This window comes from Methylobacterium brachythecii, from assembly GCF_014196345.1.
GTDB classification, from domain to species: Bacteria; Pseudomonadota; Alphaproteobacteria; order Rhizobiales; family Beijerinckiaceae; genus Methylobacterium; species Methylobacterium brachythecii.
Window position 1 is genome coordinate 111,081 of record NZ_JACIDN010000011.1, and the last position, 55,562, is coordinate 166,642.

Here is a 55,562-nt window from a genome sequence, read left to right on the forward strand (position 1 = left end):
GGTTGCCTTCAAGGGTATAGCGCAGGCCCGTCATGCTTCCTCGCAAACGATCTTGGGGGACCCGGACACCGTTTGCGGCCGGCCCGTGCACCGGGCGAACAGGGCGATGGCTCGGTCGCAGACCTCGCAGTGTCCTTCGCAGCAATCGCGCATCAGGAAGGCCACCAGGTCGGACAGGGCCGCGAACACCGCGCTGTAGATGATCGACCGCCCCTCCCGGCGGCCGACCACGAGGCCGGCGTTCTCAAGGTGGCTGAGGTGGAACGAGATGCGCGGCGCGGACGCCCCGGCGATGGCCTCGGTGATGGCACCGGCCGCCATGCCGTCCGCACCTGCCGTCACCAGTAGGCGGACGATGCGCAGACGGGTTTCCTGGGCGATGGCACCGAAACCGTCGAGGGCTTGCTTCTCGTCCACGTCATTTAAACCGTTATGGAAACGTTTAAGCGTCGATAGACGGACTTGGTATCGGTCGCAAGTCCGCATGGACGACCGGATGCGCCGCCATAACCGACGTCGGCCGGAAGCCCGTCAGCGCACGCCGAGCACCGGTAGCCATAGCGCCAGCGCCGCCAGGGTCACGAGGAGGACCGGCGGGGTGATGACCAGGCCGACCCGCATGTACTGGCCCCAGGTGATGCGCTGGCCCTTGGTGGCGAGGACGTGCAGCCAGAGCAGGGTCGCCAGACTCCCGATGGGCGTGAACTTCGGGCCGAGGTCGCATCCGATGACGTTGGCGTAGACCATCAGCTCGCGCATCAGCGGCGACAGGTCGGGGGCATGCTGGATGGACAGCGCGCCCACGAGCACGCTCGGCATGTTGTTCATCACCGACGACAGGATCGCGGCGGCGACCCCCGTGCCGATGGTGGCCACGAACGGTCCGTGACCTGAGAGCCAGGTCAGCCCCTGAGCCAGGTAGTCGGTGAGGCCGGCGTTCTTCAGGCCGTAGACGACGAGGTACATGCCGAGGCTGAACAGGACGATCTGCCAGGGCGCGCCGGCGAGGACCTTGCGGATCGGGATCACCCGGCTCCGGTTGGCCAGCATCAGGAGAATGAGGGCGCCGGCGCAGGTCACGACCGAGACCGGCACGCCGAACGGGGCCGTCACGAAGTAGGCGACCAGCAAGAGACCGAGGAGCGGGAAGGCCGCCGTGAAGACGAGAGGATCCTTGATCGCGTGGCGTGGCGCTTCAAGCTCGGCCACCGGGTACGTGGCCGGTAGGTCGCGCCGATAGAACAGCCACAGCACCACCAGGGTCGCGGCCAGCGAGACGAGGTTCACCGGCACCATCACGGAGGCGTAGCGGCTGAACGAGATGTCGAAGAAGTTCGCCGAGACGATATTGACGAGGTTCGAGATCACCAGTGGCAGGCTGGTCGAATCCGCGACGAACCCGCAGGCGACGATGAAGGCCAGGGCCGCCGCCGGCTTGAAATCCAGCCGGAGCAGGATGGCCAGCACGATGGGGGTGAGCAGCAGGGCCGCGCCGTCGTTGGCGAACACCGCGGCGATGGCGGCGCCGAGGAGGATCACCAGCGGGAACAGCAGGCGCCCCCGACCCCCGCCCCAGCGGGCGATGTGGAGGGCGGCCCAGTGGAAGAAGCCCGCCTCGTCGAGCAGCAGCGAGATGATGATGAGCGCCACGAAGGTGAAGGTCGCGTCCCAGACGATGTGCCAGACCATCGGGATGTCCCCGGGATGGATGACCCCGGTGGCCAGGGCCACGGCGGCCCCGATCAGGGCGCTCCATCCGATCCCGAAACCCTTCGGCTGCCAGATGACGAAGACGAGGGTGACCACGAAGATGGCGAGGGCGAGCATAGGGACCGTTTCTTGTTCTTGGGGGAGCGTCGGGGATCAGGCGGTGGCGACCCGGCGCCCGTGCTCGTCGACGACGCGCTCGCCGTCCTCCTTGACGAACTCGCCCTGCTGGGACGGCAGGAGGTCGAGCACCACCTCGGACGGACGGCACAGGGCGACACCCTTCGGGCTCACCACTAGGGGGCGGTTGAGCAGGATCGGATGGGCCTCAATTGCATCGAGGAGCCGGTCATCCGACAGGGCCGTGTCGGCGAGGCCGAGCCCGGCATAGGGCGTCCCCTTCTCGCGGAGGAGGTCGCGCACGGTGATGCCGGCGCGTTCGGCAAGCTGGCGCACCATCGCCTGGTTCGGCGGCGTCTTGAGGTACTCGACCACGTGCGGCTCGATGCCGGCGTTGCGGATCATCGCCAAGGTGTTGCGGGAGGTTCCGCAATCCGGGTTGTGGTAGATCACGACGTCGAACGGCTCAGGCATGGGCGGTCTCTCCGGTGTTGCAGTCACTGGCTTCGAGCGCGGCGACCGCAGGGGCGCAGACCTCGGGCCGTCCCTGGCAGCAGTCGCGCATGAGGAACTGGACGAGGTCGGACAGGCCGGCATAGGCGGCGCTGTAGATGACCGACTTGCCCTCCCGCCGGGACGCGATCAGCCCGGCGTGCGAGAGCTCCTTCAGGTGGAAGGACAGGTTGTTGCCGGCGATGCCCACCGTCTCGGCGAGCACGCCGGCTGCGAGACCGTCCGGGCCGACCGTGACGAGGGCGCGCACGACCCGAAGGCGGTGTTCCTGCCCGAGCGCGGCGAAGGCGGCGAGGGCTTGCCGTTCGTCCATCGAATGACCTACATATCAACGTATGTTGAAACGTAGAGGAATGATCCGCCTTGGACAAGCCTTGCCAGCCGTTCACCGACGGTATGCCGAACCTGAGCGACGTGCACTTCGAGGTGCCGACCGCCGAGCGGGTCTCGGCGACGGCACCGCTCGCCCACGCGCCGCGGTTCCTGGTCCTCTACGGGTCGCTCCGGGAGCGCTCGTTCAGCCGCTTCCTGGCCTATGAGGCGGCCCGGTTGCTGGAGGCGATGGGGGGCGAGGTCAGGATCTACGACGCCCACGGCCTGCCGCTGCCGGACGACGCGACGGCCGACCATCCCAAGGTCCAGGAACTCCGAAACCTCTCGATCTGGTCCGAGGGGCACGTCTGGGTCAGCCCGGAGCGCCACGGGGCCATGACCGGGGTGATGAAGAGCCAGATCGACTGGCTGCCCCTGTCCGAGGGTTCGGTGCGGCCCACGCAGGGACGGACCCTGGCCGTCATGCAGGTCTCCGGCGGCTCGCAGTCGTTCAACGCCGTCAACGGCCTTCGCGTCCTCGGCCGCTGGATGCGGATGATCACCATCCCGAACCAGTCCTCGGTGCCGATGGCCTACAAGGAGTTCGACGAGGCCGGCCGGATGAAGGCCGGGCCCCTCTACGACCGCGTAGTCGACGTCTGCGAGGAGCTGACGAAGTTCACGCTCCTGACCCGCGGGCGGGCGGACTACCTCGTGGACCGCTACTCGGAGCGCAAGGAGCGGGAACCGGACCGCCTCAAGTCGGTCGCCGCCGACATCGGGTTCGTCAGGAGATCCTCGTGACCGGCCCGGGGACCGGCGGCGGATCGTGACGCACGATCCTGAGCCAGATCGTCATGGTAGACGGACCGTCCATCCCGGAAGCGGGCAACGGAACGCGCGTCCCGCCATGCGCTGCCCTCAACGTCGCGGATCCCCCTGCCCGAGGGCCGTCCTGCAAGGGCTCGGGCGCGTCACTACTGGGGCACGGCGACCGCTGGATTGTCGGCGCGGACCGAAGACCGGACCTGTGCAGGGTCCACCCTCTTCCGTTCGGCCCATTCGATCAGGTTCTTGGGACGGTATTCCGGATCGGCACGCCAGCGGTCGAAGACCGATGTGTCGATGGTCTCGTTGACGTTGGTGTGGCTACCGTCCGGGCGCTGTTCCGGCTCCTGTCCGATGATGCGGTACAGCGGCGACGAGACCAGCTTGTAGAGCCCACGTCCGAAAAGAGCGTAGGAATCGACGGTCGGGGCCTTGAGCGCGTCGCCGTCGAACTCGACCTCGGATCGGAACTGGAGGCCGTGCGACTGCGCCTTCTCCATGATCCAGCGCAGGGGTGCCTGCGCGAGGAGGTCGGTCTCGTAGCCGCCGCCGACGTTGGCGTGGGCGCCGACGAACCAGCGTTGCTCGACGCTGGCCAACGTTCGCGGCGTCGCGAAGACGGCCTTCTCGTTATTCGACCGGTGCACGTCCCACAGCGTCGGCGCGAAGTCCTCGCGGTGCTCGTCGATCGCCAGGGCATGGTAGCCGTTCAGGATGTGGATGCGCAGCCCCGTCTGCAGATAGTCGAACGACGAGCGGCTGACCCCCGGTATCTTGCCGGTCGCGAGGCCCAGGGAACCCACCGTGTCCCAGACGCCGATCATCTTCACGTTGGCCGGCTGGGAATACTTGAGAAGCCATCTCTCCTGATCCGTGAGCTTGCCGGTGTCCCCCGCCTGCTCGGCCTCCTTCAACCTCCAAATGCTTTCCTCGTCGCCCTTCCGATAGCGCCTGAAGAGTTCCGAGGTGCCGATCGGCGATCCCGCCTTCAGGATGCCGTCGATCGCGACGAGCCCCGCGAGGCTCCGGGCCGTGAACGCGCCGCGGCTGAAGCCGAAAATGAAGATCTCATCCCCTTCGTTGTAATTCTCGATCAGCCATTCGTAGGCGAGGCGGATGTTGTCATCGAGCCCATGGCCGAAGACGCCGCCGAGGAAACCATTGACGCCGAGGCCGTAGTACACGAGCTGTGGTCGGCCGTCCTTGCCCTTGGACGCCGTGAGCGCCCGCATGCGCCAGACGTTCGTGTTGCTGTCGACGCTGTTCCAGGTGCCGTCGAGGTACACGACGAGACGCTTCTGCTGGAGGTCCGCGCCGGCGAAGTTCGGTTGGGTGCCGCCCTTCTCCGAGGGGCGGGTGACGATCACCGCGACGGCGACCAGGGCGAGGAGCGCGGCCGCGGCGCCCGCCCAGAGCAGGATCCGCTCGATCCACCTGAAAGCTTTTCTCATGGTGCCCCGACGGATCAAACTTAAGGAACAAAACGGGTTCAGAAACCCTAACTTCCCTATTCGGCCGAGGTTGCCACCGGTCGACGACTTTGCGTGAATAGCGTTCTAGCCGAGGCATCGAGCGGTCGACGGTTGTCGGGACTTGGTCACGCGGTCACCACGCAATCGCCTGGCCGGGTAAAGGCGGGCACCGACGTCGGGGGTCGGTTGGTGGGACTTCGCGCCCGTGGGCCTTGAGCGGATCTGCGAACGCCTGGCCTAGGACGCGGCCGCCGGGGCCGGGCGAGCCGGTGGCGCATCCTGAGCGTTGCCAGACCGCGCCCTTCGTGGTTCCCGCACTTTCGCCACGTCCACCGGTGGGCGGGCAACCAGTGTCCGACAGGTCGAAAACAAGCACGACCGCCCCCATTTGAGATCAGGTCCAGTCCATGTCGGGCGGTCCTCCATGGGATCTGGCGGATACGGACCGTCGAGAGACAAAGGGAATGCAGCTCAGGATCCTCGTCGCGGCCGCGATCTACCTCGGGTCCTACCTGCCGCTCGCCGTGATCCTGCTCGCCCAGGACGTCGACGCCGGGGCCGTGAGGCGGGGGATCTGCCCCATGGCGTCGATGGTCGCCCTGGAGTGCGCGAGTCCCCTCAGGAACCCCGTCTGGTCGCTGTCGGCGGTGGCGATCTGTGCGATCGGCATGGCGGTCACCTTCCTCGCCCTTCGCCTCGTGCGGAAGCCGCATCGCGTGAGGGTGACGGAGAGCAAGCACATCCCCGCCGACCTCATCAATTACGTGATCCCCTACGTCGTCTCCTTCATCAGCCTCGAATACGACCAGCCCCTCAAGCTGATCGGGTTTGCCGTTTTCCTGATCTGGATCTTCTGGATCACCTACAGATCCGGACAGATCGTCCTCAATCCCGTCCTCGCCGCGTTCGGTTGGAAGTTGTTCGAGGTCAAGTACATATACGACGCCGGCAGGGGAACGTTCGTAGGTCGGATGCTGTCTAGGGTCGATGTCGAGCCCGACCGCGAGTACCACCATGGGGCCCTGCAGGACGTGATGGTCGTGCGGGAGGACGGGAAGAGCGACACGGCATGACGACGCTTGCGGACCTCAAGGCCTTCGACCTCGCCGCGGCGGAGGTCACCGTATGGGTGTTCAAGACGTCGCCGGGGGAAGGCGGCCGGCCGAGGTTCTCGGGTCGTTGGGTCGGCATCACGGACGAGCTCGCTGCGAGGCTCAAGGATGCGGTCGGGTCATGCGTGGGTCCGATCACCGAGACCATCGCTTACGACATCCTGGCGCAAAACAACGAGGCCAGCGCCCTCACCATCCAGGCGGACGAGACGCACGCGCACCTGATCTTCGAGGCAGTCGCCAACCCGACGCCGGCCAGGAAGGTTCGCGGCGCGCACGACCTGGCGAACGGCAAGTTCTGCGTGGCGAGGTTCGTCCTCGACGGAAGGACGTTGCTGGCCGTGCGCAAGACCGACGCCTCCTGGTCCACGAGGAGGACGTCCGGCCTGATCCGGATGATCTACGCGGACGAGGAACTGGACGTCGACGAGGAGCCCACCTTCGCCATCCGGCCCGAGTTCGATTTCTTCGTCCTGGACGACGAGGTCTTCGTCCGCAGCAAGGCCCACTTCGAGACGGTGCTGTCCTACAAGGCCGGTCATGAGACGGCGTTCACGACGTTGAAGGCGGAGCCCGCCTTCGCCGGCATCTTCACCGACCTCGGTCCCTTGAACGACTACGTCGGCACGAACAGGATCCATCTCCGCCGTGCGGTCGCGATCCAGCAGAAGGGCCTCTACAAGGATGCGGCCTTCATGGCACGGCTCCTCGCCGAACATGCGGAGATGAACCTGGCCATCACCTTCGACGACGCAGGGCGGATCGTGCCCACCGTGGAAAGCGGTCGGGATATCTTTCAGGCGCTCCTGAACCACCGTCTGGAATCGCGCCTGACGCTAGAGATGTTCGACGTTCCGAGCACCGAGCGAGTTGGTTGAGGGTTTCGCTCCGACCGACGGCATGGCTAGGCTATGAAACGGCGAGGAGGAAATCCAAGCTCGACACTGCGTTCGGCGCGACCTTTACGTCTAGCTACGCATGCGCGCCCGGAACTCAAGCTTGCGGCGTTGTTCACCGCTTTCCGAGTTCAGAAGAAAGGCCTCGTACGCCTCCACCCTCCTCACGGCCTCGGCTTGGAGCAATCCGGCGAGACCCGTCTCGCTGCGGTCGTAGAGAAGCTCGGCGAAGCGGTCTTGGATCAGCCAGGACTCGATGCCTTCGTCGTTGATCGCCGAAAGCGGCAGGACAGTTTCCTCCCTCAGGTCCGCGAAGTGACGCCAAGCGAACAAGGCGTCCCGATCACCGCCGTCCAGGAGTAGCCTACAAGTCTCCGGTGTGACGGGCAGGAAGCGGCGGCAGTACCTCGCTTCCCCGATGCCCATTGCACTGTCCTCACCGAACGCCTCGGTGACGTAGGCACGGAAATCGGGGCATGCGTTCCGCAGCGGCGACGTTATCTCGACGTAATGGATGCCATCGGAGGCCGCGCTCGCGTTGCCGCGCTCCGGGATGCCTGCGCATTCCAGATGCCTCGGTAGCTGAGGATGTTCGGAAGCCCAATCCTCCGCGAAGGATGTCCCCGCGTAGACGACATGGTCGATGGTGAAGGTCATGCGCAGCCCCTTGCCACGCTCCAAGTTCACGCCGAGACCGACTTTTTCACAGATGACGGCGTTCTCGCGTCCAACCTCGTGCATCCGCGGCGACGGGAAAAAGAGGAAGCTTCCCTCCTCCTTCGCCCGAGCCTCTTCCATCCTCTCCGCCTCGTCCCGGCGGTGGACGACGCAATCGCCCTCCGCGACCGCCCGGGTCCTGATCGGCACCCAGGGCATGACACCATAGGCGTAGGCGCCGACGTCGCGCCCGACATGGGACATCTCGCCGGTCGAGCGGTCGAAATCGAGGTCGAGACGGTCGGCGCCGGCGAGGCAGCGCGCGAGCTCGAAGCGACGGCTCGCCTTGCCGAGCCAGGTCGCGATGCTCGAACCGTCTTCTGCGATCTCCGCATGCGGCTCCCGCTCGACCTTCTCGCGGAACTGGTCGAGGTAGCCCCCGACGGCCTCGGCCAGTTCCGCCATCATCGAGTCCTCGTCGACCTCGCGCCCGGCCGCGCGAGCTGCCAGGGCAACCGCCCTGACGTTGCCAACGTGCGCGCAGATGCCCTTGGCCAAGGGACGGGCGAGCGCGACGGTGCCCGTGGCCATCTCCGCCTCGGTCAGGAAGAAGCGATAGGTCTGCTCACGGGTCGTGGCGCTGCCGTCGCGCTGTAGGACGGTGGTGGGCTTCAGTCCGTGCTGGCGGACCAGCTCGGTCACCACGCGGGTGGCAGCCAACGCCTCCTCCCGGGACAGCTTCAGGCGCCCCTTCCAACGGCTCCCCTTCGCCGTCCGACGGACGGCCTCGGCGAGAAGGTGGCGAGGGTGCAGCTTCTCCAACGCGTCGTGGATGATGGCTTCCACCGCAGTGCTGGTCCGCTCGATCATGGCCGTGCTCCGATCCGTTGAGATGGCCCAAGGCTAGGTCTAGCGAGCCCCTGCCGGGTATCTGATTATGCAGGATCGATCATCTTGCGTTTCGTAGAACCTGACGGCGTGATTTTGTATAACGTAGGGCATTGCCTCGTGCGGCAGTCATGAAGGATGGGTGGGTACCAATCCTGTCGGTGTTCGGAACCCGCGATCGAACTGACCACGCCGTCCGTGTCGGAGTAAGCTAGCTTTTCGTCGAAGGGAGAACCGAACAGGAACCTAGGCTTGGCCACGCGCATTGAATATGCTCGCGCTTCCATGACCTGTGCGCGCAAGATCAGTCTCGATGACCGCGGGCATCACCGCCTCACCCACCGTTAGCGCCGCTGAAACGCCGAGCGGCGAGGCGTCGACCGGTTATCATTACCGCGATGCGATCCGGCTGCTTTTCATCCTGGCGCTCGGGAGCGAGCCTTCGGGGGACGAGCCGGACGCCCCCAGGGTGTTCCGGGGCGAGAAGCGGGCCATGGCCATCGACTTCCTGGTTCGGTACCCGGACTTCCTCGCCGACGAACTCCTGACCCGTTACGAGGCCGAGGACGACGCCGGCATCCTCGACGTGGTCGAGGGGATCTTCGCCGCGGACGAGCCCGACGTCAGGCTCGTGCGCATGGTGCGTTGGCACCGGGGCGCCTTCCAGAACATCGAGACGCCGCTCGCCATCCTCAGGTCGCGGCATCTGGTACGTCCGCTCCGGCAGGCCGGCGGCCAACGGCGGCACGACTTCGTCGTCGAGCCCGCCGCCTTCGCCTTCATGCGGAGCGTCGTCGAGCAGCAGCCATCGCTTGCTTGGTATAGGGAGCGGGCCGAACTCGTCATGACGCTTGCGAAGCTTCGCAGCGGTTCGAGCCTCAAGGACGACCAGTACCTCCATCCCGAATACAAGGACGCGCCCCTCGGGACGGAGATCCCCTCCATCAAGGAAAGGGTCTTGGCTCGCCTTCGGCGATTGAGGGAGGCGGCATGAGCACGGCGACCACGAGCGTCGAGGACTGGATCGCCTCGATCGCGATCAAGGCCAAGGCGTCTCCCGACGAGGTCAGGACGGTGCTGGACCGTCACGGCATCGTGGCCCAGGCGACCCTGCCACGCCGGCGCCGCCTCTGCCTCGCCGCCATCAGGCTCCGGGGAACCAAGCGTTTGCCCGAGGGCGAGAGGGCCATCGACTTCACCTGGGACGACCTCACCCCGGGACTATGGGCGGTTCTCTCCGACGACAACTTCCGTGGCAAGTCGAGCCTGCTCAACATCGTGCAGGCGGCGCTGAGGGGGGAGTTCCCGCTGCACATCAAGCCGGACGTCTGGTCCTGGCTTTCCGACGTCGAGGTTGAGTTCGACATCGACAGGACCCGCTACCGGGTCATTGCCCGTAAGCCCGTCGGTGAGAAAGACCCGAACCTCGTGCGAGCGACCCTCTCCCGCTTGGACGAGGGGACATGGTTCGACATCCACTCCGGGCCGGCGGACGAGACCTTCGCCAACGCGGTCGCCGACAACATGATGGAGGAGTTCGGGTTCGCGAAGTTCCACGCCTTCAACAAGGACACCGGCTCCCACACCCATGGCTGGCAGGCCATCGCCAGCTCGCTCTTCGTTAGCGGGCCGGGCAAGGCCGTGTTCGGCGAGGTGACCCGGGACGGCATCCCGCTACGGTTGCTGCAGATGTTCATGGGCCTGCCGTGGGTCTCCACCTATTCCGCCGCTGCGACGGCCGAGAAGAAGGTGGGCGCCGAGCGGGAGAGATCCGCCGCGCCCTCGCCGGCCAGGGAACGGCTCGCCGGCCGACTTGCTGCGGTCGAGGCGGAGCTGCGCGCGGCCCGCGAGGCCGTCTTGGATCGGGTCGACCGCGTCGCCCTTCGAAGGGACCTGGTGGCGCGGGACAGGATGCTGGTGAACTTCCAGACCAAGGTCGAGGAGGAGCGCGACCATATCGCCGAGCTTGAGCGGCAGGTCGCCTCGGCCCAGCGGTCGTTCGGTACGGTCAGGCGGACCCTGCAGCAGATCACCGACGAGCGTGCCGCTGGCCTGGTCTTTCGTGAACTGCGGCCGGTCTGCTGCCCATCCTGCGACGAGGGCATCGAGCGGGACCGCTACGTCGACGCCGAGGCGGCCGGGACGTGCGGGCTGTGCGGCTCCGTCCATGTCGAGCCCGAGGACGACACGCAGATGCTCGACGACCTACGGGCCGAGATGCGCGATGCCGAGGCCGTCCTAGCCCGGCTCGTCGCCGAGCTCGAAGCCGCAAGGGAACGCCGACGGGCGTCCGAAGGGCAGAGGGACACGACCAAACGCGAGATCGAGGCGATCAAGGACGAGCTCTCCTCGGCGGAGGATGCCGACGCGGAGGTAAGGGTCCGGGCGTTGGAGGCGCAGGCCGCCCAGCTCGGCGAGATCATCGCGGAGCAAAGCCCCGCGGCGGTCGCGCCGGTCGCCGACGATGCGGAGATCCTGAAGCACGTCGCGAAGGTCACCAAGGACCTCTACGACGACACGCAGCGGGACCTGCTGAAGGAGATCTCGGTCCATCTCACGCGGCTCTCCAGGGACTTCGGCATCAAGAACGTCGAGAGCATGGACTGGACGGCCAACGGCGTCCTCAACATTAGGCAGGGGGGTACCGATCTCACGTTCCAGAGCCTCGTCGCAGGTGAGAAGCTCCGGCTCAGGATCGCCGCGGCCCTTGCCGTCATCGAGGTCGCGCGCCTAAGGCACTACGGGCGCCATCCCGGACTGCTCGTCCTCGACAGCCCGGCGGCGCAGGAGATGACGGCGGACGACTTCGCCGCCCTCATGGCGAGCGTGCGGCTGGCCGTCAGCCAGGCGGACGACGTCCAGGTCGTCGTCGGCGCGGTCGCGCGTCCGGAGCTTCTGGAGGTTGTCGATGGCCAAAGGACGCTTCACGCTGAGGGAGACCGATTCCTTTTCTGACGGGGCCCGGCGTGGCGGCGGATGACCTGCAGCGGCTCCTGGTGGACAGGTATGGCGAGCACGCCGATGCAGGTGACCTGACCACCTCCAGCTTGATCGATCTAGTCCGCGACGGAGCCGACGGCGTCGACGGTGCGGATCTCTTCGTCGCCCTGATCGGGGATACGCGGTCCGGGGTCACCGTACCCGTGGCGGTGGAACTCGTCGCCAAGGGCTTCGACATCGTCGCCATGATCGAGATAGCGGCCTGGCTCGGCCGTGGCGGGAACGTCCCCGCCCCATTCGTGGGGACATTGGGGCGGGCCTTCCTGGCCAAGGCGGCGGATCGCGACGCGGATTACGGCACCCGCGCACATGCGCTCAAGGCGTCGATGATCCTCGCCCAATCCGACCGTTCGCTGCTGCGGCGTCTTCAGTCCGACCTGCTCGACATCGACCTCGCCGACGACGGCGACTTCCTTCGGCACGCGGCACGCATCGCCGGTGCCGTCCTGGCCCACGAGCCGGACGACGATCTTCGCGCGCTCCTCGGCAAGCTCGTGGAGGTCGTCGACGCGGAGGACGAGGCCTCCATGGAGCTCGGCTTGGACGCCATGCGCCATGGCCTCGACGCGGACGCCGCCGAGACAGCGCTGCAAGCTTTCGAGGGTGCGCGGGGCTGGTTCCGCAGGGCGGAGGACGCTGGGGATGCCAGACCCGACGCGACGCTGTATCGGCGCTGCCTCGACGCGCTCGTGGCGTTCCAGTCGGGCCAATCGTCCCCCGACCTCTGGACGCGCATCGACGAGATCAGGTCCGCCGCGTTCGCCTACACCGCCTACCTGACGACCTCCGACCGGCCGGAGGACACGACCTCGTGGCTCGGCGCCAAGACGCAGGAGCGCGTGCACTGGTCGATGCTCGCACTCAGGCTCGGCGCCCTCGACACGAGCCTGCTCAAGCGTGCGTGGCTCGACGCGGCCGCCGTGATCCAGGACGAGCTTCTCGCGGTCTACACGGCGAGCCGCAGTTTCCTGCGGCGAGGCGCGGACGGCGGGTTGGAGGCGATCCTAAGGCCTCGCGTCGTCGAGGTGCTGAGAGGGGAGTTGCACTCCCTCGCCCTCCTCGACCAATGGATCGAGGAGAACGCGGCATCCGGCCTGCTCCCCGCCGCGGCGCATCTACGCGACCGGGTGGCGGATGCGAGGGAGGCCGTCGTCACCCACCGCCCTATCGAGGCGGCGGACGGTAGCTCACCGACCGCCGCCATCGTCGAGCTCCTGCCGGAGGCGTCCCGAAGCTCCGCGTTAGCCCGTGTCGCGGCCGGCATGGCAATCCTCGTCGAGACCACCACGCCCCTCGTGGTCTCCGAATTATTCGAGACGGTCACCGCCGGCCTCGCGCGAAACCCGGACTACCTCGCCGATCCCATGGGCCGGATGCTCTTCGACGCCGTGCTGTGGTCGTCCATCCAGTTCGTCGTCATGCGCGGCAACGTCGGGGTCAGCACGCTCGCCCGCGGTCGCTACCTCTTCGAGCGCGACCCGGAGAAGCTTCCCCTGGAGAAGGACCTCCAGGCCGACTACGTCGAGTTCCTCATGGGCTCGCCGCTGGCCGAGCTCTGCCAAGCGGAGAAGCGCGACGTCGGCGGGGGGCGCGTCGACGTCCTCTTCACGTTCCTGCGGACCAAGACGGTCGCCGAGCTCAAGCGCACCGACCTCAAGCTGACGAACGACGAGGTGGTGGGGCGCTTCGGCCTCCAGAAGGTTTCCTACGACGTCACGAACGTTCGCTTCGGGATCCTGATGATCCTGGACCTTCGCGATGTCGGAGGTGGCCAGCCTTACCTGTCAGAGCGGATCTCGGTCCATCACGTCACGCCGGACTGGGGCACGAGCGAGCATGCCGTCGTGCTGATGCGGGTCCAGGGGCGGCGCGAGACACCCTCGCAGCTGTGACCGCGCTAGGCCTTGCCAGCCTTGCGCGCGATGGTGCCGTCGGGACAAGCCTCGAAGAATTTCGTCTACCTAACGCGCATCATCATCTTCTTCCTCAGCGTCCCCGCGTTGCAGAACGCGCATTGGTGCACGATAGCGGCCGCGGGATCCAATAGGCCAGCGCGATCGACTCGGCCTCCGTCAGTTGGATCTCCACAGGCGGTCTCTTATGGCTGGGCATGCGTCGCAGCATCGGATCCCTCAAAAACATAGCAGGAACAAACTGTGGGAGGGATCATGTCTCAACCGCAAGGATCGCTTGCCGGCGAAAGTGTGGTGCAGGACTGTAGAAGCGGTAAGGCGCCAAGTCCAACGCCGCTTTACCGCTTCCACTGTCAGGCGAACTTTTATCAGATCGCCAAAACAAGTTGATCCAAAGCGACTACTGCCTCTCGCTCCGCTTGTTCGCGGGCCTCATTCAACAACTCTTGCTCGTCTTCGCGCTCACGCTCCAGCTCAGCATCGAGCTTCGACGCCTCACGGCGATCCGCGTCGAACTCGCACTGCCGTTGATCGAACGCTTCGAAGACAGCCCTTCGGATGCTTTGCTCGTATCCGATGCCACGTGCGTCGTAGGTAATCGCAACCCACCTTTGGAAGCCGCCGATATGGACGTTGTTGTACCGCGTGCCCATCGAAAACGAGACGTCGACACGATCGACTCTCACGACGAGACATATCGTTCGGTCCAAGGCTCGCACCTCGTATGCCACCAGATCTGAGGACGGCAGAGCCATGAAATCCATGTAGCCCGCGCCCAGATCTCGCTCCCTCCAGCCGGCCGGTTCGGGAACTCCTGGGATGGGCCATTCCAAGTCCGCTTCGCCGAATTTTGCAGCGAGCCAGATTGGGTGCGTACGCGGATCAGTATCGCAAGATGTGGCGATGCAGACCACGCGCGTCGGCAAAGCCGGATCATGTTCAGCCTGGCGAACGAGGAAAGTCATATCCCAAGTCTGCGTTCGGGCCATCGGAGCCTCCCTCACCGCCAGCCGTTCCCTCGGACGGTTATGGGACCTTCGACAACTATCCGCTCGTCCGGATGCACGGTTAGGTTAATCGAGATCGATCCCAACCGGAAATCACCTCGACGCCACTTCGCACACGGAGGCGTTCGTGGAAGGCTCCAGGAGCCTCGTCGACCGCATGAACGCTCTCGCCTCGGGCCGTTGAAGTCATTCCAGGGTCCGACGTGGGCCCACCAGGTACGCACGTCTGTCCTTGGGGTTGCGTTGATCGCCGCCGGATCCGCGTTGCACATCCCATCAGTCCACCACAACGATGCCCCCCTGAGAGACCCGGTCTGACCCATCGGACCTCAACACCGATGAGGAACTCGGAAGGCAGGATCCCTGTCATCGGCCCTGGTCCCCGATGACGTTTGAACGCTGTTCAGGTCCCCATCGGTCCCGAGCATCGATGACGCCCCTGGCCCATCCCGTCCCCCATGTTGGCCCATGGCTCACTATGGGCCATAGATCCATCTCCATGGCATCGGTGTGGTCGACCTATGACTGGAGAGATGGGAGCTAAGTCATTAATAACGCGCCATGCGTCCCATCTCGCCCCATGGACCGCCATGGGGGCTACAAGGTATCGGCGTGGAGGACCGATGACGCCTCTTGAGGTTAACCGGGCAGTAATTGGTGTGGAGTACCGTTGCTATGGCCGATGGCCCCGATGGGGATGGGGCATGAGCCCATGGGGATGGTGTGCCCTTGCCAGGTAAGCCTGAGAGACGCAGCACCCCGAATGCCCCGTGCTCTGCCGGTCCCTAGCGGGCCTCCTCGTGAGCGCGGTAAGGGCATCCCGGACGCGGGGCGATGACATCATCCGGCGTTACGAAGCCGGTGAACGGGCTAAGCGGGATCGCGAGGCCGAGCTCGCCGCGTGGCTCGACCATCACGTCGAGGGACGGCCCGGGGCCCTGGAGCGCATCTGGAAGCGGATCCCCTCGACACCGTCGGAGCTCGGCCGGGGGGTGAAGTCCCCCCTGGTCCGGACCCAGATCCGGGGGGAGCGCTTCGGGGGCTGGGGGTTCGAACGCCTCTGCGCCGCCCTCGATGCCTGCGGCTACGAGGCCGTCGTGACGGTCCGCCCGAAGGCCGTCGCCTAGAGCTCGAATGCCATCTGCCGGCTCGTCGTAGCCGCGACCGCCGCCGGCGAAATCCAGAGGACCTCCGTCCGCCGCTGCCTCGCGTGATCGGACACCTCGCGCGTGACCCTGCGCCACCCTACGAGGGCGTCGTCGTAGAGCGGGCTCGCGTACCCCGAGACGACGGCCATCCCCTTGAGCGAGAGCAGGCAGTCCAGGAGCTCGCGGTGCGCGTCGTCGGACATCTCGTGCGCGTAGCCTTTCCGGATCTCGGAACGCGTGGAATGGACGTACGGCGGGTCGACGTAGAACAGGGCCCCGCGCCGGTCGTGGCGCCGGATCGTCTCGACGGCGGCGGCGCGCTCGACGACGACGCCCTGGAGGCGGGCCGTCATCGCCGCCAGCGCGTCGGGGAACGTCGCCCAGTCCATCGCGGCGACGCGGCGCGCCGAACCGGTGTACCGGCGGAACCCAGTGCCGGCGGTCTCGGCACGGACGTCGGGGGAGACCTGCATCGCGTGCCGGACGATCATGCGGCGGGCCCGCTCGACGGGATCCGCGTCCGCCGGGACGCGCCGCATGGCCAGCCGGAACTCGGCGTCGCTGAACGGCGTGAACGTCGCCATGACGTAGAGCCGCCCGGCGAGGGCGGGATCCCGCACCACTGAGTAGAGATTGAGGAGCTCGTCATCGAGGTCGCCGAGGACTTCGACCGGAGCGCGCGCCTTGCGCATGAGCACCGAGGCCGAGCCACCGAACGGCTCGCAGTAGACGTCGTGCGGCGGCAGGTGCCCGATGACCCAGGGGGCCATGCGCCACTTGCTCCCCATCCACCGGACCATGGGCCGGCGGGGGACGCCGGCCGGGCGGAGCGGGATGACCTCGGCGCTCACAGGCCGGCTCCCTCGAAAAGGCGCGCGGCGAGCGGTGGCGGCAGCTGCCGCCGATGGGTCCGTAGGATCCGCAACGCGTTCGACGCCTGCGCCTCGTCGAGGTCCTCGCCCCGGGCGGCCAGGACGTGCCCCACGTAGCTCGTCGACTTGGACCATCCGCTGTCGTTCCGGCGGCTCGCCCGGTCGCTGTCCCGCTCCGTCATGAGCGCCACGCCCTCGGCGGCCGCCGCGCGGATGGCAGGGATCCGTGCCAGCCCGAGCTCGCTGGCGACGGGGACGGCCGAGGCCGCCTCCGCCCGGGCGACGTTCGCATCAGCCCGGTCGAGCAACGCGCGCAGGCGCCGGTGGGCGGCATGGCCGAGCGTCTTCCTGGCGATCAGGGCCTCGGCCTCCTCGACGTCCGCCGCCTTGGCCCAGGACCAGCGCCGCTCGTCCATGCTCCTCCGGGCGTCCGGCACCAGGGCCTCGTGCCGCCGGCGCTGTTCCTCCAGGGCCGCCGTGAACTGGGCGTCCCGGGCGGCGCGGCGCGCCATGATCTCCGCGTCACGCGCTTTGCTCTCCACGATGCGCTCGCGGACGAGGCCGGGGATCGCGTCGAGGGCGGCGGGATCCCAGCCCTGAGACGACAGCCAGAAACAGGGACGCGTGCCGGTGAACGCGTCGCCGACGTAGGGCTCCGCGTAGGAGTACCCCCGGGTTCTCATCTCGTCACGGCAGCGCCGGTAAGCGTCGGCGAACGCGCCAGTCTCGCCCTCGGCGATGAAGAGGCGCCGGTCCCCGCGGACGGCGCGGGAGTACGCCCAGGTCAACCCGAAGGCCTCCGGTGCGCGGTCGGTCACACGATCAGTGCAGCCAGTCTCGGGCATCGACGAATTCCCCCGTAAGCGTATTGCCGTACATACGTAGCACCTCGTCCCGCAATTTCCAAGACCAAGCGAAGTACGGACGTGTCGCTATTTCACCACACATTTCACCAACTCAGTGTTGTGAAATTAGTTGGTCAAATCGTATGCCACCGTTGGTGAAATTGGTGAGAGTCTTTTCGGACGTATGCTTGTTCAATAGTGTCTCAGGCGCTTGCGTCCGGCGCGGATCAGGCGACAATATTTCCCCGATATGCGAATTCGGGAGCCGCCCGCCTATGCAGCTAGACCTATTCAGGGACTGGTCCCCCAGGCCCATCGCGACGCCCGCGCCGCCTCGTCGGCCGCCCCCCGGGCGCCTCGCGGAGCTCTCGCTCGCGGCGGCTGTCCACGTCTCGCCGGACCCCCGGCGCGTCTACGCGCTGTCCGTGAGCCATGGGTATGAGGCGTGCTGCGAGCGGTGGCATTGGCTCCCGCGCAGCGGCGTCAGTCGCCTCGTCTCGCAGGGTCGCGCGCTCGTCGTCGGTGCCCGCAGCGAGCGGTGCCGTCGCCGCTTGAGCCCCGACCAGGAGGCCGCCGTCGTGGCGAGCGTCTACGCGCTCGGGGGCGTCCTCTACGCCGCGCGCGTGCACGGGCTCGACGAGAGCCTAGTGCGGACGCTCCTCCGGGCCGGTGAACTCTACGACCTGGAGACCCATGCCGTCACCGACGTCACGGTCTCGGCCGACGGAGCCGGCTTGCGCGCCGGTGACGACTATCGCCTCGGCCCCGCTGGCTTGATCGAGTTCCTGCGCGACGTCCCCGGCGAGGCGAAGGTGAGCTTCCGGGAGGACAGGTCGGTCCGCGTGGAGCGGATGACCATCGGGTTCGACACCCAGCTCCGCATTCCCGTCACGTCATGGTGTGAGCGCGAGCTCTCGCTGGTCCCCGGGGGAGCGAGCCGAGGCTTCCCAGGCGGCAGCGGTGGCGGCGTCTCGCAGATAGGAGGCGGGCCAAGCATCCATTCAGGTCCTGGCGGCAGCGGAGGCGTCCCTGGTAGCGGCGGTGGCGGGGGTCGCGTCGTCTCGCAATCCCCCAGGTACGTGATGGTCCCGACACGGACGCTCAAGGATGACCTGTGGAGCAACCTGCTACGGGCGGAGCGCTACCGGCCGGACGTGGGGGAAGGCTAAGCCGCCATCGCGACGGGTTCGCCGAACAGCGCGAGCCGTTCGGTCTCGTATGCCGCGAGGACGGCGGAGACCCAGGCTTCCATGCCCTCCGCCTTGAGGGCGAGGCGCTGCCCCTTAGCGTAGTGCAATCGGGTCACGTGCTCGACGCGCTCGCGCTCGTCCTCGGACCGCGCGGCCCGGTGCGCCAGGATCGCGGATCCCGCGCCGCCGAGGCGCCGCTCGTCGAGGAACGTGGCGATAGCGCGCCGGACGTCGTGCGGGACGAACGGGGCGATCCCGTATCGCTCCATAAGGTCCTCGCGAGGCCGACCGGCCGTGGAGTTCTTCTTCCGCCGGGCCCCGGGCTTCTCCTTGCTCGGGTCCTTGGCCCGTCCTTCCAGGCGGTAGAGCAACTGGTTGAGAGCGGACTGCCCGACGGGTCCGTCCCCCCGGATGCTGGGGAAGAGGCACGGGCTCACCGGCTTGCCCGCGACCTCGCAGGCGCGCCGGTGCCGCTCGATTATGGCCCAGGCCTCAGGTGGGACTGGCAGGCTATGCGGGCGGCCGCCGCTCTTGCCGCCCTTCATCTCACCGCCCTCCCAGTTGAGGGCGACCCAGCCCGCCCTATCCGGCCAGGGGAACGCGCGGGCGCGCCGCGTCCCGGTCAGTTGCCCGGTCCGCTGCCCCGTGAGCACGAGGGCCCAAAGCGCTCCGAGCGTCCCGTCGCTCGTCGCGTGCTCCGTCGCGCCCAGCGTGCGATGGTGCTCTGCGACGAGGATCGTCCTGACGAGGTCAGTGATCGTGGGGACGTGGTCCCTCGCGCGGGGCGCGTACTCGATGGACCAGCGCGACCACCATTCGTACTGGCAGTCGGCGAGGCCCGAGACACCCGAATGGTAACGCCAGGCCCAACTCAAGGCCTCCTTGCCTTGCTGGACGCATCTCCTCGCAGCGGAGACCGTGTTGAGTTTGACGGCCCTGTTCCGGCAGGCCTCCAAGTCCGAGATCGTGAGCGACGACACCGGTCGGTCGGAGATGGCATCGAAGGCCGCGTGCCTGAGGTAGGCCGAGTATTTCGCGGTATAGCTCGGCTTGAACTTCTTGGCCTTGGCCGCGAGGAACTCCTCGATCAGGTCGCTCCAAAGCCAGGGCCCACGCTCCCGACGCTCCGCGTCCGAGAGCGGCGCCGGCGTCGTCTCGGCGTCAATCACGCTGGACATCCACGCGATGTCGTCCGGCGTGCCCGCCTCGATCTCGCGCTGGTACGTCACCAGGCCAGCGCGCGCGTTCTCCCCACGCTGGACCTGGAGACGTGCCTGATCGGCGCGGTGGCGGGCCTCGGCCAGGTCGACGCCGTCAACGGGCCCGATGCGCAGCGTCGTCGACCGGAGCTTAAGGTACCACGTCGCGCTCGTCCGCTGGACGCGGAGGACGAGGCCCTGGCAACGGTCGTCCGCCCAGTCGAGGCCGCGGCCCGCCACCTTACCCGAGGCGACGAGAGCCTGCGCCTTGCGGACGTGCTCCGCCGTCAGCCTCACCCTCTCGCGGACGTACGCTTGCTTCATCTCACGGCCTCCCCGGCGTGATACCACGCTGATACCACGGAGCAGGGAACCGGGCGGGGCGCCGGATGTCGAGCGCCCAGGGTCGCTAAAAGCGCAGCTGCACTAAGGATTTGGGGGCTACGGTTACCGCGGGATGAGGGATTTACGGCGGGCCAAAACGTTGACAAATCAGCCTTCCAAGCTGAATACCCGGGTTCGATTCCCGGTACCCGCTCCATTCTTATATCCCTGAAACGGTGCGAGATGCCCGCCGAGGGCGTCCCGTCAGAGCGGCGTGAGCCGGGTGGTGCACGCCGTCGGCATCATTACCGTGTGGGCGCGACGGTCCGGCATCGAGCATCAAAACTGCCAGCCCTGCGCGCGGGCCCACTCGTCCGTCGATTTCTCGGTGTCGCGGCCGCCCTCGCGCAGCCATTCGCAGAAGCTGCCGATCAGGTGCAGCGCTTCGGAATCCGTTCGATAGAAGGCGCCGTATTCGCGACGGCGCAGGCCGAGGGGCCCGAAGGGCACGCAGAGACGGCGCTCGATGAGGTCGTCGATCACGAGGAATAGCGGCAGCAGGGCAATGCCCATCCGTTCCTGGACGGCGTGCAGGGCGAAATACATCTGCTCGAAGCGCAGGATGCTCTGGGTCGGCGACAGGCCCGGCGTGCCGGCATGCTCGAACCAGCTGCCCCAGTCGTAGGGCTCGGTCAGGTAGGTGATCAGCGTGTGGCTGCGCAGGTCGTCGGGCGTCGTCAACGCCGAGCGCTCCAGCAGATCGACGTGACAGACCGGGGCGATGAACTCGGTCATGAAGGGCGTGCGCTGCCAGCCGCTCGGCGGGCTCGTGACGCCGCGTATGCCGACGTCGAATCCGAACTCGGTGCTGCTGATCGGTGCCACCGAGGTCGTCACGCGGAGTTCCACCTCCGGGCGCTTCTTTTGGAAGGTCGAGAGACGGCCGATCAGCCAACGCATGGTGAAGGTCGGCGGCGCGCTGATCCGCAGGGCGGTGGGCGTCGCGGTCTCGATCATGTGCATCGAGACCAGCGCAAGCCGGTCGAGCAGCGCTGTCACCTCGGTCAGGTAGAGCTGGCCGGCATCCGTCAGCGTGAGCTGCGACGGGGTGCGCCGAAACAGCTTCGTCCCGAAATACTCTTCGAGCCGCGCGACCTGACGGCTGACCGCGCCGTGCGTGACGCAGAGCTCTTCGGCTGCCTTGGTGAAGCTGACGTGCCGGGCCGCCGCCTCGAAGGCGCGGACAGCATTGAGCGGTGGCAGCTTCCTCATCGAGCTCTTGGGGCGCGTGCCGCTTTTCGCGGATCGCTCCGGCTTAGCGAAAACAGGGAGGGGAGAACAGGCAGTCCTCGCCCCCTCAAAACACCGAGGCCGTCATTCCGGGGCCGCGAAGCGGAACCCGGAATCCATGACTCGCCTCGACGCTCTACCAGACCGTCGCGTTACGGGTGGATTGCCCGCCTACGGCGTGCCCCTTCGGGTCCGGGTTCTCGCTGTCGCGAGCTCCGGAATGACGGTGTGAGCTATCGGCCGACGCTCGCCAGATGCGCTATCAGCACCGCGTCGAACCGCCCCGGCTGGTCGACCTGCGGAAGATGGCCGCCATTGGCGATCTCGGCGTAGGTCGCGCCGGGGATCAATGGCGCCAGAGCGCGCATCGGTGCGAGCAGGGCCTCGTCGTTCGTGCCGATCACGAGCGCCGTCGGCACCCGAATCTGCCCGACCTCGTCGAGGTAATCGAGCCCCTGGATCGCCCGGGCGCAGCCGACGAAGCCCTCGGTGGAGGTTCCGGCGACGCAGGCGGTCAGCAAATCCACCATGGAAGGCGCGTTCGCTACGAAGGCATCTCCGAACCAGCGGGCGATGGTCGGGCCCGCCAGCGCCTCGGTGCTCGTGTCGCGGGCGAGCGCGATGCGGTCGTCCCAGGCGGCGGCGAAGGGAGCCGGTGCGTCCGCGCGCGCGGCGCAGACGCAGAGGCTGAGCAGACGGTCGGCGTGATCGATCCCGAGCCCGAGCCCAGTCATGCCGCCGAGCGAGACTCCCACGAAATGCGCCCGATCGATGGAGAGCCCATCGAGCACCGCGATCACGTCGGCCCCGAGATCGGCCAGGGTATAGGGCGCCGCTGCGGCCTCGGAGCTGCCATGCCCGCTGGTATCGGCGACGACGACGCGAAAGCCCTGCGCGGCGAGCTGCGTCGCCTGTCGTGCCCAGATCGCGCCGTCCGTCAGGATCGAATGCGCGAACAGCACGGGCGGTCCGTCGGCGGGTCCGCCGATCCGAACGCTCAGCGCTCCGGTTTGGCCGGGGATCGTGCGCCGTACGAAGCCTGGCCACTCGCCCCGATCGATCGGCAGGATCTCAGCCATTTTTCATTGACTCGATGACCTCTTTGGCGACGCGGAAGCTGTCGATCGCCGCCGGCATGCCGCAATAGATCGCGACCTGCAGGAAGACCTCCTGGATTTCCGCCTCGGTCAGCCCGTTCGTCAGGGCGCCACGGACATGGGCCTTCAACTCATGCGGCCGGTTGAGGGCCGCGATCATGCCGAGGTTGAGCAGGCTGCGGCTGCGCCGGTCGAGGCCGGGGCGGTTCCAGATCTCATCCCAGCAATACTCGGTGGTGAGCACCTGCAGCGGCCATGTGAAGTCCGTGGCCGCGTCGAGCGCGGTGTCGACATAGGCGTCGCCCAGAACGGCCCGGCGCGTGGCCAGCCCCTTCTCGAACTTCTCGCTCTGGGTTCTGTCGGTGGTCATTGTCGTTGGGCTCCGTTTTCTCGTTCAGCTCGCCACGGCGAGGCTGGCATCGGCGCTTGCGAGCGGCGTGGTCCAGGCATCGTAGCCATAGACCCAATCGGGATCGGTCGGGTCGCGCAGCCAGGTATTGGTGCGCGAGCTGGCCTGGACGCGCGAAGTGCGGGGCTTGCGCGTCGCCTCGAAGCAGCGGAACGCCTCCGCGACGCCATCCCGGTCAACGCCCTTCAGGCAGCGCGACAGCACCGCGGCATCCTCGATCGCCATGGCCGCGCCCTGCGCCATGTAGGGCGTCATCGGGTGGCAGGCATCGCCAAGGAGCGTGACGTTTCCGTCCGACCAGCGCGGCAGCGGCTGGCGGTCGACCAGCGCCCATTTGTGAACCGACGGGCAGGATTGCAGCACGTGGCGCACCTGCGGGTGGAATTCGGCGAAGGCCGCGCGCAGCTCGTTGACGTCGCCCATCGTCGACCAGGATTCGACCTGGAAGCCCGGCTCGACCTGGCTCGTCACGAAGTAGACCTCGCTGCGGTCCGGCTTCACGTAGTAGATCACGATGTGCCGGTCCGGCCCCCACCATTTGGTGCAGTCGTCAATCTCGTAGCCGCCGAGCAGCGAGGCCGGGAAGACGGTGCGGTAGGCGATGCGGCCGGTGAAAGTCGGCTTCTCCTTGTCGAACAGGGCCTCCTTCACGAAGGAATGAACGCCGTCCGAGGCGACGACCGCGTCATGGGTGGCCGTGATGCCGTTGGCGAAGCTCAGGCGCACGCTGCGGTCCGCCTGCTGCTCGAGGCCGGTGAGCTTGTGATCCAGATTGACGTCGCTGTCCGGCACGGCGCTCGCCAGTGCCGCGTGCAGGTCGCCGCGATGGGCGAGGAGGTAGGGAGCGCCCCAGCGCTCCTCGGCGGACTCGCCGAAGACCATGTCGAACCGAATCTCGCCGGTGTCGTATTCCTTGTTGTTCCAGGAGCGTGGGTAGAAGGCGGCGGCGCGCAGCGCCGGCTCGAGGCCGAATTCGCGCATCACCTTCATGGCGTTGCAGCCGATCTGGATGCCGGCGCCGAGGCGCGCGAAGCGCGGAGCCTGCTCGTAGACGGTCGTCGCGATTCCCGCCCGGCGCAGGGCCGCTGCGGTCGCGAGACCGCCCATACCGGCACCGATGATGGCTACGGAAAGGCTCTTCATGCCCGAATCCTCCTCTGGTCCCCCCGTGTTTTCGGTGGTCCGGCCTCGGGCCTGACGCTGCAGTCGGGTGGAACTGATGCCCGAGGATCACCGCCTCGGGCTGGCCGTGCAAACCATTTTAGCTGACCCGGCGTGAGGTTCCGTCACAGGCCGATGGGCCTAGCGCGCGGAAAAATCGATCTATGCTGCGCCGCAATAAGAGAGGCCGCAGCGACCTGCGTGAGCAAACCTCACGGACCACGAACTATCGTGGTTTGCAAACGCCTTCGAGCGGGACTTAGGCTCTCATGGGCAGTTCTCACGCCAGGATCGAGTCTGCCCGACACGGCCGCGACGTCACGCGATCAACGCGTGCGGGAGGCCGAGAGGAAACGCACCATGGACGCTGCGGTAGCCACCCAGGCTCTCGACGAGATTCCGCTCCGGCGTGAGGCTTGGTATCGGCGGCTCTGGCTGCAGGTCCTGATCGCCATCGCGCTCGGCGGTCTGCTCGGTGCGCTGTTTCCGCAGGTCGGCGAATCCCTGAAGCCGCTGGGCGACGCGCTGATCAAGGCGATCCGCATGACCATCGCGCCGATCGTGTTCTGCACGGTGGTGCACGGCATCGCCAGCATGAGCGACATGCGCCGTGCCGGCCGGATCGGCTGGAAGGCGATCGTCTATTTCGAGATCGGCACGACGCTCGCCCTGATCCTCGGCCTCGTGGTCATCAATGTGGTGCGGCCGGGCGCCGGCATGCATGTCGACGTCGCGACCCTCGACGCCAAGGCCGTGCAGGGCTTCATCAGCCGATCGCAGCACGAGACCGTGACGGGCTTCCTGCTCGACATCATCCCGAACACCGTCGTCGGCGCCTTCGCCAACGGTGAGATGCTGCAGGTCCTGTTCTTCGCGATCCTCTTCGCGATCGCCGCGCAGCGGGTCGGCGAGCCCGGCCGGCGCATGGTCCAGCTCGTGGACGACACCGCCAAGATCTTCTTCCAGCTACTCGGCACGATCATGCGCTTCGCGCCGCTCGGCGCCTTCGGGGCGATGGCCTTCACCATCGGCAAGTACGGGCTCGGCGCCGTGGTCTCGCTGTCGCAGTTCATGCTGTGCTTCTACGCGACCTGCCTGCTCTTCATCTTCGGCGTGCTCGGCGTGGTCTGCCGCCTGATGGGTTTCAGCGTGTGGAAGCTGATCCGCTACCTCAAGGAAGAGTTGCTTCTCGTGTTCGGTTTCTCGGCCTCGGAGCCCGTGCTGCCGCGCTTCATGGTCAAGATGCAAAAGGCCGGTTGCGGCGAGCCCATCGTTGGCCTGGTCATCCCGACCGGCTACAGCTTTAACCTCGACGGCACCTGCATCTACTTGACCATGGCGGCCCTCTTCCTGGCGCAGGCCACGGATACCGACCTTTCCCTCGCGCAGCAGGTGGGCATCGTCGGCATCTTGCTGCTGACCTCCAAGGGCGCGGCCGCGGTCACCGGCAGCGGCTTCATCGTGCTGGCCGCGACCCTCGGAACCGTCGGACATATCCCGGTCGCCAGCATCGCACTGATTTTCGGCATCGACCGCTTCATGTCCGAGGCGCGGGCGCTCACCAACTTCATCGGCACCGCCGTCGCGACGGTGGTTGTTTCGAAGTGGGAGGGCGAGCTCGACGAGCGCGCTTTCGAGCGGGCCCTCGGATAGCCGACTGCTCGCTACGGCATACGGTTGGCGCGCCACGATCATCCACATCAGAGGCGTTGTGCCGCGCATCGGCCGCTTGTTCTCGCCAGTTGATGATGTGCCTTGGTACGGGCGGCAATCGGCTGAAGGGTGTTTGATGCGTGACGAAGAGGGTTTGTCTCCGGAGAACCGCGCGGCGGTGCTGGAGCGGCAACGCACCCTCAAGATGGCCAAGTCCGCGCATGCCTATGTCCGCGGCAACACGCTGCAATTCTACGAATGGTTGGACGGGCTGCGGCGTGGAACCCTGCCGGAGGGCCCGCCGGTTTGGATCTGCGGCGATTGCCATCTCGGCAACCTCGGTCCTCTCGCCGATGCCGACGGTCGGGTCGATGTCCAGATCCGCGATCTCGACCAGACGGTCGTCGGCAACCCGACCCACGATCTCGTTCGCCTCGGTCTTTCGCTGGCCAGCGCGGCCCGCGGCTCGGACCTTCCCGGCGTCGTCACGGCCCGGATGCTGGAGGAGATGGTCCGCGGGTATGGCCAGGGGCTCGGTGGCCCTGAGGTGGACGAGGCCCCGCCCGAGCCCGACGTCGTGCGCTCGGTGCGCCGCCGTGCCTTGGGTCGTCACTGGAAGCACCTCCTCCGCGAGCGCTTGAAGGACGTGGATCCGTCGATCCCGCTCGGCCGCAAGTTCTGGGCGCTCGACGCGGAGGAGCGCGCCGCCCTCGACGACCTGTTCGGCCGGCGCGAGGTTCGCCGCCTCGTGCTGGCACTCAACGGCCGCAGCGAGAAGGCGAAGGTCCGCTTGATCGATGCGGCCTACTGGATGAAGGGCTGCAGCTCGCTCGGCTTTCTGCGCTACGCCGCGCTCGTCCGTATCGCAGAGCCCGAGGGCAAGCGCCGCCTCGCCCTGGTCGACCTCAAAGAGGCGGTGGCCGCCGCCGCCCCTGCAGCCCCCGGTGCCGAGATGCCGCCGGATGCGGCCGAGCGCGTGGTGGCCGGGGCGCGGGCTCTCTCGCCGAACCTCGGCGAGCGCATGATGGCGGTGCGTCTCCTCGGCAAGCCCGTGGTGATGCGTGAGCTGGCGCCGCAGGATCTGAAGCTCGACGTCGATCAGTTCGGCAGCGAGGAGGCGGTGCGGGCGGCGCATTACCTGGCCTACGTGGTCGGCAAGGCGCATGGCCGGCAGATGGACGAGACGACCCGCTCGGGCTGGCGCAGCGAGGTCATGCGGACCGACGGGGAGGGAGCGCCGTCCTGGCTCTGGTCGAGCGTGGTCGAACTCGCTGGGCGGCACGAGGTCGGCTACCTCGACCATTGCCGCAGATATGCGAGCGCCGACGCTGCCTGACTTGCCCGTGTAACCCTCGGCCGCAGCGATCCGAATGTCTCGTTCGAACCGACTTGGCGACATCGACGGTGTCGCCGAGGATGCCCGGGTCGCCGGAAGTTGCCGACTCGCGTGGAGCGTGCCGATGAATCGGTCGGACTTGCATGAGACACGCTGTGCGAGGACCCGATCCTTCGCTCGGGCGATGGCGTGTGCTGCGTTGCTGGCGGCAAGGATGTCGACCGCGGCTCACGCGACGGAGGCGAACATGGCCGAGACGACGAAGCTCGAAAGCGCTTATTCCTTCGCCGAGACTTTGCAGAGGCTGCGAAGCGCGCTCGAAGGCAAAGGTTTCACGATCTTCGCGGCCATCGACCAGCGCGAGGCCGCCCGATCGGTCGGCCTCGGCATGCCGCCGACGACGCTTCTCGTCTACGGCAACCCGAAGGGCGGCACGCCCCTGATGCTCGCGGCGCCCGATTTCGGGCTCGAGCTGCCGCTCAAGCTGCTCGTGCGTGAGGGCCCCGACGGAAAGACGCTCGTCGTCTACACGCCGGCCGCCGCGCTCGAGGGCAAGCACGGGCTGCCTGCCGGCCTGGCCGGGAAATTGGGGGCGGCCGAGCCCCTGATCGATGCCACGGTCACGGGGGGCAAGGCTTCCGCTCCGCGGTGACCTTCACGAGCGGCACCCTCACCGGGTCTTCTGCCCGGTGCCGAGACATGGATTTGTTGCGGGTTAGTCTTAACGAGTCATGTTTTGGCGGGTTGATTGCTATCGAGAGGTCGAAGGTAGAGGATTGTCGAGAATACAGGCGCAGTTTCTCGTTCAGACCTCGATCCGGAGCCATCGGCCGTGACACTCGCCAGTGCGACAACCGATCGGGTCGCGATCCCGATGAACGATGCGAGCCCCGACATCGTGTTTCCGCCCGGCGAGGCCGGGGCGAGCCTCGCCCGGGTTCATGAGAGGCTGCGGGCGCTGCTCCCCGCTGGGGATGTCGCGATCTACGAGGCCGGGGGCGGCGCGGCCTCGTTCCTCACGCCGGACCTGCTGGCGCGCGCGCACATCACGGTAGTCGATATCGATCCGGCGCAGATCGCCAATAACCGCTATGCCGGGACCAAGATCTGCGGCGACATCCAGACGCATCGCCTGCCGCCTGCGAGCATCGACCTCGTCACCTGCTACAACGTCATCGAGCATCTGCCCGACGTTCCCGGCGCGCTCGACCGGTTCGCGGAGGCCGTGCGGCCCGGCGGCCTTCTCCTGATCGGGGCGCCGCATCCGTTCTCGCTCTCGGGTCTCGTCACCAAGTACTCACCGCACTGGTTCCACGTCTGGTTCTATCGGACCATCATGGGGGAGAAGTGGGCCGGGACGCCGGGCGTCGGACCGTTCCGGGTGCACTACCATCCGCTCGTTCTGCCGCAGCGGCTCGCGGCCTACATGGCCGGGCACGCCTTCGAGCCGGTGTACGAGCGCGTCTACGAAAGCCCGCGCTTCCCCGAGATGCGGACCCGGCGTCCGGCTTTCGGAAGGATCGTCGACGGCATCACCGACCTCATGAACCTCGCTCTTGCGCGCCGCGCGAACGTGCGCGATGGCGATTATCACCTGCTGCTGCGCAAGCGCGTCGCTCAAGGATAACCACAGGCACCTGTTCGTGTGCCTTCGCGCACCATCGGACCATCCATGTCATCCACAGGCTGCCTTGACTCCACCCCATCAACGGAGCCGATATAAGAACAAATCAGGAACATTGATGCCCGCGGTTCGCCCTGCCACTTTGTCTGCCTTGCGTCGTGCCGTCTCCGCCCTCGAACCCAGCGAGGCGGCGGCGGATGCGGCCGATCGCTTTCCGCTGGGTTTAGCTGCCCTCGATGGCTGGCTCGGCGGCGGGCTGGCGCGGGGCGCCCTGCACGAGATCTATGCCGAGCGCGTGGCGGATGCCGCGGCTGCGGCGGGGTTCGGGCTCGGCGTGGCGGCGCGGGCGGCCGGGGGGCGCCCGCTGGTCTGGGCGCGGCAGGATCTCGTCGGTGTGGAGACCGGCCAGCTCCATGGTGCGGGTCTCGCCGCCTTCGGCCTCGATCCGGCGGCCCTGATCCTCGTGCGGGTGCGCGATCCCACCGCCGCCTTGCGGGCGACCGCCGAGGCGGCGCGCTGTGCTGCTGTCGGCGCCGCCCTCGTCGAGATCTGGGGCGAGCCGAAGGTTCTGGACCTCAAGGCGAGCCGGCGGCTGGCGCTGGCGGCCTCCGCCTCGGGCGTGACCCTGGTGATGATCCGCCTCCAGGCCGAGCCCGCCCCGAGCGCGGCGGCGAGCCGCTGGAGCGTCGCCGCGGCGGCCTCCGTGCCGCTGGAGGCGAATGCGCCGGGGCGCCCGGCCTTCGCGATCACGTTGCTGCGCCATCGCGCCGGGCTTGGTCGGCGCAGCTGGAGGCTGGAGTGGGACCGTGACAGCGCCGCCTTCGCTCCATCGTCGCTACATCGCCCTGTGGTTTCCGTTCCTGCCCATCGACCGGTGGCAGCGGAGGACGGGGCGCTCTGGCGGCGCGCCGGTTGAACCCCTCGTGCTCACGCAATCCGTCAAGGGCGCCCTGCGGCTCTCGGCCGCGAGTCGCGAGGCGCTGGCGCTCGGCCTGGGTCAGGGCATGACGCTGGCCGATGCGCGCGCCCGCATTCCGCGGCTCGCGGCTTTGGAGCACGAGCCCGCCGAGGACGCGGCCCTGCTCGGCCGCATGTCGGAGGCCTGCGAGCGCTGGACGCCCCTGGTCGCCCTCGCCCCGCCCGACGGGCTGATCCTCGACGTGACCGGCTGCACGCATCTCTTTGGCGGCGAGGCCGCCTTGCGCGAGCGCGTCGTCGCTGCGTTTAGACGCGGGGGCATCTCGACCCGTGGTGCGCTGGCCGGCACGCCCGAGGCCGCCCGCGCTCTCGCCCGCTTCGGCGAGGCCCAGGTCGTCCCGCCGGGCCGCGAAGAGGAGGCGGTCCGCCCCCTTCCCGTGGCTGCGCTGAGGCTGCCGGAGGCGGACCGCGCCGCGCTCTCGCTGGCAGGCCTCAAGCGCATCGCCGATCTCGCCGACCTGCCGAGCCAGCCCCTCGCGGCCCGCTTCGGCGAGGGACTGCCCCGCGCATTGCGGCGTCTGCTCGGCCGGGAGGATGCGCGAATCACCCCGTTGCGCCCTCTTCCGGCCTGCTGCGAGGAGGAGCGTTTCACCGAGCCCGTCACTCAGCAGCACGTGATCGAGAGCATTCTGCGGCACCTGATCGAGCGTGCAGCCGGCACCCTCGAAAAGGCCGGGCGCGGTGGCCGCTCCTTCGAGGCGAGTTTTTATCGTGCCGATGGAGATGTAAGGCGGATTGCCGTCGAGACCGGCCGGCCCTCGCGGGATGCTTCCGCGATCCTGCGTCTCTTCCACGAGCGGCTCGATACCCTCGCCGATCCCCTCGATCCTGGATATGGCTTCGACCTGATCCGCCTTGCGGTTCCGGTCGCCGAGCCGCTGGCGCCGGTGCAGGTCTGCCTCGACGGCGAGATCCTATGCGATGCCGAGATCTCCGATCTCGTCGACCGGCTGGTTGCGCGCTTCGGGCCGTCGCGGGTGCTGCGCTTCTTGCCCGTCGATACGCATCACCCGGTGCGTGCCGCACGACTCTTGCCAGCCTCGGCTCCCGTTGCCCCGCCCGTCGCATGGCCGCTGGCCGAACCGGGCGATCCACCCCTTCGGCCTCTGCAGCTCTTCGAACCGGCCCAGCCCATCGAGACGCTGGCCGAGGTGCCCGACGGGCCGCCGATCCGCTTTCGCTGGCGGCACGTGCTGCACAGGGTCGTATGGGCGGAGGGGCCGGAGCGCATCTCTGCCGAGTGGTGGCGCCGGCGCGAGGCACCGACGCGCGACTACTTTCGCGTCGAGGACGAGGAGGGCCGCCGCTTCTGGCTGTTTCGCGCCGGCCTCTACGGCAGCGAGACCGACGCCCCGCGCTGGTACCTGCACGGCCTGTTCGCGTGAGACGGTGCCGGTGTTTCTCGTCGATGGCGGCCCATCCCCTCTCCCGGCACGCGGGGAAAGGGGATGGGCCGCGACTGACATGATCGCGCAGGACAACGCCGAGCCGCCACCTCGGCCGCCGGCCTATGCGGAACTCGTGGCGGTGACGAATTTTTCGTTTCTGCGCGGCGCCTCGACGCCGCAGGACATGGTGCTGACCGCCCTCCTCCTCGGGCAGAGCGGCATCGGCATCGCTGACCGCAACACCGTGGCCGGCGTGGTCCGTGCCCACCGCGCCCTGAAGGAACTGCGCGCCGAGGGCCTGCCGATGCCCGAAAAACTGCGCGACGGCTCCGGGCCGGGCGAGTTCGTCTTCGTCGAGCATCCGCTGGCGCCGGCGATCCCCTTCACGCAGGAGGAGCTCAGGGAGCGCGCCGCCGCCTTCAGGCTCGTGGTGGGAGCCCGCCTCGTCTTCGCCGACGGCACGCCCGACATCGTCGCCTATCCCGTCGACCGGGCGGGATGGGGCCACCTCTGCCGGCTACTTACGCTGGGCAACCGCCGCGCCCGGAAAGGCGAATGCATCCTGCATCTCGACGATCTCCTGGCCGATCCGGCCGGCCTCCTCCTGATCGTGATGCCGCCGCGCCGGCTCGACGGGCTCGCCGAGATCGTCGCACGGATCGCGCAGGGAGCGCCCGGTGCCGTCTGGCTCGGCGTGGCGATGCATCGGCGCGGCGACGACCTGCGCCGTCTCGCCCGTCTCCAGCGGATCGCCGGGCAAGCGCGGATGTCGATCCTGGCGGTCAACGACGCGCTCTACGACACGCCCGCCGCGCGTGATCTGCAGGACGTGCTCACCTGCATCCGCGAAGGCGTGACCATCGAGACGGCGGGCCGCCGACTCGAAGCCAATGCCGAGCGCCACCTCAAGGCCCCGGCCGAGATGGCCCGCCTGTTCCAGGCCGCGCCGGAAGCCGTCACGGAGACCGCGACCCTCCTCGACTGGATCGGGTTCTCCCTCTCGGAGCTGGAATACAACTATCCCGACGAGCCGGTGCCTCCAGGCTGGAGCGCGCAGGCGTGGCTCGTGGAGCAGACCTGGCGGCGCGCCGCGATTCGTTACCCCAACGGCATCTCGGACAAAGTCGCAGGGCTGCTGCGCGACGAACTCGCTCTCATCGAGACGCTCGACTACGCCCGATACTTCCTGACGATCCTCGACATCGTGCGGGTCGCCGAGGACAAGGGTATCCTCTGCCAGGGGCGCGGGTCTGCGGCGAATTCCGCGGTCTGCTACGCGCTGGGCATCACGGCCGTCGACCCTGACGAGCACGAACTCCTGTTTGCGCGTTTTCTCTCAGAAGAGCGCCGCGAGCCGCCCGACATCGACGTCGATTTCGAGCATGAGCGGCGCGAGGAGATCATCCAGCACATCTACGCCCGCTACGGGCGGCACCGGGCCGGCATCGCCGCCACCGTGATCAGCTACCGTCCGCGCAGTGCCATGCGCGAGGTCGGCAAGGTGCTCGGCCTCACCGAGGACGTCACCACCCGCCTCGCCTCGACCCAGTGGGGAAGCTGGGGCAGCGACATCAGCGACGTGCATATCCGCCAGACGGGGCTCGATCCGGCCAACCCCTCGATCGCCCGCGCCATCGCCCTCGCCCGTCGGCTGCTCGGTTTTCCGCGGCATCTCTCGCAGCATGTCGGCGGCTTCGTCCTGACTCGCGACCGGCTCGACGAGATCGTGCCGATCGGCAACGCGGCCATGCCCGACCGCACCTTCATCGAGTGGGACAAGGACGACATCGACGAACTCAAGCTGATGAAGGTCGACGTGCTGGCGCTCGGCATGCTGACCTGCATCCGCAAGGCCTTCGATCTTTTACGGGATCACGCGGGCAAAGACCTCGGTCTTGCCGACATCCGGCATGACGATGCCGTCTACGAGATGCTGCAGCGAGGAGACTCCCTCGGTGTCTTCCAGGTCGAGAGCCGCGCGCAGATGAACATGCTGCCGCGCTTGAAGCCCGACAAATTCTACGATCTCGTCATTCAGGTCGCGATCGTCAGACCAGGGCCGATCCAGGGCGACATGGTGCATCCCTATCTGCGCCGTCGAGCCGGCATTGATCCGGTGGAATATCCCTCGCCCTCATCGGAGCACGGGAAGCACGACGAACTCCATCAAGTGCTTCACCGGACCAAGGGCGTGCCGCTCTTCCAGGAACAGGCGATGCGCCTCGCCATGGTCGCGGCTGAGTTCACGGACGTGGAGGCCAACCAGCTCCGCCGGGCCATGGCGACCTTCCGCAACGTCGGGACGATCGGCACGTTCGAGAAAATTATGGTCGAGCGCATGGTGGCGCGGGGTTACGAGCGGGACTTCGCGCAGCGCTGCTTTGAGCAGATCAAGGGGTTCGGCTCCTACGGCTTCCCTGAGAGCCACGCCGCCTCCTTCGCCAAGCTCGTCTACGTCTCGTCCTGGATCAAATGGCACCATCCGGCGGTGTTCGCCTGCGCGCTGTTAAATTCCCAGCCAATGGGTTTCTACGCGCCGGCCCAGATCGTCCGCGATGCCCACGAGCACGGCGTCGAGATCCGCGCGATCGATGTGAATCACAGCCTTCACGACAACACGCTAGAGCGCGATGAGCGGGGCGAACTCGCCCTGAGGATCGGCTTCCGGCAGGTCGGCGGTTTCGCCGATGCGGATTCCGAGCGCCTCGTCGCGGCCCGGGGCAGTCGTTTCACCGACATCGAGACCCTGGCGGCGAAGACCCGCCTGCCCGCCCGAGCCCTGCGCCTGCTCGCCGATGCCGATGCCTGCCGCTCCCTCGGCCTCGGTCGGCGCGCCGCCCTCTGGGCCGTGCGCCGCCTGCCCGGCGACGATCCGCTCCCGCTCTTCGCGGCGGCGGATGCGCGCGAGCTCGGCCCGGAGCCGGAGGTCGTGCTTCCGGAGATGAGCTTCGGGGCGCAGGTTGCGGCCGACTACCAGACCACCCGGCTCTCCCTGAAGGGCCACCCGATGCAGATCCTGCGGCCCTTCTTTGCGGCCCAAGGCATCTCTTCCTGTGCCGAGACCTCGGCCAAGGCGGACGCCGCCTTCTGCCGGACGGCGGGGGTGGTGCTGGTGCGTCAGCGCCCCGGTGCGGGCAATGCCATCTTCATCACCCTCGAGGACGAGACCGGCGTCACCAACGTCGTGATGTGGGCGACCACATTCGAACGCTACCGCCGTGAGGTGATGGGCGCGCGGCTGCTGCTCATCGAGGGCCGCGTCCAGAAGAGCCCCGAGGGCGTGGTCCACCTGATGACCGAGCGCGCCTTCGACCGCAGTGCGGAGCTAGGGCGGTTGTCACGGGATCGCGACGTGCCGATCGAACTCACCCGGGCCGACGAATTCACCCATCCGCAGCAGCCGCGCGGGCCGCATGGGCATCCGCGCAACGTGCGCATCCTGCCGAAGTCGCGGGATTTTCACTGAGGTGCCGAGGCCCCAAAAAGAAAAAGCCCCGGAAACCGGGGCCCTTCTTTCCAGGAAATGCGCTGTTCGCTCAGACGGCGATGCGATCCTCGCCTTCCATCGGCTCGCGGAGCACGTAGCCACGGCCCCAGACGGTCTCGATGTAGTTCTTGCCCTGTGAGGCGTTGGCGAGCTTCTTGCGCAGCTTGCAGATGAACACGTCGATGATCTTGAGCTCGGGCTCGTCCATGCCGCCGTAGAGATGGTTGAGGAACATCTCCTTGGTGAGGGTTGTGCCCTTCCGGAGCGAGAGCAGCTCCAGCATCTGGTACTCCTTGCCGGTGAGGTGCACGCGGCTGCCGGAGACTTCGACCGTCTTCTGGTCGAGATTGACGATGAGGTCGCCCGTGGTGATGACCGACTGGGCGTGGCCCTTGGAGCGGCGCACGATCGCATGAATGCGGGCGACCAGCTCATCCTTGTGGAAGGGCTTGGTGAGGTAGTCGTCGGCGCCGAAGCCGAGGCCCTTCACCTTGTCCTCAATGCCGGCCATGCCGGAGAGGATCAGGATCGGCGTCTTGACCTTGGCGACCCGGAGGCTGCGAAGCACCTCGTAGCCCGACATGTCGGGCAGGTTCAGGTCGAGGAGGATGATGTCGTAATCATAGAGCTTGCCGAGATCGACGCCCTCTTCACCGAGGTCGGTGGTATAGGTGTTGAAGTTTTCGGACTTGAGCATCAACTCGATGCTCTGCGCGGTGGCGCCATCGTCCTCGATCAGAAGTACGCGCATCGTCGGTCCCCAGCCCGGCCAGCCGTCTCAAGCGGAAGGGCACACCCCCGCCGTTCGCTCGCCGACGGCCTCGGCGGGCGCTGCTTCGTTTATCTTTCGAAACGCTAACTTTTAACCGTTAACAAAACCCGAATCCCGGTTGCAAGAGTGCTCTTTTAGAAGGTTGGAGCAATTTTCCCTGAGTCGTTGTCGATCCGTTCTCGTTCGACGCCGATTCGGGGCTGCTCAACCCGCAAAGCCTGTTGCTAACCCATTCTACGATAACGAACTCATCGCTGTGTGGCCTTTTAGGCACATCAGTGACGCCCCCGTTAACGAAGCGATCTCCGCAATGTTAAGGAGGGAGGTAAATGAACCGTTGAGGTTGAGCGCATGAGCGAGGATCGCCGTGGAACGGCTGCTTCGCGATCCGGAACGAGCCTCGCGGCGGCGATCGACGCGCTTGCCGGCGTCGAAACGCTCGAGGTCTACGGCCGCGTCACGGCGATTCGCGGGTTGCTCGTCGAGGTCGCGGGTCCGATCGCAGCCATGCGGCTCGGCGGTCGCATCGACATCGCCGTCGGGACGGCTGCCGCTGGCCTGGTGCCTTGCGAGGTGATCGGCTTCCAGGGCGATCGGGCGCTCGCCATGCCCTTCGGGTCTCTCGACGGCGTGCGCCGGGGCTGTCCTGCCTATGTCCGCCAGGATGCTGCCGGCGCGGTTCGCCCGACGCAGGCGTGGCTCGGGCGCACGGTCGACGCGCTCGGCAGGCCCATCGACGGGCTCGGTGAGTTGCCTCAGGGGCCGGCGATCTATCCGCTGCGCGCCGATCCGCCCCCGGCCCATGCCCGCCGCCGCGTCGGCGCGCCGCTCGATCTCGGCGTTCGCTGCATCAACACCTTCCTGACCATGTGTTCGGGCCAGCGCATGGGCATCTTCGCCGGCTCGGGCGTCGGCAAGTCCGTGTTGCTCTCGATGCTCGCGCGCTACACCGCCGCCGACGTCGCGGTGATCGGGCTCGTCGGCGAGCGCGGTCGTGAGGTTCAGGAATTCCTGCAAGAAGATCTCGGCGCGGCCGGCCTCGCTCGCTCGGTGGTGGTGGTGGCGACCTCGGACGAGCCGGTCCTGATGCGCCGCAACGCCGCCTACCTCGCTTTGACAGTCTCCGAGTATTTCCGCGATCAAGGCGCGCAGGTGCTCTGCATGATCGATTCGATCACGCGCTTCGCCATGGCCCAGCGCGACATCGGTCTCGCCAGCGGCGAGCCGCCCACCGCCAAGGGCTATACCCCCACGGTCTTCTCCGAGCTGCCGCGCCTTCTCGAACGCGCGGGACCCGGCACCGGCGACGGATCGATCTCGGGCCTATTCACCGTGCTGGTGGAGGGCGACGATCACAACGAGCCGGTGGCGGATGCGGTGCGCGGCATCCTCGACGGCCACATCGTCATGGAGCGGCGGATCGCCGAATCCGGACGTTACCCGGCGATCAACGTACTGCGCTCCGTTTCGCGCACCATGCCGAAGGCCTGCGAACCGGCATGGCTGCCCACCGTGAAGCGGGCACGCAAGGTTCTCGCGACCTATGCCGACATGGAGGAACTGATCCGGCTCGGCGCCTATCGGGCCGGTTCTTCGGCGGAGGTCGACGAAGCCGTGGCGCTCATGCCAGATCTTGAGGCTTTTCTGGGGCAAAGTAAGGAAGAAGCAACCTCCATCAGCGAGGGTTACGTGAGATTGGCCGCGATCGTCGGCGCCGACTGAAAAGTCCGGGCGCTCGAGAGGCCCGTTGCCTGCGTTGCGTTGAGAGGGATGGCCTCAGATGAAGTCGCGTGACACGCTGATCCGGCTACGCCGGTTCCAAGTCGACGAGAAGCGTCGCCGCGTCGCCCAGATCGAGATGATGATGGCGGACTTCAACCGCATGGTCGTCGAGCTCGATCGCGAGGTCGCCCATGAGGAGGCCCGCGCCGGCATCACCGATCCGGCGCATTTCGCCTATCCGACCTACGCCCGCGCCGCCGCGACCCGTCGCGACAACATGCGCCAGTCGGCGCTCGCGTTGGAAGGTCAGCTCGCGGAAGCCAAGGCCGAACTCGGTGAGGCCTTCGAGGAGCTGAAGAAGGTCGAGATCCTCGAGGATCGCGAGCGTACGGCCGAACGCGCCGCTGCAGGCGCCCGCGAGCAGGCCGAGATGGACGCGATCGGGCTCGGTCGCGCCCGCGCCTGAGCCGTTTCCCCGGCGGAGAGCTGCCGACGGCACGACATTGTCATGATCCTGGCCCAAGGGTGCGCATATCGAGAGACCTGACCGGTCCCGCTTGCGATCCCCGGCACGGTGTCGCATCAGGAGCCGGTCTCCGAGAGCGCGGCCGGATCGCATGAAGAAGATCAGTGAATTCCTTTGGCCGATCATCGGCCTCGGGGCCGTCGTCGTCTCCTGCTACCTGCTCTACGGACAGCTGAAGACCCTTTCCTGGGTCCAGCTGCAGGCGGCCTTCGCGGCGATCCCGCTGCATCACTTCCTGCTCGCCGCCGTTTCCACCCTCGTCGCCTATGCCGCCCTCGCCTGGTACGACCGGATCGCGCTGATCCATCTCGGCGTGCGTCATATCGGCTGGCTGTTCGTTTCGCTCTGCTCGTTCACGACCTACGCGCTGTCGCACAATATCGGCGCCTCGGTCTTTTCGGGCGCGCTGGTCCGCTACCGGGCCTACACCTCAAAGGGGCTCTCGGCCGCGCAGGTCGCGGTGCTCGTGGCGCTCTGCTCCTTCACCTTCGGGCTCGGCACGCTCCTGCTCGGCGGCTTCTGCCTCGTCTACGATCCCTATCTGCTGGCGCGCCTCGACACGCTGCTTCCGAATGTCCTGACCAACCCGACCACGGCGCGCATCGTCGGCTTCGTCATGCTCGGCGCTGTCGCGCTCTACGTCCTCGGCTCGGTCCTGCACTTCAGGCCGCTGACGATCCGCTCGTTCAAGGTCGAGTATCCGCGCCCGGGCATCATGCTGAGGCAGCTCGTCGCCGCCCCGATGGAACTGCTCGGCGCGGCCGGCATCATCTACTTCGCGCTTCCGGACAGCCTGAACCCAGGCTTCATCCCGGTCCTGGCGATGTTCCTGGCATCTTTCTCGGTGGCGCTCGCCTCGCACGCGCCGGGCGGCCTTGGCGTCTTCGAGCTCGTCTTCCTCGCCGCGATGCAGATCAACCCCGAGGATCCGAGCGCGGCCACGCAGAAGGCCGCCGTGGTTGCCGCCGTGCTGATTTTCCGGCTGTTCTACCTGCTGCTGCCCTTCGCCGTGGCCATCGTCGTGGTGCTCCTGTTCGAGCGCTCCCGGCTGGCCGGTGCCATATCCTCGCGCAAAGGGGCAGCGGAAGTCCCGGAGCCGCCCTTGGTCGCGCCAGGTCTCGAGCCGGAGGCCATCGAGCGCCGGTTGGAGAAGACGCCGGTCTGAATCGGTGAATTGACGCTGTCCGCGCGGGATGGGACATCGCTCAGGCCATGCAGAAGCCCGAGATGACCCTGCCCCTGCCGAGCGAGAGCGAGCTCGCCGCGCTTAAGAGCGAAGCGGCCGGCTGGTTCGCCACGCTCCGCGACCGGATCGTGACGGCCCTGGAAACGCTGGAAGATCAGGCAGCCGGCCCGTTCCATCCCGACGCACCGTCTGAGGCCGGAAAATTCGAAAAAACGCCGTGGCAGCGCACCGACCATAGCGGTGCGCCGGGCGGCGGCGGCGTGATGGCGATGCTGAAAGGCCGCGTCTTCGAGAAGGCCGGCGTGCACATCTCAACCGTGCATGGGGAGTTCGCTCCCGAGTTTCGCGCGCAGATGCCGGGGGCGTCGGAAGATCCGCGCTTCTTCGCCACCGGCATCTCGCTGATCGCGCATCCCTGGAATCCGAACGTGCCGACCGTGCACATGAACACGCGCTTCGTGGTCACCACGAAGGCGTGGTTCGGCGGCGGGGCCGACCTGACGCCGGTGCTCGATCGCCGCCGCAACCAGGACGACCCGGACACGCGGTTGTTCCACGCCTCCCTCAGGGAGGCCTGCGACGTCCATGCCCCGGCGGCGGACTACGAAAAGTACAAGGCGTGGTGCGAGGAGTATTTCTTTCTCCCCCACCGCAAAGAGCCCCGCGGTATCGGTGGAATCTTCTACGATTATCACTGGACCGGCGATCCAAAGGCGGACCTAGCCTTCACGCAGGATGTCGGTCAGGCCTTCCTCAAAGCCTATCCCGAGATCGTCTTCGCGAACCTCGCCAAGGACTGGACAGAGGCCGACCGGCTTGAACAGCAGGTGCGGCGCGGGCGCTATGTCGAGTTCAACCTGCTCTACGACCGCGGCACCATCTTCGGGCTGAAGACCGGCGGGAACGTCGCCTCGATCCTGTCCTCGCTGCCGCCCACCGTGCGCTGGCCGTGACGGCTGATCTTCCGAGCGCCTACGCCCCGCAGCAGGAGGCGGCGCTCAAGGCCATTGCCAAATGGATGAAGGGCGGCGGCGATCAGGTGTTTCGCCTGTTCGGCTATGCCGGCACCGGCAAGACCACGCTGGCGCGGCGCATCGCCGACGATGCCGACGATCTCGTCCTGTTCGGCGCCTTCACCGGCAAGGCGGCCTCGGTGATGCGCCAGAAGGGTTGCCACGACGCCGCGACGATCCACAGCCTGATCTATCGCACCAAGGAGGGCGACGAGGGCGGCCCGACCTTCACGCTGAACCGGGCCGGGCCGGCTTCAAAGGCCGATCTCATCGTCATCGACGAATGCTCGATGGTCGATTCCGACCTCGGCAACGACCTCCTCGCCTTCGGCAAGCCCGTGTTGGTGCTCGGCGACCCCGCCCAGCTTCCGCCGGTGCGCGGCGGCGGCTTCTTCACCGAGGCCGAGCCCGACGTGATGCTCACCGAGGTCCATCGCCAGGCGGCCGACGACCCGATCGTGCGCATGGCGATGACGGTGCGCGAGGGCGGGCGGCTCAGTCTGGGCGAGTTCGGCGAGAGCCGCGTCGTCTCCCGCCGCACCCTCGACCCGGCCGAGGTGCTCGATTGCGATCAGGTGCTGGTCGGCATGAACAAGACACGCCGGCTCTACAACAACCGCCTGCGCCAACTCGCCGGCCATACCGACCCGATGCCGTCGATCGGCGAGAAGCTTGTCTGCCTGCGCAACGACCGCACCAAGGGCCTGCTCAACGGCTCGACTTGGACGGTTCAGGCCTTGCGCCCCCCTCCCCGCCCCGACACGATCCGCCTCGACGTGGTGCCGGAGGACGACCCGGCGCTGCGCCGCCGCGCCGTCGACATCAAGGTGCTGCGTCAGGTCATCGAGGGCAGCGAGGAGGAGATCCCGTTCTCCATGCGCCGCGAGACCGACGAGTTCACCTACGGCTACGCGCTCACAGTCCACAAGGCGCAGGGCTCGCAGTGGGACAAGGTGGTGCTGTTCGACGAATCCTACGCGTTCCGCGAGCACCGGGCGCGCTGGCTCTACACGGGGCTGACGCGGGCGGCGCGGGCGATCACGGTGGTGGTGTGAGGAGATGCCCATGAAGATGTACGGCAACTGGCGTTCGGCGGCGTCCTTCCGAGTCCGGGCGGCGCTCAACCTCAAGGGCATTCCCTACGAGGAGGTGTTCCTCGACATCGATGCCGGCGAGCACACGCAACCCGACTTCCTGGCGATCAACCCGCAGGGCGCCGTGCCGGCGCTCTTCGTCGATGACGGGCCGCCCCTGACCCAGTCGCTGGCGATCCTCGATTATCTCGAAGAGACGCATCCCGAGGTCCCGCTGCTACCGGCCGATCCGCGCCCGCGTGCCCGGGCCCGGTCCCTGGCCCAACTCATCGCCTGCGACACGCATCCGCTCTACACGCCGCGGGTCCGCAAGCAGCTGATGAAGGCCTACGACCTGTCGAAGGAACGGGCGATGGAGTTCCTGCACTTCGCCTTCACCAACGGGTTGAAGACGCTGGAGACGCGCCTTGCGAGCGAGCCCGGGAGCGGCAGGTTCATGCAGGGCGATGCCGTGAGCCATGCCGATCTCTGCCTCGTCAGCCTCTGGGCCGGCACCGGCATCTTCGGCGTCGACACGTCGCCCTATCCGACCGTGAAGCGTATCGCCGAGGCCTGTCTCGCCCTCGATGCGGTTGCCCGCGCCCATCCCTTGAAGCAGCCGGGCGCACCCGCTGCATAGGCCATCGACGGCGGCCATCTCCCGCACGTTGCCGGAGAAGCTTTCTGCAACCGCGCGATAAAGATATTCCAAAGTGCGGTTGCGCCGTCTTGGGTTATGACGAAGGCAGGGTCGTCGGTTCGAGAACGGAGTGAGGAATGGTTCCGGGTGAAACGGTCACGGACCGCCACAAGATCGTGGTGGTGGGCGGCGGCGCGGCCGGACTTGAACTGGTGACGAAGCTCGGTGACCGGCTCGGCAGGGACAAGGCGCACGTTACGCTCGTCGACCGCGCCCGCACGCATATCTGGAAGCCGCTGCTTCACGAGGTCGCCGCCGGCAGCCTCGACGTCGGGCATCACGCAGTCGACTATCTCCACCATGCCCACGCGCATCATTTCCGCTACCGGATCGGTGAGATGACCGGGCTCGACCGTGAGCGGAAGGTCATCCACCTCGCCGCGAGCCACGATTCCGAGGGGCGCGAGGTCACGCCGGTGCGCGAGGTCCCCTACGACACCCTCGTCATGGCCGTCGGCTCGACCACCAACGATTTCGGGACGCCGGGTGTGGCGGACAACGCCATCGCGCTCGACACGCCGGACCAGGCGGTGCGGTTTCACCAGCGGCTGGTCAACGGCATGCTGCGGGCCCACACCCAGGTCGGCCCGGTGCGGCCGGGCCAGCTCCACGTCACGGTCATCGGCGCCGGCGCCACGGGGACCGAACTCGCGGCCGAGCTCCACCGCACCACGCGCGAGGTCGCCAAGACCGGCCTCGACAAGATCGACCCGACGAAGGACCTCAAGATCACCCTGGTCGAGGCGGCCGACCGCATCCTGCCGGCCGTGCCGGAGCGGCTCTCGGGCGAGGTGATGTCGCTGCTCGCCGGTATCGGCGTCGAGGTCCGCGTGAAGGCGCGGGTCACCGAGGTGAAGGCGGATGGCGTTCAGCTCGCCGATGGCGGCTTCATCCCGTCCGAGCTGGTGGTCTGGGCGGCGGGCGTGAAGGCGCCACCTTTCCTGCAGGGCGTCGGCGGTCTCGAGACCACACGCTCGAACCAGCTCGTCGTGACGCCGATGCTGCAGACCACGCGCGACGCGGACATCTTCGCCATGGGCGACTGTGCCTATCTCGTCGAGCAGGGCTCGGACACTCCGATCCCGCCGCGCGCGCAGGCCGCGCACCAGGAGGCCTCGCACCTCTACAAGCAGGTCGTCGCCCGCTTGGACGGTAAACCGCTGACGCCGTTCAAGTATCGCGACTTCGGCTCGCTGGTTTCGCTCGGCCACTACACGACCGTCGGCAACCTGATGGGTTTCATCCAGGGGAAGAACATGTTCATCGCCGGGCTCTTTGCCCGCGTGATGTACCGCTCGCTCTACAAGATGCACGAGATGGCGGTGAACGGTGTGATCAAGACCAGTCTCGACGCTCTGGCGCGGGCGCTCACGCGCCGCGGCACCGCGCGGGTCAAGCTGCACTGAGGCGCCGTGATCCGATTCGAGAGCGGTGAAACGGCCTGGCGCCGTTTCGCGACGAGCTTCATCGCGACCGTCGTCCTGCTCGGCGTCGCGGCGATCGGCTTCGTCGCGTGGCAGGATCCCTATGGCCTGCGGGTCGGACCCGGCCGCGCGCCCGGCCCGATCATGGATAAGAGCCAGCGCTTCTTCTATCCGCAGATCGTGCGTTCGGGCCTGTACGACGCCGCCGTGTTCGGCACCTCGACGTCGCGGCTGCTCGATCCGCGCGACCTCGACGCGGCCTTCGGTGCCCGTTTCGCCAATCTGGCGATCAACCGTGGGGCGCCGTACGAGGAAGCCGAACTGGCTCGGCTGTTCCTGCGTCACGTCGAGGCGAAGGCGCTGATCTTCGGGCTCGACTCGAACTGGTGCGAGCCCGACGCGGACCAGTACCGGCACGGCATGCCGTTCCCGACCTGGCTCTACCAGACGGTGTCCTACAGGACGTATTTCCAGCAGATCAGCTGGCGGACCCTGACGATGGCGCAAGGGGTGCTGCTGAACCGCTTTGGTCTCGCCAAGCCGAAGATGGCGGCCAACGGTTTCACCGTGTTCACCCCGCCCGAGCAAAGCTACGACGCGAAGCGGGCTTCCGCGCATATCCACAACGACGACAACCCGCTGGATCACATCATGCCGGCGGGCGTCGATATCTCCGACCCGAAAGGGCCGATGCCGGCACTGCCGTGGCTCGACACGATGCTCGCGGATGCTCCGCCTTTGGCGATTAAGATCGTGGCGTTCATGCCGGCCCACGCGGTTCTGCAGCCACGGGACGGAACGCCCAGTGCCGAGCGCGAGCGCCTGTGCAAGGAGCGGGTCGCGCGCATCGGCGCCCAGCGCGGCGCCGCCGTCGTCGATTTCCGCATTCCCTCGCCTGTGACCCAGGACGACGCCAATTACTGGGACGGCCTTCACTACCGCCTTCCGATCGCACGCCGGATCGTCGATGCGTTGAAGGCAGTGCAGACCGGCGGTGGGGACGACCCGGCAGGCTTCTACAAAGTCTTGACGGCGCGCTGAGCGAGTCACGGACACGTCTTCGTCGCACTCTCGTCTAGATCGCTTGGTCTACGCCGGCCGCCCGGCCAGACCGGGGCGTTCGAGAGAAGTGTTCATGCTGGTCCGTACAACCGTTGCCCTGCTCCTCGGCACGAGCGCCACGCTCGCTGCACCGGAGGCCAACCGCGAGGCACTGCGTCAGTACTGCACGGGCGACTATCTGAGCTTCTGCAGCGATTTCGCGGCGGACAGCCCGGAGGTGAAGGCCTGCTTCAAGCAGAACAAGGCCAAGCTGACCCCGGATTGCCGCGCCGCCATCGCCAGCTACACCAAGGCGCAGAAGCGCGGCTGAACGGTCTCACGCGGCCCGAGCTGCCTCGGCCCGCGCCCATTCCTGCTTGGTCTCGCCGATGAACTCGGCCAGCCGGCCGGCGCCGATGGCCGCGCGCATGCCCGCCATCAGCTCTTGGTAGTAGGCGAGATTGTTCCAGGTCAGAAGCATCATCCCCAGGATCTCGTCCGAGCGGACGAGATGGTGGAGATAGGCACGGCTGTAGTCCCGTGCTGCCGAGCAGGATGACGCCTCATCGAGGGGCGCCGTGTCTTCGGCGTGACGCGCGTTGCGAAGATTGATCCGGCCGTGCCGGGTGTAGGCGAGGCCGTGGCGGCCGGCGCGCGTCGGCATCACGCAATCGAACATGTCGATGCCGCGCGAGACCGACTGCATCAGGTCGTCCGGCGTGCCGACGCCCATCAGGTAGCGCGGCTTCGCCGTCGGCAGGTGCGGCTCCACCGTCTCGATCATCGCGAGCATCACCGCCTGCGGCTCGCCGACCGCGAGGCCGCCGATGGCGTAGCCCTTGAGGTCGAGATCGGTCAGCGCTCGCGCGCTCTCGACACGCAAATCCGGAATGTCGCCGCCCTGGACGATGCCGAACATCGCCTTGCCCGGCTGCTCACCGAAGGCCACGCGGCAGCGCTCGGCCCAGCGCAGCGACAGGCGCATCGCCTTCTCGATCTCCGCGCGCTCGGCCGGAAGGCGCACGCATTCGTCGAGCTGCATCTGGATGTCGGAGCCGAGCAGGCCTTGGATCTCGATGGAGCGCTCCGGACCCATGTGATGGGCGGTGCCATCGATATGCGAGCGGAAAGTCACGCCCTGCTCGTCGAGTTTTCGCAAGGCCGAGAGCGACATCACCTGGAAGCCGCCGGAATCGGTGAGGATCGGCCCGTCCCAGCGCATGAAGCGATGCAGGCCGCCGAGCCGTGCCATCCGCTCGGCGCCTGGCCGCAGCATCAGATGGTAGGTGTTGCCGAGCACCACGTCGGCGCCGAGGTCCCGCACCTGCTCGGGGTACATCGCCTTGACGGTCGCAGCCGTGCCCACGGGCATGAAGGCCGGCGTCCGGATTTTCCCGCGCGGCATGGAGATCGCGCCGGTGCGGGCGGCGCCGTCGGTGGCGTCGACGGAGAAGGCGAAGGTTTCGGACGACAGTGGTTCGGTCATGCGGTCAAGCCGGCTTCTCGGGTCGCTCACGCAGCACTCCCTCCCCCGCAGAGGGGGCGAGAGAGATGCGCGTCGGCGCGCAGCCCTATCAGACCGGTGCCGGAAACAGCAGGCTGGAATCGCCGTACGAATAGAAGCGGTAGCCGCCCTCGATCGCATGGGCATAGGCCGCGCGCATGGTATCGAGCCCGCTGAACGCGCTCACCAGCATGAACAGGGTCGAGCGCGGCAGGTGGAAATTCGTCATCAGGGCGTCGACCGCGCGGAAGCGGTAGCCTGGCGTGATAAAGATGTCCGTCGCGCCCGCGAAAGCATGCAGCCGGCCAGCCTCGTCGGCCGCGCTTTCGAGGAGGCGCAGGGCCGTGGTGCCGACGGCGACGACGCGGCCACCCGCCGCCCGCGTGCGGTTCAGCGCTTCGGCGGTGTCCGAACTCAGCGTGCCGATTTCGGCATGCATGCGGTGATCGGCCGTGTCGTCGGCCTTGACCGGAAGGAAGGTGCCCGCGCCGACATGTAGCGTGACCGTGTGGCGGCCGATGCCGGCCGCATCGAGCACCGAGAGCATCTCTTCCGAAAAATGCAGTCCGGCGGTGGGAGCCGCGACGGCGCCTGGCTCGCGGGCATAGACAGTCTGGTAGTCGGTGGCGTCGCGCGCGTCGGTCGGGCGCTTGCCGGCGATGTAGGGCGGCAGTGGGAGCGCGCCCTGCGCCGCGATGGCCTCGTCGAGAGCGGGGCCGGACAAGTCGAAGCGCAGGGTGACCTCTCCGCCCTCCCCCTTGCTCTCGAGGGTCGCATCGAGCCGGCCGAGCTCGCAGGTCGCGCTTGCGCCCTCGTCGCTGCCGAAGCTCAGCCGGTCGCCTGGGGCGATGCGCTTGGCCGGACGGGCAAAGGCGCGCCAGCGGTCCGGTGCCTCGCGCATGTGCAGCATCGCCTCGACGCGCTGTCCCGATGCGCCGGGGCGCCGGCGCACCCCGGTCAGGCGGGCGGGGATCACGCGGGTATCGTTGAAGACGAGCGCATCGCCCGGCCGAAGCTGCCCGGCGAGATCGCGCACGGCGCGATCACCGAAAGGCTCACCGGGGCGCACCACGAGCAGCCGCCCGGCATCGCGAGGGCTCGCCGGGCGCAGGGCGATCGACGCCTCCGGCAGGTCGAAATCGAACAGGTCCACGCGCATGCTGCGCCAACTGCACGGAACGCCGGGACGAATCAATTCCTGAGAAAAAGGTCGTGTCTCGGTTTGCAATCCGGCGGACCGTCCGCACCGTGTGGAGAACGGACGCTGGCTTCGGCTATTCTGAAAAGCCTTTGGAGGAGCTTACAGGATGGCGAAGCTCGTTTTTGGAATGAACCTGTCTCTCGACGGATATGTCGACCATCAGAAATTCGCGCCCGGTCCCGCGCTCTTCCGTCATTGGATCGCACATGTGCGCGCCCTGACGGGCAGCTTGTATGGCCGCCGCATGTACGAGATCATGCGCTATTGGGACGAAGACGATCCCGAATGGGACGCGGAGCGCCGCGATTTTGCCGTGGCGTGGCGGCGCCAACCGAAGTGGGTCTTCTCCCGCTCATCGACGTCCGTCGGCCCCAACGCCACGCTGGTCCAGGACGATCTCGAGGCGGTGGTCCGCGGGCTCAAGGCTGAGCTGGCAGGTGAGATTTCCGTGTCTGGACCTGAACTGGCGCAAAGCCTGACCGAACTCGGTCTCGTCGATGAGTATCGACTTTACCTGCACCCGGTCGTGCTCGGCCGAGGCACGCCGTTCTTCGCCGGCCCCCGACCGCCGCTCCGCCTCGTGACCAGTGAGCAGATCGACGAGGACGTGATCAGGTTGACCTACGTGCCGGACACTCTTCGAACTTCGGCAGTAGCCGCGTCAGCTCAGACTAGCACCGCATAGAGAACTACCCGCGATATGTGGATTTTCGCGCCATTTCCATGAGTCTGCTTGCCGTGTTGTCGCTTTCCGCGCCTTCGCAATAATCATCCGAGTTTGTGTATTTTGATTTGCTTATGATCCCAAGCAAAACCTCAATGCATAAATCTTTGGCATATTCTTTTCCGACACCGGGGTGTATTCTTTCGATAAAGTCCTCAACCGGATGCCAGGATCGATCCGTGTTCATCAGGATGGAGGCATTATAAGCAGATCGGAAATCGCCGGAATTCAGCGATCTATAGACATCGTCGCGATATTTGAGAGATTCTTCATAGGCTTTTTTGAAAGCCTCATATTTTTCTTTGCGCTCGGCTGCCTCGGATTTTTCGGGTGGCTTGGGTTGCGGCGCAGGAACCCGCACGCCGGGCCTTGGACACGGAATGATCAGGTTTGGAATAGCGCCCTGCTGCAGCTCACGCTGAGTGAGAGTCTGACTGCCACAATCGTTAGAAAAAGTCGCGAGCTTGTCGGCAGGGAAGATCTGCGTGAAAACTTTCGTCCCGTTGATGATCTGAGTGCCGCTTTGGGCCGTCGCGGGGTTCGCGGACCCAAGGGCGCATCCCGCCAATGTCATCCCCACGAGAAGAAGCCGCACCCGAATTCTCGCTATCAGTCAGATGAGGAAGCTTTAGGCACCCGCCATCGAAATGAACATTGCGCCGCAGCCACAATCGCTGCCCTGAATCACGCGCCAGACGGAGCTGCCGATGATCGGTTCCGCTGCCGGTTGGGATTGGTCTTCGAGCGTCCTCCCTCAAGGATATCTGCTAGCAAATTGCCGGTTGATCGCGGGCCGGGCGTGGCCGAGGATCGTCCCATGACCGATGAGACCGACCCGAAGCGCGTCACGCTCGACGGACAGCTCGTGAAGCATTGGGATCGCGAGGCCGCCCGGCTCGACGATCTTGCCGGGCGGGCGATGTTCAAATGGATCGCCCGCGGCTACGCCCGCAAGGCGGACAGAGCGCGCGCGCTAGCCGAGGCAGCGCGCGCGCGGGAGACCGCCAGGGGCCGCGGGCCGGAACCGGCCTGATCGCCTGTGGTGGTCAGTGGCTGTGCAGGATCAGGGTGATCAGCACGGCTGCCGCACACACGAACATCACCACGCCGAGGGCGAGGCTCGCGAGCGTCGTGGTGGAAATGTAGGTGCCTGCGACCGTGTCGAGGACGCGCAGGACACCCTGGCGGTCGGTACTGGAGGGATGTCCGCAGGACGGGCAAGCGACGGCCTGGACGGAGATGCGGTGATCGCAAGCGGTGCATTGGACGAGGGCCATGCAGCTTTCCTCCTCTTGAACCGTGTCTCGGGACGGCTTCGCGCCGTCCCTGGAATCGATATCGTCACGCTCGAGCGTGGCCGCAAGGCGGATGGCCGGAGCGCCCATAGCCACGGCTAAAACCTTTGCCGTGGCCTTCCGGCTGGCCGGCGGCTATGGGCGCGGCATCTTCTCTCCACGATCGCGCGAGCGCCCGGGCCCGTCATGACCCGCACCGAGAAAGCTGCCCTGCTGAGTGCCGCGATCGGCATCTTGGTGACGGCGCTGAAATTCGCGGCCTTCTGGCTGACGGGCAGCATCGCGCTCTATTCCGATGCGTTGGAGAGCATCATCAACGTGGTCGCGGCCATCTGCGCCTTCGTGGCCCTGCGGGTCGCCGCGCAGCCGGCCGACGACGACCATCCCTATGGCCACCACAAGGCCGAGTATTTCTCCGCGGTGATCGAGGGCACGCTGATCATCGTCGCGGCCCTGCTGATCCTGCGCGAGGCCTATCAGGGCATCGTCTCGCCCAAGACCATCGACACGCCGGTCGTCGGCCTCGCCGTGAACGGGCTCGCCACCGTGATCAACGCCGCCTGGGGCTTCGTGCTGCTGCGCCGCGGCCGGGCCTGGCGCTCGCCGGCACTGGTGGCCGATGCGCGCCACGTCATCGCCGACGTAGTGACCTCCGGCGGCGTCATCGTCGGCGTCGCGCTGGTGATGCTCACCGGCGTGCTTGTTCTCGACCCGCTGGTGGCCGGCCTCGTTGCCCTGCAGATCCTTTGGTCGGGCTGGACCATGATGCGCGACTCGATCAACGGCCTGATGGATCAGGCGGCCTCCCCCGAGATGATCCAGAAGATTCGGGAACTGATCTCCATGCATGGCGAGGGCGCCCTGGAGGCGCACGATGTCCGCACCCGGCACGCCGGCAGTGCGACCTTCGTCGATTTCCACCTCGTCGTTCCGGGCGAAATGAGCGTCGCCGAGAGCCACGCCATTTGCGACCGGATCGAGAATGGCATCGAAGCCGCCGTCGAGGGTGTCGTGGTTACCATCCATGTCGAGCCGGGCGACGAGGCCAAGGCGCGCGGCGTGCCGGTGATCTGATCAGCCCGCGTCGACGGTCGGTCCGAAGATCGGTTGGAAGGCTGCGCGTAGGGCCATGTCCGCTTCCGGCATCGAGACGATCAGCCCGAGATCGGCGAGGCTGGTCACGCCATGCTGGCGGACCCCGCACGGCACGATTCCGGAGAAATGCGAGAGGTCCGGCTCCACGTTGAGGCTGATGCCGTGCAGGCTCACCCAGCGCCGAACGCGGATGCCGATCGCCGCGATCTTGTCCTCCACCCCCTCCCCCTTCTCGGGACGTCGGACCCAGACGCCGACGCGGTCCTCGCGGCGTTCGGCCCGGACGTTGAAGGCGTCGAGCGTTGCGATCAGCCAAGCCTCCAGGCTCGCCACATAGGCACGCAGGTCTGGCCGGCGGCGATTGAGGTCGAGCATGACGTAGGCCACGCGCTGGCCCGGCCCATGATAGGTGTATTGGCCTCCTCGGCCCGTCCGGTGGACCGGAAAGCGATCCGGCTGCACCAGGTCGACCGCCTGCGCGGACGTGCCTGCCGTGTATAGCGGCGGGTGTTCCAGAAGCCAGACCAGCTCCGACGCCTCGCCCTGTGCGATAGCCGCCGCCCGCGCCTCCATGGCCTCCACGGCGTCGTCGTAGCCGACCAGCCCGTCGCTCACCTGCCATTCGACCGGCGGTGAGCCGGGCGCGGCCAGGAACGAGACCGGTCTGACCGAGAGGCGCGGCGCCGTTTCCCGGCCGCTGATCGTCGCGTCGTTTACCAAGGCTTCACCATAAAGCGCTGAAGGTCGATGCCGGCATCATATCGGCGGCGCTGGCTGCGCCGCGGGTGAGGCCGGGTGCTCAAGGATCGTGGCGTGGCCGTTCTCGAAGACCTCAAGGTCGATCTCAAGGTGGTGCTCGGGCGCAGCCACATGCCGCTGCACATGCTGCTGCGCATGGGCCGCGGCGCCGTGATCGAACTCGAATCCACCGAGACCGATATGGTCGAGATTCTCGCCAACGACCACCCGATCGCCCGCGGGCAGATCGTGGTCACCGGCAACCGCATCGCCATCGAGGTGACCGAGCTGATCCGCAGGCCGGCGGTCATCCGTGAGCCGGGTGTGACGATCGGCGAGGGCGAAGTCCCGGTCCTCGAACACGCCTGAATGCTGCGCTGACGTCATCCGGCACACGAATCCGCAAAGCGCTGCTTGTGCCCGTCGAATCCATCTGTTATCCGCTCCGCCGCTCACACGGGCTCACCGGCCCCCTCGCGGCGCTGGCCCCGGGACATGTGGCGAGCGGCCATGGCGGAATTGGTAGACGCGCTAGCTTGAGGTGCTAGTCCCGCGAGGGGTGGAGGTTCGAGTCCTCTTGGCCGCACCAACCTGACGGTTGGTGCTTTTTCTTGATCGACGCTTCCAACGATCGAGGCACGGTATCTGCCTCGGAGGCGAGCGCGTAGCTCAGCTGGTAGAGCAACGGACTTTTAATCTGTAGGTCCTGGGTTCGAGTCCCAGCGCGCTCACCAATAACTTCAATGACTTGACGTCTTGATGGCAAGCCCGATGCAATATCGGGTAACGGAACGGGTAACGGCTGTTCTTTTTCGGAGGCGTTGCCTGATCAAAGCGTTGCTTCAGCGTGGGGAGAACGATTCCTACGGCAACAGGCGTCACGCTTCGCTTGCCCACCACCCTTTCCTGCATCCGAGCTCAACCCATGCTTCTGCGTACCGTGAGCCTAGCCGTTGCGATCCTGGGTGCCCCTGTCGCGTGCTCCAGTTGCTCCGAAAGATGCCGCAGCCGTTTGCCAGGGGGGGGGCGTCCTGAAGGAGCGCGCGGCAGCCCCGGCGATCACACAATATCGGGCGCAGTACGGACTAGGGCCGGTGCGCCTGGACGGAGCGCTAATTCGCGCGGCCGCATAAGCGGCCCGCGCCAACGTAGCTGCTGGCTCGCTTAGCCTTGATGCGAGGGGCTCTTTTCAGGCGCGCATGGCGATGACGATCCATTACGGCGCTAAGCGCGGCCTAAAGTTGCTCAGGCCAGTTCGCGTTCGCAGCAACGAGGGGTCCGTCGTCGAGATCGTTCGGTGGGTCGCCGGGCGCCTCTTCGCCATCCGGCTTAGGCTCGTCCTTGACCGGTTCGCGGCCCTTGTCTTCCGGCTGACGGATCGGCTCGTTCGTGTCGGGCTCGTCGGGCAGTCTGGACATCACGCTCTCCGGTTCGCGGAGCAACGCAGCGCACGCTGGAAAGGTGCGGTCGCTTGTCGGGGTATGGTCACTCTCCTGACCCGCGGCGCCAAAGCCGCCGGCATCGAGGAGAGGGAGGGTTGAGACGATAAGCGAGACAGAGTTTTGCGAGCGCTTCGTGGCACACACGATCAAGCGGGCAGGCTTCACGCAATTCGACGACGGGCTGTCGGCGGAGGCATACGCAAAGGAGACGGCTCCGACATATTTCGACGACCCTTATCAGCGCGCCGATGGGCCAGAAGAATGCGCCGAGGCCGATATCAGCTATTGGGGAGGAATGACCTGGACCATCCATCCTCCCCATGCCAACCAACATCGTGGCGCGCGTGGCGCAGATCAGCGCGCCGAACGCTTGATGCTCCGGCGCACAGGAGCCGTGACCGAACCCGTCACCGGCACGTCGCGCCGGCTGGCGGAGTGCGACGAGGTGAAAAAGTCCGAGGCGGGCTGTCCCTGCACGTTCGGGACCGACTGCGCCTGAGCAGCACCGGCGGCCATCAGGCTCGCGGCTACGGCGAAGAAAGCGATACGACCAGTCATCGGTATAGTCTCCAACTCTGCCCGGCGTCGGCGGGAAATCGCCACCGCGCGGGCCTGTGTTGGCGCATATTGTAGACGAGATGAACGTTTATTGTGCGCTTACGCACACAAAGCGGGCCGTGCCTGCATTTTCGCGCGTCACTCTCCCCTCTCCGCCCGATCCCGCATAACCTGCGGCATGGCCGAGTCTCACGAGCCCCGCTGGACTATCGTTCTCCCGGCATTGGGCGTCTGGGCGGGAGTGGCATTCGTTGTCTACCTGATCGGATGGCTGGCCGATTGGTGGTAGGCATCGCCATGGCCGAATCCCCGACCCCTCTCCGCACCGTGATCTTCACGCTTCTCGCCAGCTTTCTGGTCGGAGCGAGCGTTTTGCCGATGGCCTTCTGGACATCGAGGGCGATCGGATTGTGGTAGCTTGAGGCATGGCCGAGTCCCTGAAGAACCCCGCCGACTACACTGCTGCCGACTTGGAGAATATCGCCCAGCGCGCGGAGAGCTACCGCGGGACAGGGTTCTTCGTCCCGCCGTCGAGCATCGATCTCTATGTGGCCGCGATCAAAGCGCTGGCTGAGAAGCGGAAAGGGTGACGGTAGTTTTTGACGCTGACGGCTGTGTGAAAGGCAGGCTAGCTTGGTTTCAAAGCTGGCCATAATAAACCGCCCGCCATGACAGACGCCACCGCCGCCGAGACCATGGCCGTAGCCCACGCGCAGCTTCGGGAGGCGCTGGACTACCTCGAAGCGCATGGCCTTGAGGTTCTGATCGACGGCGATCGCTTCGTCATCTGCAGCCGTCGGATGACGCGCGGCGAACTCGTCGAGTTCGCTTCTATGCTGACGCCGGTCGCGGTGAACGTGCTGCAGTAGGACGGATCGATGAGCCCGGAAGAGGATGCTCCCGCGCTCGTAGACCGGGCGAAAGTGTTCAGGCTGAAGCGAGTTGGATCAACCAAATCACCCGTAAACCCAACGCGTTTATATTCATCGAAATATGCTCAAATAATAGCAAGATGTTTATGTGCTGAAAACAAACTTAGCTTCTCTTCGTAGCGGATGCTAATTTTTGATTTGCAGTGCTTGCACGAATACGATGACAGTGTTTTGAAGGATTTGCCGAGTTTCCTGTTGTTTTTCCCACATGACGGGCATCTGTGCGACATCAGCACTTCGTTCAATGATGGTGTAAGGCACATAGAATCAAATACCTTCAATCCAGTTATATACTAAATATTTAAGCGTTAATATAGTCAAGCTCTATCTCCCGAATACAATCAAAATAAGTAATCTGAAATCTCCGACTGCAGCCTTCCTAGCCCTACGCAAATTTTACGCTGTGAATTGCGGGGATAGCGGGCACAACCCTGTGCCTACTTTCTCGTGACGCGACCGGAGGCGGCACGAAAAAACCCGCCGCGGCGAACCGGGCGGCCTGAAACTCTTTTCGTCAGGCCTCATGGGCTCACGGATCGTTGTCCGGACCCGTAGCGCTCGGCTCCACCTCGCCGACTGTGTAGCCCTCCAACCAGTCGAGGCTCTCCTGCGAGCCGGCCCGATAGGGATTGCCCTGGTCCGGGCGTGCCGTTTGCCTTCGCCCGCTTGCCTTCCTCGTAGATGTCCTTCGAGACGACGTCGCCCACTGGTTGCTCCTGCCTGATCAGCCAGCCATCGCGTGGCGGCAGAAGCCAACGCATCAAACTAGAAAAGCCCGCCCGGCTTTCGCTGGGCGGGCCAAGGTTCCTAGGGAGGAAGCTGAGGTAGTTGCAAGCGTCGCGCCAGACGCAACGCAGCCCGCACCGTGAAACGCCAGATGGCCGGGCGGGCTCTGCAGCCGGGCTAGGTGCTGAAATGAAGCGCGCCCGAGCGCGGGAGATGGGTTTCTGCGCGGGTCGGATCAGGCGCAAAAGAAAGCCCGCTCGGCGAACCGGGCGGGCTTTGTAGGATACGGCTCGGCCTGATCGGGCTTGGCTCCACCGTACTGTCGGCATACCTGTCGCCGCGCTGCGCGGATGTCTCCTGCAAGCCGCACGACACAGAAAAGCCCGCGCCGGCTTTCGCCGGGCGGGCCATAAACTCAGCAGTGAACGAATGGGCTTATCGACCAGGCGTCGGGTTGGCCGGCGTCGCGGCCTGACCGCCACGGCGCTTCATTGATCGCTTCATTGAGTGCTTCTTCTTCATTTTAACCCAGGTCGGATGCAGGTCGGAGACGGAGACCGTTGGCACCTGCGGTAATGAAGCCGCCACGCCCACGGTCGAAAGACCGAAGCTGCCGCACATGGCCGTCAAGATTGCCGCTGTTGCATATTTCGTCATGGTCAAAAGGCCTCCAGGCAAGAGTATGGAACGAAACGTTCGTTCGGGAGACCACGGTTGATCGGAAAGGTTTCCGCCGATGTTTGATTTTGTCATGATTGGGCGAAGCGGGGTATTGGCCGTCACACGGCGCCGGTCGGGGCGGCGGCTCACAAAATTGATTGGTTCTCCCTCGGCTCGGTAAGGCGCCTCCGCGCACAACTTCACCCGGCGCGCCAGACGCAACAAAGCCCGCCACGGGGTCGGTCCGCAGCAGGCTCAGAAGCCGAGGCTACTCAGAAAGGGAAAAAGAACGCCGCAAGGTCGGTGACCCGAGCGCATTGCCAAATAATCAGCACAAAAGAAAGGCGCCGTGCCAAACCGTGAGGGTTGAGTTATTGACACGCTCCGGCAACCAACAGCCTGACCCACTGGCCTATTGAAGTTGGTCAGAGCCGATTGTGACTGCGACGTCCATCTGAAAGACGAGGCGCCCGTCTTCGTGGAAGACCTTTAAAAGCCAAGACTCCTTCATCAGGGCCTCGCGGCCATAATCATTCAGCACATGGCCGGCGATATCGATGGCCTTGATGCGAGCGGCCTCGTCGTCGTCGAGCTCCTTACCGTCTGGATCGGGCAGATCGACACCATGGTGCACATCGAAGAAGTAGCGTGGCATCTGCGAGCTCTGCAGGATGGGCCGAAGTGACCGACCAACCACCGACAGTCTAATGGTGTCCCGGCACACCAAAGCCCGCCATGAACTGGGAGGAACACAGGCGGGCTCTGAAGCCGAGGCCGCTTCAAGCCGGAGTGGAAAACGCGCTT

55 protein-coding genes and 3 tRNA genes (1 of these 58 only partly in view) are annotated in these 55,562 nt (G+C 66.6%); 34 read left to right on the forward strand and 24 right to left on the reverse strand.

Features of this window, described 5'->3' with window-relative positions; genetic code table 11:
- The 5 genes from GGR33_RS23850 to GGR33_RS23870 all read right to left on the reverse strand — a co-directional run.
- Positions 1–34: the 5' portion of an arsenic resistance protein gene (locus GGR33_RS23850; RefSeq protein WP_183512567.1), read on the reverse strand. The gene continues 947 nt to the left of window position 1, outside the view; the window shows 34 of its 981 coding nt (coding positions 1–34); it begins with the start codon at positions 32–34; its stop codon lies beyond the left edge, outside the window.
- Positions 31–417, reverse strand: coding sequence for an ArsR/SmtB family transcription factor (locus GGR33_RS23855; RefSeq protein ID WP_183512571.1), 387 nt, complete (start codon positions 415–417; stop codon positions 31–33). Before GGR33_RS23855 ends, GGR33_RS23850 begins: the two co-directional genes overlap by 4 nt.
- A gap of 114 nt (positions 418–531) precedes the next feature.
- Entirely contained in the window at positions 532–1,827 is a 1,296-nt protein-coding gene (locus GGR33_RS23860) for an arsenic transporter (RefSeq protein ID WP_183512575.1), read from the reverse strand.
- A gap of 36 nt (positions 1,828–1,863) precedes the next feature.
- Positions 1,864–2,301, reverse strand: a complete 438-nt coding sequence (gene arsC / locus GGR33_RS23865) for an arsenate reductase (glutaredoxin) (RefSeq protein ID WP_183512586.1) — start codon at positions 2,299–2,301, stop codon at positions 1,864–1,866.
- On the reverse strand, positions 2,294–2,653 hold the full coding sequence (locus tag GGR33_RS23870; protein ID WP_183512590.1) for an ArsR/SmtB family transcription factor: 360 nt from the start codon (positions 2,651–2,653) through the stop codon (positions 2,294–2,296). Before GGR33_RS23870 ends, arsC begins: the two co-directional genes overlap by 8 nt.
- A 50-nt stretch (positions 2,654–2,703) precedes the next feature.
- Here GGR33_RS23870 and arsH point away from each other — a divergent pair, with 50 nt between their 5' ends.
- A complete protein-coding gene (gene arsH, locus GGR33_RS23875; protein WP_183512600.1) occupies positions 2,704–3,456 on the forward strand; it encodes an arsenical resistance protein ArsH in 753 nt (250 codons plus the stop codon).
- 173 nt (positions 3,457–3,629) lie between these two features.
- Here arsH and GGR33_RS23880 read toward each other — a convergent pair whose 3' ends face one another.
- On the reverse strand, positions 3,630–4,931 hold the full coding sequence (locus GGR33_RS23880; RefSeq protein WP_183512606.1) for a DUF2235 domain-containing protein: 1,302 nt from the start codon (positions 4,929–4,931) through the stop codon (positions 3,630–3,632).
- A 428-nt stretch (positions 4,932–5,359) separates the two neighbouring features.
- Here GGR33_RS23880 and GGR33_RS23885 point away from each other — a divergent pair, with 428 nt between their 5' ends.
- A complete protein-coding gene (locus GGR33_RS23885; protein ID WP_183512612.1) occupies positions 5,360–6,025 on the forward strand; it encodes a hypothetical protein in 666 nt (221 codons plus the stop codon).
- Positions 6,022–6,942: a Kiwa anti-phage protein KwaB-like domain-containing protein gene (locus tag GGR33_RS23890; RefSeq protein WP_183512616.1), complete on the forward strand. Its 921-nt coding sequence runs from the start codon at positions 6,022–6,024 to the stop codon at positions 6,940–6,942. The genes GGR33_RS23885 and GGR33_RS23890 overlap by 4 nt, the downstream gene beginning before the upstream one ends.
- A gap of 90 nt (positions 6,943–7,032) precedes the next feature.
- Here the strand turns inward: GGR33_RS23890 and GGR33_RS23895 are convergent, their stop codons facing one another.
- The gene (locus tag GGR33_RS23895) at positions 7,033–8,487 is read right to left on the reverse strand and encodes a hypothetical protein (protein WP_183512619.1); all 1,455 of its coding nucleotides are present in this window, start codon (positions 8,485–8,487) and stop codon (positions 7,033–7,035) included.
- A 331-nt stretch (positions 8,488–8,818) separates the two neighbouring features.
- On the opposite strand from GGR33_RS23895, the gene GGR33_RS23900 reads away from it, so the two are divergent.
- Genes GGR33_RS23900 through GGR33_RS23910 form a run of 3 tightly spaced genes read left to right on the forward strand, consistent with a single transcriptional unit; the run spans position 8,819 to position 13,397 of the window.
- Positions 8,819–9,499, forward strand: a complete 681-nt coding sequence (locus GGR33_RS23900; RefSeq protein WP_183512623.1) for a hypothetical protein — start codon at positions 8,819–8,821, stop codon at positions 9,497–9,499.
- Positions 9,496–11,460, forward strand: coding sequence for a coiled-coil domain-containing protein (locus GGR33_RS23905; RefSeq protein WP_183512625.1), 1,965 nt, complete (start codon positions 9,496–9,498; stop codon positions 11,458–11,460). Before GGR33_RS23900 ends, GGR33_RS23905 begins: the two co-directional genes overlap by 4 nt.
- Positions 11,461–11,471: 11 nt before the next feature.
- Positions 11,472–13,397 carry a hypothetical protein gene (locus tag GGR33_RS23910; RefSeq protein ID WP_183512630.1) on the forward strand — a complete coding sequence of 642 codons (1,926 nt, stop codon included), beginning with the start codon at positions 11,472–11,474 and terminating at the stop codon, positions 13,395–13,397.
- Between the two features lie 389 nt (positions 13,398–13,786).
- Here the strand turns inward: GGR33_RS23910 and GGR33_RS23915 are convergent, their stop codons facing one another.
- Positions 13,787–14,407: a hypothetical protein gene (locus GGR33_RS23915; RefSeq protein ID WP_183512633.1), complete on the reverse strand. Its 621-nt coding sequence runs from the start codon at positions 14,405–14,407 to the stop codon at positions 13,787–13,789.
- A gap of 818 nt (positions 14,408–15,225) precedes the next feature.
- On the opposite strand from GGR33_RS23915, the gene GGR33_RS23920 reads away from it, so the two are divergent.
- A complete protein-coding gene (locus tag GGR33_RS23920; protein WP_183512636.1) occupies positions 15,226–15,552 on the forward strand; it encodes a hypothetical protein in 327 nt (108 codons plus the stop codon).
- Here GGR33_RS23920 and GGR33_RS23925 read toward each other — a convergent pair.
- Positions 15,549–16,373, reverse strand: coding sequence for a DNA adenine methylase (locus tag GGR33_RS23925; RefSeq protein ID WP_210302183.1), 825 nt, complete (start codon positions 16,371–16,373; stop codon positions 15,549–15,551). The two genes, GGR33_RS23920 and GGR33_RS23925, sit on opposite strands and share 4 nt — an antisense overlap.
- 47 nt (positions 16,374–16,420) lie before the next feature.
- The gene (locus tag GGR33_RS23930; RefSeq protein WP_183512643.1) at positions 16,421–17,290 is read right to left on the reverse strand and encodes a hypothetical protein; all 870 of its coding nucleotides are present in this window, start codon (positions 17,288–17,290) and stop codon (positions 16,421–16,423) included.
- 425 nt (positions 17,291–17,715) lie between these two features.
- Between GGR33_RS23930 and GGR33_RS23935 the strand changes: the two genes are divergently transcribed.
- Entirely contained in the window at positions 17,716–18,459 is a 744-nt protein-coding gene (locus GGR33_RS23935) for a hypothetical protein (RefSeq protein ID WP_183512647.1), read from the forward strand.
- Here GGR33_RS23935 and GGR33_RS23940 read toward each other — a convergent pair.
- On the reverse strand, positions 18,456–20,003 hold the full coding sequence (locus GGR33_RS23940; RefSeq protein WP_183512652.1) for an integrase family protein: 1,548 nt from the start codon (positions 20,001–20,003) through the stop codon (positions 18,456–18,458). The genes GGR33_RS23935 and GGR33_RS23940 overlap by 4 nt on opposite strands.
- A 128-nt stretch (positions 20,004–20,131) precedes the next feature.
- Here GGR33_RS23940 and GGR33_RS23945 point away from each other — a divergent pair.
- A tRNA-Ser gene (locus GGR33_RS23945) sits at positions 20,132–20,220 on the forward strand.
- Positions 20,221–20,342: 122 nt separating this feature from the next.
- On the opposite strand, the gene GGR33_RS23950 is transcribed toward GGR33_RS23945, so the two are convergent.
- The 4 genes from GGR33_RS23950 to GGR33_RS23965 all read right to left on the reverse strand — a co-directional run bounded on the left by GGR33_RS23950 (position 20,343) and on the right by GGR33_RS23965 (position 23,942).
- A complete protein-coding gene (locus tag GGR33_RS23950) occupies positions 20,343–21,275 on the reverse strand; it encodes a LysR substrate-binding domain-containing protein (protein WP_183512662.1) in 933 nt (310 codons plus the stop codon).
- A gap of 251 nt (positions 21,276–21,526) precedes the next feature.
- Complete coding sequence (locus tag GGR33_RS23955; RefSeq protein ID WP_183512674.1) at positions 21,527–22,372, reverse strand: alpha/beta fold hydrolase; 846 nt, start codon at positions 22,370–22,372, stop codon at positions 21,527–21,529.
- Entirely contained in the window at positions 22,365–22,760 is a 396-nt protein-coding gene (locus GGR33_RS23960; RefSeq protein ID WP_183512676.1) for a carboxymuconolactone decarboxylase family protein, read from the reverse strand. Before GGR33_RS23960 ends, GGR33_RS23955 begins: the two co-directional genes overlap by 8 nt.
- A 24-nt stretch (positions 22,761–22,784) precedes the next feature.
- Positions 22,785–23,942 carry an FAD-dependent monooxygenase gene (locus GGR33_RS23965; RefSeq protein ID WP_183512679.1) on the reverse strand — a complete coding sequence of 386 codons (1,158 nt, stop codon included), beginning with the start codon at positions 23,940–23,942 and terminating at the stop codon, positions 22,785–22,787.
- Positions 23,943–24,320: 378 nt separating this feature from the next.
- Between GGR33_RS23965 and GGR33_RS23970 the strand changes: the two genes are divergently transcribed.
- The 7 genes from GGR33_RS23970 to GGR33_RS23995 all read left to right on the forward strand — a co-directional run bounded on the left by GGR33_RS23970 (position 24,321) and on the right by GGR33_RS23995 (position 34,405).
- Positions 24,321–25,613, forward strand: a complete 1,293-nt coding sequence (locus GGR33_RS23970; RefSeq protein ID WP_183512681.1) for a dicarboxylate/amino acid:cation symporter — start codon at positions 24,321–24,323, stop codon at positions 25,611–25,613.
- 136 nt (positions 25,614–25,749) lie between these two features.
- Positions 25,750–26,949 carry a DUF2252 family protein gene (locus GGR33_RS23975; protein ID WP_183512686.1) on the forward strand — a complete coding sequence of 400 codons (1,200 nt, stop codon included), beginning with the start codon at positions 25,750–25,752 and terminating at the stop codon, positions 26,947–26,949.
- Positions 26,950–27,196: 247 nt separating this feature from the next.
- Positions 27,197–27,601: a DUF302 domain-containing protein gene (locus tag GGR33_RS23980; protein WP_210302184.1), complete on the forward strand. Its 405-nt coding sequence runs from the start codon at positions 27,197–27,199 to the stop codon at positions 27,599–27,601.
- A gap of 180 nt (positions 27,602–27,781) precedes the next feature.
- On the forward strand, positions 27,782–28,576 hold the full coding sequence (locus GGR33_RS23985; protein WP_284211899.1) for a class I SAM-dependent methyltransferase: 795 nt from the start codon (positions 27,782–27,784) through the stop codon (positions 28,574–28,576).
- A 115-nt stretch (positions 28,577–28,691) separates the two neighbouring features.
- Positions 28,692–29,489 carry a hypothetical protein gene (locus GGR33_RS26095; protein ID WP_246413433.1) on the forward strand — a complete coding sequence of 266 codons (798 nt, stop codon included), beginning with the start codon at positions 28,692–28,694 and terminating at the stop codon, positions 29,487–29,489.
- Positions 29,380–30,936: a Y-family DNA polymerase gene (locus GGR33_RS23990; protein WP_343068622.1), complete on the forward strand. Its 1,557-nt coding sequence runs from the start codon at positions 29,380–29,382 to the stop codon at positions 30,934–30,936. The genes GGR33_RS26095 and GGR33_RS23990 overlap by 110 nt, the downstream gene beginning before the upstream one ends.
- A 79-nt stretch (positions 30,937–31,015) precedes the next feature.
- Positions 31,016–34,405: an error-prone DNA polymerase gene (locus GGR33_RS23995; protein ID WP_183512701.1), complete on the forward strand. Its 3,390-nt coding sequence runs from the start codon at positions 31,016–31,018 to the stop codon at positions 34,403–34,405.
- A gap of 70 nt (positions 34,406–34,475) precedes the next feature.
- Here the strand turns inward: GGR33_RS23995 and ctrA are convergent, their stop codons facing one another.
- A complete protein-coding gene (gene ctrA / locus GGR33_RS24000; protein ID WP_147046195.1) occupies positions 34,476–35,177 on the reverse strand; it encodes a response regulator transcription factor CtrA in 702 nt (233 codons plus the stop codon).
- A 372-nt stretch (positions 35,178–35,549) separates the two neighbouring features.
- Between ctrA and fliI the strand changes: the two genes are divergently transcribed.
- From fliI to GGR33_RS24045, 9 genes are all read left to right on the forward strand, one after another.
- Positions 35,550–36,920, forward strand: coding sequence for a flagellar protein export ATPase FliI (fliI, locus tag GGR33_RS24005; protein WP_183512706.1), 1,371 nt, complete (start codon positions 35,550–35,552; stop codon positions 36,918–36,920).
- A 58-nt stretch (positions 36,921–36,978) separates the two neighbouring features.
- Positions 36,979–37,386 (forward strand): flagellar export protein FliJ, encoded by a 408-nt coding sequence (gene fliJ, locus GGR33_RS24010; protein ID WP_183512718.1) that lies wholly within the window; start codon positions 36,979–36,981, stop codon positions 37,384–37,386.
- A gap of 151 nt (positions 37,387–37,537) precedes the next feature.
- On the forward strand, positions 37,538–38,611 hold the full coding sequence (locus GGR33_RS24015; protein ID WP_183512723.1) for a UPF0104 family protein: 1,074 nt from the start codon (positions 37,538–37,540) through the stop codon (positions 38,609–38,611).
- 62 nt (positions 38,612–38,673) lie between these two features.
- Entirely contained in the window at positions 38,674–39,585 is a 912-nt protein-coding gene (gene hemF, locus GGR33_RS24020) for an oxygen-dependent coproporphyrinogen oxidase (RefSeq protein WP_425488812.1), read from the forward strand.
- Positions 39,582–40,700 carry an ATP-dependent DNA helicase gene (locus tag GGR33_RS24025; RefSeq protein WP_183512732.1) on the forward strand — a complete coding sequence of 373 codons (1,119 nt, stop codon included), beginning with the start codon at positions 39,582–39,584 and terminating at the stop codon, positions 40,698–40,700. Before hemF ends, GGR33_RS24025 begins: the two co-directional genes overlap by 4 nt.
- Before the next feature lie 10 nt (positions 40,701–40,710).
- Positions 40,711–41,358 carry a maleylacetoacetate isomerase gene (gene maiA / locus GGR33_RS24030; protein WP_183512743.1) on the forward strand — a complete coding sequence of 216 codons (648 nt, stop codon included), beginning with the start codon at positions 40,711–40,713 and terminating at the stop codon, positions 41,356–41,358.
- A gap of 137 nt (positions 41,359–41,495) precedes the next feature.
- A complete protein-coding gene (locus GGR33_RS24035; RefSeq protein ID WP_183512748.1) occupies positions 41,496–42,824 on the forward strand; it encodes an NAD(P)/FAD-dependent oxidoreductase in 1,329 nt (442 codons plus the stop codon).
- A 6-nt stretch (positions 42,825–42,830) separates the two neighbouring features.
- Positions 42,831–43,883, forward strand: coding sequence for a hypothetical protein (locus GGR33_RS24040; protein WP_183512753.1), 1,053 nt, complete (start codon positions 42,831–42,833; stop codon positions 43,881–43,883).
- A 94-nt stretch (positions 43,884–43,977) separates the two neighbouring features.
- Positions 43,978–44,214 (forward strand): hypothetical protein, encoded by a 237-nt coding sequence (locus GGR33_RS24045; RefSeq protein WP_183512758.1) that lies wholly within the window; start codon positions 43,978–43,980, stop codon positions 44,212–44,214.
- 6 nt (positions 44,215–44,220) lie between these two features.
- Here the strand turns inward: GGR33_RS24045 and tgt are convergent, their stop codons facing one another.
- On the reverse strand, positions 44,221–45,369 hold the full coding sequence (tgt, locus tag GGR33_RS24050; RefSeq protein WP_183512770.1) for a tRNA guanosine(34) transglycosylase Tgt: 1,149 nt from the start codon (positions 45,367–45,369) through the stop codon (positions 44,221–44,223).
- A gap of 88 nt (positions 45,370–45,457) precedes the next feature.
- Positions 45,458–46,546, reverse strand: a complete 1,089-nt coding sequence (gene queA, locus GGR33_RS24055; RefSeq protein ID WP_183512782.1) for a tRNA preQ1(34) S-adenosylmethionine ribosyltransferase-isomerase QueA — start codon at positions 46,544–46,546, stop codon at positions 45,458–45,460.
- A gap of 148 nt (positions 46,547–46,694) precedes the next feature.
- On the opposite strand from queA, the gene GGR33_RS24060 reads away from it, so the two are divergent.
- Positions 46,695–47,273, forward strand: a complete 579-nt coding sequence (locus tag GGR33_RS24060; protein ID WP_183512788.1) for a dihydrofolate reductase family protein — start codon at positions 46,695–46,697, stop codon at positions 47,271–47,273.
- 4 nt (positions 47,274–47,277) lie between these two features.
- On the opposite strand, the gene GGR33_RS24065 is transcribed toward GGR33_RS24060, so the two are convergent.
- Complete coding sequence (locus GGR33_RS24065) at positions 47,278–47,907, reverse strand: hypothetical protein (protein WP_183512793.1); 630 nt, start codon at positions 47,905–47,907, stop codon at positions 47,278–47,280.
- A gap of 222 nt (positions 47,908–48,129) precedes the next feature.
- Here GGR33_RS24065 and GGR33_RS24070 point away from each other — a divergent pair, with 222 nt between their 5' ends.
- Positions 48,130–48,345, forward strand: coding sequence for a hypothetical protein (locus GGR33_RS24070; protein ID WP_183512797.1), 216 nt, complete (start codon positions 48,130–48,132; stop codon positions 48,343–48,345).
- Positions 48,346–48,358: 13 nt separating this feature from the next.
- Here GGR33_RS24070 and GGR33_RS24075 read toward each other — a convergent pair whose 3' ends face one another.
- Positions 48,359–48,589 (reverse strand): hypothetical protein, encoded by a 231-nt coding sequence (locus GGR33_RS24075; RefSeq protein WP_183512801.1) that lies wholly within the window; start codon positions 48,587–48,589, stop codon positions 48,359–48,361.
- 204 nt (positions 48,590–48,793) lie between these two features.
- On the opposite strand from GGR33_RS24075, the gene GGR33_RS24080 reads away from it, so the two are divergent.
- Positions 48,794–49,681 (forward strand): cation diffusion facilitator family transporter, encoded by an 888-nt coding sequence (locus GGR33_RS24080; protein ID WP_183512805.1) that lies wholly within the window; start codon positions 48,794–48,796, stop codon positions 49,679–49,681.
- Here GGR33_RS24080 and lipB read toward each other — a convergent pair whose 3' ends face one another.
- The gene (gene lipB, locus GGR33_RS24085; protein WP_183512908.1) at positions 49,682–50,353 is read right to left on the reverse strand and encodes a lipoyl(octanoyl) transferase LipB; all 672 of its coding nucleotides are present in this window, start codon (positions 50,351–50,353) and stop codon (positions 49,682–49,684) included.
- A gap of 162 nt (positions 50,354–50,515) precedes the next feature.
- Between lipB and GGR33_RS24090 the strand changes: the two genes are divergently transcribed.
- The 3 genes from GGR33_RS24090 (at position 50,516) to GGR33_RS24100 (ending at position 51,174) form a co-directional block, all read left to right on the forward strand.
- A complete protein-coding gene (locus GGR33_RS24090) occupies positions 50,516–50,809 on the forward strand; it encodes a FliM/FliN family flagellar motor switch protein (RefSeq protein WP_183512808.1) in 294 nt (97 codons plus the stop codon).
- Between the two features lie 135 nt (positions 50,810–50,944).
- Positions 50,945–51,029: transfer RNA gene (locus tag GGR33_RS24095), tRNA-Leu, on the forward strand.
- A 69-nt stretch (positions 51,030–51,098) separates the two neighbouring features.
- Positions 51,099–51,174, forward strand: a tRNA-Lys gene (locus GGR33_RS24100).
- Positions 51,175–51,675: 501 nt separating this feature from the next.
- Here the strand turns inward: GGR33_RS24100 and GGR33_RS24105 are convergent.
- Positions 51,676–51,858, reverse strand: a complete 183-nt coding sequence (locus GGR33_RS24105) for a hypothetical protein (protein WP_183512812.1) — start codon at positions 51,856–51,858, stop codon at positions 51,676–51,678.
- 157 nt (positions 51,859–52,015) lie between these two features.
- Between GGR33_RS24105 and GGR33_RS24110 the strand changes: the two genes are divergently transcribed.
- The 3 genes from GGR33_RS24110 (at position 52,016) to GGR33_RS24120 (ending at position 53,309) form a co-directional block, all read left to right on the forward strand.
- Positions 52,016–52,381: a hypothetical protein gene (locus GGR33_RS24110; protein ID WP_183512817.1), complete on the forward strand. Its 366-nt coding sequence runs from the start codon at positions 52,016–52,018 to the stop codon at positions 52,379–52,381.
- Positions 52,382–52,865: 484 nt separating this feature from the next.
- Positions 52,866–53,030: a hypothetical protein gene (locus GGR33_RS24115; RefSeq protein ID WP_183512822.1), complete on the forward strand. Its 165-nt coding sequence runs from the start codon at positions 52,866–52,868 to the stop codon at positions 53,028–53,030.
- Positions 53,031–53,108: 78 nt separating this feature from the next.
- On the forward strand, positions 53,109–53,309 hold the full coding sequence (locus tag GGR33_RS24120) for a hypothetical protein (protein WP_183512827.1): 201 nt from the start codon (positions 53,109–53,111) through the stop codon (positions 53,307–53,309).
- A 1,224-nt stretch (positions 53,310–54,533) separates the two neighbouring features.
- Here GGR33_RS24120 and GGR33_RS24125 read toward each other — a convergent pair.
- Both GGR33_RS24125 and GGR33_RS24130 read right to left on the reverse strand, forming a co-directional pair.
- Complete coding sequence (locus GGR33_RS24125) at positions 54,534–54,755, reverse strand: hypothetical protein (protein ID WP_183512831.1); 222 nt, start codon at positions 54,753–54,755, stop codon at positions 54,534–54,536.
- 415 nt (positions 54,756–55,170) lie between these two features.
- Positions 55,171–55,413, reverse strand: coding sequence for a DUF6894 family protein (locus GGR33_RS24130; RefSeq protein ID WP_183512834.1), 243 nt, complete (start codon positions 55,411–55,413; stop codon positions 55,171–55,173).
- Between the last annotated feature and the right edge of the window lie 149 nt (positions 55,414–55,562).

Excerpts from the sequence above, each read along its gene's own strand:
- GGR33_RS24130 (WP_183512834.1), bottom strand. The coding sequence starts at position 55,413 with ATGCCACGCTACTTCTTCGATGTGCACCATGGTGTCGATCTGCCCGAT.
- GGR33_RS23975 (WP_183512686.1), top strand. The coding sequence starts at position 25,750 with ATGCGTGACGAAGAGGGTTTGTCTCCGGAGAACCGCGCGGCGGTGCTG.
- GGR33_RS24015 (WP_183512723.1), top strand. The coding sequence starts at position 37,538 with ATGAAGAAGATCAGTGAATTCCTTTGGCCGATCATCGGCCTCGGGGCC.
- GGR33_RS23960 (WP_183512676.1), bottom strand. The coding sequence starts at position 22,760 with ATGACCACCGACAGAACCCAGAGCGAGAAGTTCGAGAAGGGGCTGGCC.
- GGR33_RS23940 (WP_183512652.1), bottom strand. The coding sequence starts at position 20,003 with ATGAAGCAAGCGTACGTCCGCGAGAGGGTGAGGCTGACGGCGGAGCAC.
- GGR33_RS23950 (WP_183512662.1), bottom strand. The coding sequence starts at position 21,275 with ATGAGGAAGCTGCCACCGCTCAATGCTGTCCGCGCCTTCGAGGCGGCG.
- GGR33_RS24070 (WP_183512797.1), top strand. The coding sequence starts at position 48,130 with ATGACCGATGAGACCGACCCGAAGCGCGTCACGCTCGACGGACAGCTC.
- GGR33_RS24125 (WP_183512831.1), bottom strand. The coding sequence starts at position 54,755 with ATGACGAAATATGCAACAGCGGCAATCTTGACGGCCATGTGCGGCAGC.
- GGR33_RS23915 (WP_183512633.1), bottom strand. The coding sequence starts at position 14,407 with ATGGCCCGAACGCAGACTTGGGATATGACTTTCCTCGTTCGCCAGGCT.
- GGR33_RS23925 (WP_210302183.1), bottom strand. The coding sequence starts at position 16,373 with ATGGTCCGGTGGATGGGGAGCAAGTGGCGCATGGCCCCCTGGGTCATC.
- GGR33_RS26095 (WP_246413433.1), top strand. The coding sequence starts at position 28,692 with ATGCCCGCGGTTCGCCCTGCCACTTTGTCTGCCTTGCGTCGTGCCGTC.
- maiA (WP_183512743.1), top strand. The coding sequence starts at position 40,711 with ATGAAGATGTACGGCAACTGGCGTTCGGCGGCGTCCTTCCGAGTCCGG.
- GGR33_RS23995 (WP_183512701.1), top strand. The coding sequence starts at position 31,016 with ATGATCGCGCAGGACAACGCCGAGCCGCCACCTCGGCCGCCGGCCTAT.
- GGR33_RS23955 (WP_183512674.1), bottom strand. The coding sequence starts at position 22,372 with ATGGCTGAGATCCTGCCGATCGATCGGGGCGAGTGGCCAGGCTTCGTA.
- GGR33_RS23930 (WP_183512643.1), bottom strand. The coding sequence starts at position 17,290 with ATGCCCGAGACTGGCTGCACTGATCGTGTGACCGACCGCGCACCGGAG.
- GGR33_RS23895 (WP_183512619.1), bottom strand. The coding sequence starts at position 8,487 with ATGATCGAGCGGACCAGCACTGCGGTGGAAGCCATCATCCACGACGCG.
- queA (WP_183512782.1), bottom strand. The coding sequence starts at position 46,546 with ATGCGCGTGGACCTGTTCGATTTCGACCTGCCGGAGGCGTCGATCGCC.
- arsC (WP_183512586.1), bottom strand. The coding sequence starts at position 2,301 with ATGCCTGAGCCGTTCGACGTCGTGATCTACCACAACCCGGATTGCGGA.
- GGR33_RS23890 (WP_183512616.1), top strand. The coding sequence starts at position 6,022 with ATGACGACGCTTGCGGACCTCAAGGCCTTCGACCTCGCCGCGGCGGAG.
- fliJ (WP_183512718.1), top strand. The coding sequence starts at position 36,979 with ATGAAGTCGCGTGACACGCTGATCCGGCTACGCCGGTTCCAAGTCGAC.
- GGR33_RS24105 (WP_183512812.1), bottom strand. The coding sequence starts at position 51,858 with ATGTCCAGACTGCCCGACGAGCCCGACACGAACGAGCCGATCCGTCAG.
- GGR33_RS24060 (WP_183512788.1), top strand. The coding sequence starts at position 46,695 with ATGGCGAAGCTCGTTTTTGGAATGAACCTGTCTCTCGACGGATATGTC.
- hemF (WP_425488812.1), top strand. The coding sequence starts at position 38,674 with ATGACCCTGCCCCTGCCGAGCGAGAGCGAGCTCGCCGCGCTTAAGAGC.
- GGR33_RS23965 (WP_183512679.1), bottom strand. The coding sequence starts at position 23,942 with ATGAAGAGCCTTTCCGTAGCCATCATCGGTGCCGGTATGGGCGGTCTC.
- GGR33_RS23900 (WP_183512623.1), top strand. The coding sequence starts at position 8,819 with ATGACCGCGGGCATCACCGCCTCACCCACCGTTAGCGCCGCTGAAACG.
- tgt (WP_183512770.1), bottom strand. The coding sequence starts at position 45,369 with ATGACCGAACCACTGTCGTCCGAAACCTTCGCCTTCTCCGTCGACGCC.
- GGR33_RS24075 (WP_183512801.1), bottom strand. The coding sequence starts at position 48,589 with ATGGCCCTCGTCCAATGCACCGCTTGCGATCACCGCATCTCCGTCCAG.
- GGR33_RS24045 (WP_183512758.1), top strand. The coding sequence starts at position 43,978 with ATGCTGGTCCGTACAACCGTTGCCCTGCTCCTCGGCACGAGCGCCACG.
- GGR33_RS24080 (WP_183512805.1), top strand. The coding sequence starts at position 48,794 with ATGACCCGCACCGAGAAAGCTGCCCTGCTGAGTGCCGCGATCGGCATC.
- GGR33_RS23970 (WP_183512681.1), top strand. The coding sequence starts at position 24,321 with ATGGACGCTGCGGTAGCCACCCAGGCTCTCGACGAGATTCCGCTCCGG.
- GGR33_RS23905 (WP_183512625.1), top strand. The coding sequence starts at position 9,496 with ATGAGCACGGCGACCACGAGCGTCGAGGACTGGATCGCCTCGATCGCG.
- GGR33_RS24035 (WP_183512748.1), top strand. The coding sequence starts at position 41,496 with ATGGTTCCGGGTGAAACGGTCACGGACCGCCACAAGATCGTGGTGGTG.
- GGR33_RS23860 (WP_183512575.1), bottom strand. The coding sequence starts at position 1,827 with ATGCTCGCCCTCGCCATCTTCGTGGTCACCCTCGTCTTCGTCATCTGG.
- GGR33_RS23980 (WP_210302184.1), top strand. The coding sequence starts at position 27,197 with ATGGCCGAGACGACGAAGCTCGAAAGCGCTTATTCCTTCGCCGAGACT.
- GGR33_RS24115 (WP_183512822.1), top strand. The coding sequence starts at position 52,866 with ATGGCCGAGTCCCTGAAGAACCCCGCCGACTACACTGCTGCCGACTTG.
- GGR33_RS24120 (WP_183512827.1), top strand. The coding sequence starts at position 53,109 with ATGACAGACGCCACCGCCGCCGAGACCATGGCCGTAGCCCACGCGCAG.
- GGR33_RS23885 (WP_183512612.1), top strand. The coding sequence starts at position 5,360 with ATGTCGGGCGGTCCTCCATGGGATCTGGCGGATACGGACCGTCGAGAG.
- ctrA (WP_147046195.1), bottom strand. The coding sequence starts at position 35,177 with ATGCGCGTACTTCTGATCGAGGACGATGGCGCCACCGCGCAGAGCATC.
- GGR33_RS23870 (WP_183512590.1), bottom strand. The coding sequence starts at position 2,653 with ATGGACGAACGGCAAGCCCTCGCCGCCTTCGCCGCGCTCGGGCAGGAA.
- fliI (WP_183512706.1), top strand. The coding sequence starts at position 35,550 with ATGAGCGAGGATCGCCGTGGAACGGCTGCTTCGCGATCCGGAACGAGC.
- GGR33_RS23880 (WP_183512606.1), bottom strand. The coding sequence starts at position 4,931 with ATGAGAAAAGCTTTCAGGTGGATCGAGCGGATCCTGCTCTGGGCGGGC.